Below are 57,671 nucleotides of genomic sequence, written 5' to 3'. Positions count from 1 at the left end.
TGTTTAGATCATCTGTAGACTTTATCGGGTTAATTTCATGACCATTCACTAAGTTGTCACTGGATTTTTGTAATATTTATCATCAGGATTTTATCTTGTGCACTAAATTAATAGTACATAGCGCCAATTTCCTTTATCCCTGATGATCAATGACCTGTTAATGATAGACGATGATGATATTTCATTGAAGATAGTGTCACTCACTGTAAAACGCTATCATTTTGCTCAGCATATCTCAACGATGAAGAATGGAAAAGAGGGGCTCGCTTATCTGGAGGATCTGGTAGTCAGGGAAAAAGCACCTCCGAGCCTGATTTTTCTGGATATTAATATGCCTGTGATGGATGGCTGGGAGTTTCTGGAAGAGTACACCCAGCGTTTTGAAAACTATTTCCCCCAAACCAGCATTTGCATGCTTACCTCATCCCTTGATCCGAAAGATCAGGAAAAAGCCTCCCGTTATCCCAGCGTAATTGCCTTTATCAGCAAGCCCATTATACTCGACAATATGGCTATGCTACGCAGCCACCCCCGACTGAGGTATTTCTTTAAATAACAGGTATTTCGAAAGTAGTAGACGTCTTGCTTCGCTTCTCTGAATTACCGTATCAAACAGGTAGCTCGAGTAGGTACCTGTTCACTCTGTCTCCATATCGCCACCATGATCAGTTCATAATCAGCCCATAAAAAAGCCCCAATCAACGATTGAGGATTTTATACATTACTCAGCTAGTTACATGTACTCATATTATTACCCCATAGGTTATCATCTTCGAAGTGGCTCCTCCTATACTACTGGCAGGAGTATAGTTTCGGGCTAATCATCTTGTTAGATTTTCTACACTGAGCCCGACATAGGCTTAGCTCTGCTATATAGATCAGGGTAGGACCGTTGGATCAGATGTAGCAACCGGGCACGGGCCCTGGCGTAGTGGGAGCGAACCGTCGCCTCGTTTATTTCCAGCAGGTCCGCAATTTCGCGGTGGTTGTAGCCTTCTACTACGTACATCATAAATACCATGCGGTAGACAGGCTTCATTTGCTGTACCAGCACCAGGATTTCCTCAGCTGTAATATGCTCAATGACACCTTCATCAAATGTAGAATACGTGGCATCTTCCAGTCCTGCTGTATCTTTTGTGTACCTGACGTTCCTGCGGTAGTGGCTAATAGCAGTATTGATCAGGATCGTACGGAGCCAGGCCTTAAATGGTTGGCCGGAATCATACCTATGGAGGTGCTGGAACACCTTAAGGAAACCTTCGTTCAGGACATCATCGGCTGATGAGGAGCAGTAGCGCAGGCAGATGCTTTTGGCATAGCCAAAGTACTGCCCGTAAAGCGTCCGTTGGGCCCGCTCGCTGCCCGCTATACAGGCCCGCACCACGCTTTCAAAGTCTTCTTCTGCGAATGCTATTTTCTTCCCAAAGAACAAAGGCTTATATGGATTTAAATGAATTACGCACTAAGGCTGGTTCTCCGTATGAAGTGTATGTGTACTTTATCAGTGGACCAGCCTGATTTCAGGTCCTCTCATTCCAGGCCTAGTTGTACGTAGGTCAGATGTACAGTGCTATGTACGGCTAACGTCAGCGGGAGAGGCAAAGGTGCGTGCGAAATGGAGTGTATAGATTAACCGCCCAACTGTATCGATGAGTAGCTAGTGGAATGAATTAAAGAAAAGGAATGGTCGGTTCCTTACCCACTACGTACGGTAGGACTGCATCTGAGTACCAGCAGCTTCCTAAGCAGATCAAATATTTTTTCAGGAAACCTTGATTATCTAAAATATTAAAATCTACTTTGTCTACGAATTTAGTAGAGTAATAACGGAGTACCTAATCAGTAACCACATAATTATGATATAGACTGTACGCTTCTATAAGTACGTACTCTGTCTTCTACTTAACGTTTGTAGGGATGAAAGACAAGTACAAAAAATACCCCCCTGCTACTACATCTGATCTGGACCATCAGACACGCATGGGGGGCACTTGATCTAACCTTTTCAATTAAACCAATTCAAAATTATGAAAAATTACCTTAAGGAAGTCAACCTATTGCTCGAAAGATGGTACTTCTTGTCTTCCGGAACAGGCTCGTTTGGCTTGCATCACCAGCTCCTCACTTCACTCTATCCTTCTGATTACAAATTACAATTGACAGAAAAGAGCCTTCTGTCAGAGTCCTGTTGCCTCCATACTATTCCCTGTTAGAACAAATTGCTGCCCATGTCCAGGACTGTACATGGTGTAGTGCAGGTGTGACTAACACCCAAAATTCCGTCTTACTATCCCTTTCTATTGCCTGTGCTTTCTTACTAGTGGGCTTTAGGTAAGTGCAGATAGTATACCCGTATTGGCTATTGGGTACACTGGCTTGGAATAACAAAAAAAAATAGGGAAATATTTAAAAAGAACTAAGGGTAATCTGTGTAGATCGTGTCTCTACATATAGAGGTCACCAATAAAGTAGGCGAAGGCTATGCATGCATATGTACCCATAATACCCTCCGAGGGCAATTCGCAGTCAGTAAGGCAGTCTTTTATTCAGAGCGTTGGCGATAACGAACTAGTACAGGGACCTAATCAGCATCCTGATTCTGAGTTTTTCATCCGGAAAACATTTGAAGAATGTCCGCGCAAAGGAAGTGAGCTCCTGTTTCGCCGGTACTATAAAGTGCTGTGCAGTCATGCCGTACGGTATATCTATTCCAAAGAGATTGCCGAGGACCTTGTTAGTGAAGTATTCTATAAATTCTGGAAGACCAGGGCCTACGAAGCTGTAACCACTTCGTACCGGTTCTACTTGTTTCGGTGCGTACGCAATGAAGCCTATAATTACCTCAGGCAGGAATTCAAAAACCTGGAGGGGATCGAAATGGCCGAGACAAAAGAATCCTCACCTGCACAGCGGCCTGATCATATAACACAGCTGGATGAAATCCAGACCCGCCTTGAATCACTGGTTGATTCTCTGAGTCCCCAATGCCGGAAAGTCTTTTTGATGAACCGGTTTGACGGGATGAAGTACAAGGACATAGCCGATGAATTGGGTATTTCGGTAAAAACGGTGGAAGTACACATGAGTAAAGCTTTGCAAACGGTAAGACAGGGGCTTAGGGACCATTTACTTTAAGATCAACTGAAAAGCCCGTCACCATAGCTGTACCACTATCAAATTAGCCTTGAACCTACTACTACGATGGAAATCACCAAACAACTGATATTTGACCATTTCGCCCGAAAAACTTCCCCCCTGCAGCGGGAGATGATCGAAAGATGGCTGCAAGCTCAGGAGCACGAAGAACTGTACTACATGTGGCTTGAGGAATGGGAAAGTACCAACCTTCAGTATGTAGCTCAGACGGACCAGGCGTTTGATCAATTTTCAGAATATCTGGAGGCTAATCCGCATACTCAGACGGAGGCTGTTGAGGCAACGACTTACAAGGAACCGAAGGCGACGAACCGGGGCTGGACACGCTGGCTTTCGGTCGCGGCGGTGGTTGTATTGCTGGGATTGGGGGGGCTGGTAACAAAGGATTATCTGCTCTATACTACGTATCAGACCGCCTTTGGCGAAGTCAAAACCCATACGCTTTCGGATGGTAGCGTAGTTAAGCTGAATTCCAACTCCTCGCTCAGAGTACCCCGCTGGGGCTTCGGGAAGAAAACCCGGGAAGTGTTTCTGGCGGGGGAGGCCCATTTCTCCATCACCCACACCGCCGACAACCAACGGTTCGTCGTCAAAACACCAAAGGACTTTGAGGTGGTAGTACTTGGCACTGAGTTCACGATGTACGCCCGTAAGCACAACTCAAAGGTAGTTCTCAAAAAAGGTAAGGTTCAGGTACGATACCAGGAGGATAATACCAGAAAAGACCTCCTGATGAAGCCGGGTGATCTGGTGACGCTTAACCGGAATAATAAGATTGAAATAAAAACGACCCAACAGGCCCAGAAATACTCCGAATGGGAAGAGCAGCGATTTGTATTCGAGGAAACCACCTTAGAAGAAGTGGCCTTTATGCTCCAGGAAAACTACGGACTGCAGGTAGAGATCAGGGGCAAAGTACTTTCTGAACGCGTACTTATGGGCTCTTTCAAAGCAACCAGCGTTGATGAGCTACTTCAGACCATTTCAGAATTATTGGATATCAATGTCGTCAGACAAGGCAACCTTGTACAACTCTCAGATAAATAGACGCTAACCAACTACTACACTTAATCCAGATCTTATGATGAAAATGCTACGCGAAGCCCCAGCGCTGGGGCTGCTCCTGACCGTTTTGCTTTTTTCGCAGCATTCCGGACATTGCCAGACGTTTGCGATGGCCCGGGGAATGCAGCAGGAAAGCCAGCAGGCTACTAAAGCCAGTACCCAGAAACTGAAAGATGTACTTAACGAATTGAAGAGCCTGTACCAGGTAGATATTCTGTTTGAGCTCAAGGTGGTAGAGGGGGTAACAGTACCTACCAACCTGGTGAATCGTGGCCAGGATATTGAAAAAAACCTGGAAAAGGTACTGAAGACATCGGGACTGCAGTATAAGAAAGTCAATAACAGCTCCTACCTGATCATTGAAAACCGGAAGCCTGCCAAGCGGGTCGAAGCCAATGCCCGACTGCAGGAAGACGGCCTAAGCCTGCCGGATAGATCTGCCGAAGGTAACAGCAGGCTGACCAATGCCACGGGTACACAGGCCACGGTAGACCGTACGGTATCCGGTACGGTACGTGACGAAGCCGGAGCGGGACTGCCTGGTGTAAGTGTGATCCTGAAGGGGAGCCAGCGTGGGACTACCACCGATTCCGACGGGAAATTTAGCCTTGCTATTCCGGATAATACCAACAGCACACTTACCTTCTCCTTCGTGGGGTATGCACCCGTTGAGGTAGTTGTCGGAAATCAGTCGGTACTTGACGTACGTATGAAAACCGACGAACGGGCCCTGGAAGAGGTGGTAGTAGTAGGCTACGGTACGCAGAAGAAAAGTGACCTGACCGGCTCCGTTTCCTCTCTGCGTGATAAAGACTTTAATCCCGGCGCTAACGCTTCGGTAGACCAGATGATGCTGGGCCGCTCGGCCGGAGTGCAGATCAACCAGACCAGCTCAGAGCCGGGTGGGGGAGTGTCTATTCGCATCAGAGGGGCCAACTCCCTCAACGCCGGCAGCGAACCCTTGTATGTAATTGACGGACTACCCATCGACAACGGTTCTCTGCTTTCGGCATCGAGCGGCGGAGCGGGTACCGGTACCAACAACAACCCCCGTAACCCTCTGAACTCCATCAACCCGAATGATATAGCTTCCATCGAGATCCTGAAGGATGCCTCGGCGACGGCTATTTACGGATCCAGAGGTGCGAATGGGGTAATTCTGATTACTACCAAAAAAGGATCCAAGGGCAAAATCGGGGTGAACTACGACTTCAACACCGGACTGCAGACCGTCCCCAACAAGCTGGATGTATTGAACACCAGCCAGTACATCCAGTTCATGAATGCGTTGGCCAAGGATGAAGGAAGAGCGCCCGAATTTACCGATGCTGACATTAGCCGGATTGGTGCCGGTACTGACTGGCAGGATCAGGTATACCAGAAGGCCCCGCTCAACAGCCACAATATATCAGTATCCGGTGGCGACGACAAAACAACCTTTTTCTCTTCTCTGAACTACTTTGATCAGGAGGGGGTAGTTAAGCGGTCCGGCATCCGGAAGTACATAGCTCGTGTAAACCTGGAAAGAAAGCTGGGCGAGCGCGTAAGCGTGGGTGTCAATGTGAATACCAGCCTGGTCAAAGATAACAACAGCATTGACGGGGTGAACAACAACGAAAACGCGGGTCCCATCAATGCCGCGTTACTGTATGATCCTACCGAGCCTGTGTATACCGAAGATGGCAGATTCTCCCAGTCAAAGCACCTGACCATCAACAATCCGATGAGTCTGGTGGAGGGGTTGACCAGTACCAACTTCACCAACCGGACCATGGGAAGTATTTTCGTAAAGTATACGATTCTGCCCGGGCTGGATGCCAAGCTGAACTTCGGTTCGGACCGCCAGACCTCCCGCCGGGATTTGTTCAACTCCACCAAGACGCTTAATGGTCTGTCGGCCAAGGGTATCGCCAACATCGCTACCATGGAGCGCTCCAACGTACTGATGGAATATACCATGAACTACAGCAAGCAGCTCAACGAGAAGAGCACGCTGAACCTGCTGGGTGGGGTGACGTACCAGTACTTTAACAACAGGTCTTTCTCTGGTGTGATCAGAGGCTTCCCATCCGATGCCTTATCCACCAATAACCTGGGCCTGGGTGATACCAACAATGATAACCTCTTCAGCGGTCAGGAAGATAACAGCATCCTGTCTTACCTGAGCCGGGTCAACTATACCCTCAATGACAAGTACCTGTTTACGGCTTCACTACGCGCCGACGGCTCTTCGCGTTTCGGTGCCAATAACAAGTTTGGCTACTTCCCGTCGGTGGCTCTGGGATGGCGTCTGAGCGAAGAAGGCTTTCTGCCCAGCTTCTTCTACGACATGAAGCTGCGGGCCAGCTGGGGCCTGACCGGTAACCAGGAGATTAACAACTACGCCTCCCTGACTACCTACACCACCGGAGCTACTGCGGTATTCGGCAATGCGGTCGTGGTAGGTACGCGTCCCTCCCGAATTGCCAATCCTGATCTGAAATGGGAATCGACCGAGCAAACCAATATTGGACTTGATGCGAGTATACTGCAGGGACGCATTAGCGCTACCATTGACTACTTCATCAAGAATACCCGCGATATGCTGATTGACCTGCCACTGCCCCGGGCCACCGGATTTAACTCCATCCTGTCCAACGTAGGTAAGATGCAGAATAAGGGAGTGGAAGTGATGCTTACTTCTACCAACATCAATAAAGCCCGCTTCTCGTGGAGCACCACGCTGAACTTCGCCGCCATCAAAAACAAGATTACCGACCTGGGCGATGTAAAGAATATCATCACGGGTGGGGTTGAGTCCATCGGACCTACCACCATCGTTACGGTAGGGTATCCGGCGTTTTCGTACTATGGCTACGAGGTAACGGGTCTATTCCAGCAGGGGGATAATATCGCCGGATCGGCCCAGCCGAACTCCAAGCCTGGGTACCCTATTTTCAAGGATGTCAATGGAGATAACAAGATTACTCCGCTCGATCAGCAGATAATAGGAAGCCCCTTCCCTGCCTTTACGTTTGGTATCAGTAATACCATTATCTACAAGCGTTTCCAGCTGGACTTCTTCTTCCAGGGGCAGCAGGGAGCTGATATGCTGAACATAAACGTGCTGGAAAGTATGTACCCCAACAACGTCCGCCGGAACCGGATTGCGGAACAGGTACTTGACCGCTGGACACCGGAGAACCCTACGGCTAAGTGGCCTTCGGGTGTACAGCCCTCAGCCTACGGTGGCGGAAAAGTAAATACTCTGGCCCTGCAGGATGCCTCTTACATCCGTCTGCGTAACCTCTCGGTGGGGTATAACCTGCCCGTGGAGAAGCTGAAATTCATTCAATCGGCGCGGGTGTACGTAGTAGGGCAGAACCTGGCCACCTTCACCAACTACGTAGGTTTTGACCCCGAGGCTAATGCCTTTGGCCGGAGCAACGTACGGTTAGACTACAACGGTTACCCGCTGGCCCGCACCTGGATGCTGGGTGTCAATGTAGGTTTTTAATCATTCCAACGAAAAACGTCATAAGCTATATGAAACGAAATACCCTATCTGCACTGCTGCTGGTACTACTACTTCAAGGTGCTGGCTGCGAGAGTGCGCTCGAAGAAAATGTGTATTCAGAGTTGACCCCGGGCAACTTCCTCAATACGCCTTCGGGTAAGCAGGCTGTACTCACCTCAGCCTACGGTAACATACAAATGAAGGGCCATTTTTATCTATTCCTGTCGGCCTATACGGGTCAGGAGGCCTGGAACCGGGGAGGCAGTATCGAAGCGCTCCTCACCCCCCTGACCAACTTCACCTGGGACAGCAACCACCAGTATTTTAGCGATGCCTGGAGTGGGCTGTACGCTGCCATCCGGGATGCCAACATTGTTATTGATAATACCAGTGCTGCGGACGCTTCGGCCCTTGACAAGCAGCTCAATGCCGAAGCGCGCTTTGTGCGGGCCGTTAGCTACGTACAGCTATACGACTGGTTTGGTCCTGTTCCGCTGTATCTTTCCTCCACACCATCCGAGTTCAAGCTGGCTCGTGCTACCGACGAGGAGGTAAAACAGTTTATTGAGAAGGAGCTGAAAGAAGTGGCTGCTGTACTGCCGCTCAATCAGGCGCAATATGGCAGAGCCACCCAGGGGGCGGCACTGGGAATACTGGCCAAGTTTTACCTGAACACCAGGCAGTGGCAGAAAACGGCGGATATCACCAAGCAGATCATGGACCTGAACAAGTACACGTTGGTACCGAAGTACAAGGATGTATTTGCCCTGGCGAACGAAGGCAATGCCGAGATGCTGTGGGTAATTCCGGCTTCTCCCCAGGCCGGGCATAACATAGTGGCTCTAACATTCCCGACCGATTATCCCCTGCCACAGCCCAACCAGCAGGTATTTGCGGCGCGTACTTATTTCTACGATAGCTTCGTCAATTCATTTCCGGCCGGAGATACCCGCCGCAATATGATTGTAACGGAGTACACCAACACATCGGGTAAATACTTCAAGCTACTGGGTGTTGACCAGTCTCTATCCGGCAAGTATGAGTTTGACCCTAACGCGGCCGGCGCGGTACAAGGTAATGACATTCCGGTGGTACGCTACGCCGATATACTGCTATCCCGGGCCGAAGCACTTAACGAGTTGACTGGTCCTACTCAGGAGGCTATTGACCTGATCAATATGGTTCGTAACCGAGCGGGAGTAGCTCCATTGACATTGGGCGGATTCACCAAGGAAACCCTGCGTGACCAGCTCCTGCAGGAAAGAGAATGGGAGTTTTATTCGGAAATGAAACGACGCGAAGACCTGATCCGTCACGGCAAGTTTATCACTACTGCCAAAGCCAGAGGCAAAAATGCGCAGGCTTTCCACGTACTATTTCCCCTGCCGATCACGGAACTCAATGCCAATGCCAATCTGAACCAGAATACCGGATACTAATTAAAGTGAATACATGGCGTCGGAAGGAATACCACACCTTTCGACGCTGCACTTCATGCAAGGTAGCTGTTTACCCTATGAGAGAGCCACTTAAACATACGGGAAAAATCTTGGTAGGTGTGCTGGTACCAGCCATTGCCGTTGTATGCGTCACCTTTATAGGTGCAGTTCCTGCGAGGGCTCCGGCCCCTAATATCCTGCTTATTCTGACCGACGACCAGGGCTACCATGATGTATCCTACTACGGCACCAAAGACCTGCGCACCCCCAACCTGGACCAGCTGACCCGTGACGGGATGCGGTTTGACAACTTCTATGCCAATAGTACCGTCTGCTCGCCTACCCGTGCCTCCCTGCTTTCAGGACGCTACCCTGATTATGTGGGTGTACCGGGGGTAATCCGTACGTATGACGAAGATAGCTGGGGGTACCTCGACCCAAAGGCCAGGCTACTGCCCGCCATGCTCAGGAAAGCGGGTTACCACACAGCCCTGATCGGCAAGTGGCACCTGGGGCTAGAGGCACCTAATACGCCCAACGAACACGGCTTTGACTACTTCCACGGCTGGCTGGGCGACATGATGGATGACTACTGGACGCACCGCCGGCACGGCGTTAACTACATGCGTAAGGACCGACAGACCATTGATCCACAGGGGCATGCTACGGATCTGTTTACCCAATGGTCGGTGGAGTATATCAAGAAGCAGCAAAAAGACAAGAGTCCCTTCTTCCTGTACCTGGCTTACAATGCGCCGCATTTTCCGGTGCAACCGCCCAAAGAGTGGCTACAAAAGGTAAAGCAGCGCGAACCTGATCTACCGGAAAAACGGGCCGAGCTGGTTGCCTTTATTGAACACATGGACGAGAGCATTGGTCAGGTCATCTGGGCGCTCAGGGAGACGGGTCAGTACGAGAATACCCTGATTATCTTCACCAGCGATAACGGTGGTCATCTGCCTAGTCTGGCCAATAATGGCCCTGCGCGCGACGGTAAACAGAGCATGTACGAGGGGGGACTACGGGTACCTACCAGTATCACGTGGCCCGGCAGGATCAAAGCGGGTTCTGTTTCGGATCAGGTTAATCTGTCCATGGACATTTACCCGACGCTGCTGGAAGTAGCTGGTAGTAAGGCCACGCACCAGGTTGAAGGCCGGAGTTTTCTCAAGACTCTACTAGGTGAGACAATGGATGAGGCTGAGCGGCCACTGTACTTCACCCGGCGTGAGGGAGGTACCGACTACGCCGGTCAGTGCATCTATGCTCTGCGGCTGGGGGACTGGAAGCTCCTGCAGAACAAGCCATACGAGCCCATGGAGCTGTACAATCTGAAAAGCGATCCGCTGGAAAAGAAAAATGTGCTGAAAGAGCAACCAGAAATCTATAAAAAGCTGAACAAGCTACTCATGCTTCACATCCAGAAAGCGGGCAAGGTACCCTGGCAGCAACCTGATGGTCCGGTTGTTAATTAACATTTTTTATTTAAACCTTAATGACAATGATGCACAATAAAGAAAAAAGCATTTTACGGGTGGCCTTCCGGCGAATACGAAGCTTATTGCCAGTTACTCTGATGGTAGCCGCTATTGCCAGTGTAGGTCCGGCAGAAGCACAAAAGGCCACTGACAAGCCTAACTTCATCATCATCTTTACGGATGATCAGGGGTATGGTGACCTGGGGTGCTATGGACATCCTACCCTCAAAACACCTAATATTGACCGCATGGCGGCAGAAGGGCAGAAGTGGACCAGCTTTTATGTAGCCGAAAACGTCTGCACCCCATCCCGGGCGGGTCTGCTCACGGGCCGACTCCCCATACGTAGTGGCATGACCAGCGATACCCGGCGGGTACTTTTCCCGGACTCGGATGGCGGTCTCCCACAAAGTGAAAAAACGATTGCCCGTGTTTTGAAAGAAAAAGGATACAATACCGCTGCTATCGGAAAGTGGCACCTGGGACACCTCCCTCAGTACCTGCCGACCAGCCACGGCTTTGATACCTACTACGGTATCCCGTATAGTAATGATATGGACCGGGTGAATTCGGTAGACTATAAAGCTTCCTTTGCCGACCCTAAGATTGAGTACTTCCAGGTCCCTCTGATGCGGAACACCGAAGTCATAGAAAAACCCGCTGATCAGAATACCATCACCAAACGCTATACCCAGGAAGCTGTAAAGTACATCAGGGATAATAAGAATAAGCCTTTCTTTCTGTACGTAGCGCACTCGCTTCCTCACGTACCGCTCTTTGTTTCCAAGGAGTTCAAAGGTAAAAGCGAACGTGGCTTATATGGTGATGTAATCGAAGAGATTGACTGGAGCGTAGGTGAGATCCTGAATACACTACGGAAAGAAGGACTGGATAAGAACACGTATGTAGTATTTACGTCTGACAACGGGCCCTGGGCTATATTCAACGAGCACGCCGGTTCGGCTGGCCTGCTCTACGGTAGCAAAGGTACCAGCTATGAAGGGGGGGTACGGGTACCTGCCGTTTTCTGGGCACCGGGCAAGATCAAGCCGGCTGTGGTTTCCAACATGGGCAGTACCCTGGACCTGCTTCCAACCATCAGCAAACTAGCGGGTGCTACATTGCCAACCGACCGCGTATACGACGGCTATGACCTGACCACTCTGCTGCATGGCAAGGGCGGAAACCCCCGCAACGAAATGATCTTCTATCATAGCACATCTATTTTTGCAGCGCGTAAAGGCGATTACAAACTCTACTTTTACAGCAATGATCCAAAGGGTTATCCCCAAAAGCTGGAAAAACTGGAGAAATACCAGCTATTCAACCTTCAGCATGATCCATCCGAGCGCTACAATGTAGCCGATAAAAATCCGCAGATCATCAAGGAAATCGTTGACATGGTTGAAAAGCATAAAGCAGGAGTGGCACCGGTGAAAAGTAATCTTGAAAAACGCATCACACAGGCTAATTAATGGATACTAAGCGTCAGGCTTAGTAGTCAAAGCATAACTGATAGTTCAATAACAGGTAGTAAGGTGTATACCTTGCTACCTGTTTTCTATTACAGCCAACTGCTATTCGAGTGGCTTGATGTATTTAGTACACCTAACACAGTGATTATGCGGGAAATGATAAGATCAGGGGCAAGGTGGTTCAGTAGGTTCCTGGAATTTGCAGGTGAGGGAGCGGAAGGGCTCCATACAATGAGGGAGTAGCTCGTAAACTTATTATATGCCCCGACACCTACTAATTCGAGGGGTTTAATTAGTAGAATCCAGTTCCAGGTTTTTTGGGGGCTACTACAAAAGCAGTACTCATTACACTGTTTCGTTCTTGAAGAAACTTTAGTATGTCGGTCGGCAGTGAATATTCACTGCCGACTACTTTTATTCTGTCACTATGGCCTTTCTACTATTTGTAACTAATCCATGTTTGTGTGTTAGCCTGAAATAAAACAGCCCTTAGTTGGTTGATAGATTAGTTAGTACAGACTCAGGATACCCCTGAACGTATTTCTGATAGTGCTTTCTTTTTAGAAGTAATAGTTTCAACAGAGACTTTCAACTGCAAGGCGGTCCCTCAAATTGTCCGCTTTTCCCTGCGAATCAACAGTAGCATTATCTTGTGACTGTCAGAACAGTTGCGCATATTCCTCTGGCAAAGCGTTCAGCTTTTTGATACGGATATCGCGGTAAAACACCTCGGCTGCCTCGCTTTGCAATTGGATCTTTCCACTAGTCATGGGTACCTCTTTCCCATCTGGCTGTATATAACGAGAGTTTTTTAGGATCATGACTACATGTCCGTTGACGATATGGATACTCTTACCTTCAAAACAGATAAGTTCTAGGGTAGTCCAGTCTCCGGCAGGGCTTTCATAGTTCGCTGAGCGCTGACAATAAAAATCACTTCCGCTTTTAAATTGTCTGAAGGGCTGTTTTTCATCAGCCACGCAATTCATGGTACCTTCTGACTGAAAAGCACGTATGTCAATGGAAGAATTGGCTTGACACCAGAAATCACCCATGTGTCCTTCCATTATCTGGAATTCTTGAGAAAGCATCCATGACCGCCAATATTCCTTACCTGCTTCGCCAATGGAATGATAGAGAATACCCGAATCACGCAGTTTATCTTTACGGGGTGTATACTTGTCCTTGCCCCATTTTACCTGAAGTTTTAGATGATAGTTTTCGTAAGATTGACGCGTAAACAGACACCCGTATACCTCGCCACTTACTCGTAGTACAGGACCTGACGGCTCATTAACTATTGAGAATACACGGCTTTCATCTTTATTATAGCCAATGGGCTCAATAGGATTACCTAAATCGTCCTTAGGTACACTTCCATTATATTTTGTACTATGACGGTAACTTAAGTACCGTTCCCATTGAGTCAGGTCTTTGTCAAGTAATACTACCCATTCATCTGACTCACGCATGGATGAAAGCATGAAAAAGGAAACTATAATCGCAGAATACAAACAGATCTGTTTCATAATAAAAAATTACACAGGTTATAATAGCCCAAAACTAAAGGGTAGGAATCAGCTATTAATTGTAAAAATCTATCATGTCTTTGTATAATCGGATATCCTTAGCACGAATGCTTCATAGGCCAGTGAAAGAGTACATTCAACACCGATGCTGAGTGGTGTAATCGCATGATATTCGGCAGAGTCATTGTAAGATGAGAGCAAGTATTGTAAACCAGGCCGTTACTCACAGATGAGCACTATTGGCCCAGTAACCCTTTGTTCAGGCTTTTCAGATTTGCTTTATAGAAGATTAATAACAAGGAAATTGACCCGAAGCCCGAGATAAATACCCAAAGCCAAGACTTGATATCAACAGTAAGTTCAATACCTGCATACATTGGCTGTTGTTGAAGGTAGATGATGGCTACTATCAATCCGTTATTAAGAAAATGAGCCATAGTGGGCACCCAAATATTACCTGACCAGAGGTATAGATAGCCAAATACTACTCCTAACACGAGTCTTGGGAAAAAACCAAAGAACTGAAAGTGCATGGCACTAAACAGAACGGCTGCTAACCAGATGCCGGCGTGAGCATTTCGCATCCACTCGACTAACTTCCGCTGTACAATGCCACGAAAGAATACCTCTTCACCAAGTGAAGCAATAAATCCAATGACAGCCAAAGCAATTATAAACTGATCGGCAGAATCAAATCTGATTAACTGATTGGTTAGTAACTCATTCTGCTGTTCCTTGTAACGCATCCAATCTTCAACCGGCCCTAGTAGTTCCGGTAGCTCCAGGCGCTGGTTCCAATCAATTATTAATTCATTGAAGGGGAAAATAGCAATAACACCCAACAGACCAATCCAAAGGGCAGAAACAGCACGTAAAGGTTTTCGGTTGAAATCATTCCATTGACTGTTCTCAAAGTAGTACCAGAAAAATAAAGCAGGGATAAGGTAGCTAAACAAATGGCCAATGTCTTGTGAAAGGATGAGAAGGTACCACCCATTAGGAAACTGAGTGACCTGTTGAATAACAGTAGGGATTGGATCGGTCCCATTAGTGTCCCCTGGCCCAAAAATGAGCAGCCAATTCAAGGCGGATCCAACTGATATACCAATAAGTACACAACCCCAAAAGAGCAGAACAGACCTCAACTTTTCCATTTATTCATGGGTAAATTAATTTGTAATCTTATGTCAGTCCGGGAAGAGTCAAGAACTAGCACCTTACCTGTCTACTACGCTGCTCGGACTGACAAATCTGGTCGCATACATTGCATGCTTTACAACCCTAAGCACTTATCTATAAGGAGCAGGTTCTGCACAGCATGCGTATATACAGTCCCCTCAGCGCGAGGGTCGCTGTTGGTGTTGAGTATGATCTGGAAGGTGAAGCCGATCTTTTCATGATTTCGGAACCCTCTTTAAAATCCGGGTTTCCTATCATGCCTGCGTTATCGACCCCTGGCCAGATTCGTAAAGGTTCTTTACGGCGGGAGCTATCTTTTGGTATTTGGGGTTTACGCCCCGGGGCGGCCACCGTTCCGGCCCTCGCTCGTGCCGACTGCAGCCCGGCTTTTGTACGTTCTGCGGCCAATGCCTTGGTACTTCCTGGTATTATAATGTTTGCTAAAACGGAATAATTAAGAAATAAGCGTTAGGCTATTTCAGTAGCGTACGTAATTAAATAGCTCAATTCTTCATGAGGTATCTCCCATAAAAATCTATTATTTGCTCAATAACTAAACCTGGCTTATCATAAGGAATATTGTGTGAACTGCCTTTGGCTACAAGTAACGTTCGATTTCTGTGTGCTTTAACCAGGTTGCGCTGCTCTGTTTTAAATCGTTCATTCTCATTTGCTTCTGTAAAAGGTCCAGCCTCTGCCATAATATTCAATATGGGAATGCTGGGGGGGAGCGGTACCTGTCTCACATAATCACTCATCTGCTCCATATTTGCAAGCAGGTAGTACAAGCTCATATAGCCAGGTTCAAAATCTTTACGTCTAAGAGTCTGAAAATAATTTCTGGCAAATTTTCTATCCTCATCTGATGGTATCCGTGGATCCAGAAAAATAATTCCTTTAACTTGTTTTGAATGCCGCGCTGCGAAAACGCGATTGTAAAAGCCACCTAGCGAGTGCCCAACCACGAGAAAGTTAGCATCATGATAGCCAAGATATTCAAGGGCTGCTTCTAAGCTCTTTACTTCTTGCAAGATATTGTAGTTTGTTGTGTCAAGACTGCTTTTACCAAAACCAGCGCGATCATACGTTATCACTGTTGCTTGGAGCTGCCGGTGCACGGTTGTGGCGATTGAATCCCATTGAGAGGCATCCATCCCACCGCCTGATTCAAAGAGTATGGGTGGATTCCTCCCTTTTAGGATTTTAAAATGAAGTTTGTAGGGCCCGGCATCAATTAGTGTATCCAGCAGCTGTGCCTTCGCATTCAGAGCCACAAGTACAAGGACAGCCAAAAGTAAGTGTTTGAAAGGGTTCACGGGAAGAACAAGCGTTACATTCATATAAAGCTTCAATATAGGCCTAAGACCCGTATGCAATGCGCAGAATGCCTAAATATTAAACTATAAGTTATGTTCAACCGCGCGGTGGCCGCCGGAAATCTGAGCTATTAGTGGTTATGAACCGGTAGATTTCCGCCCGGTTCTCTCCCTGGACATAGTGATAAGTTTTTTATTTCTTACTTAACTCACAGTCCACTCAAAGGTAGCAGGTCCAGCTCCTTACCTGGTAGACTAACACGTTGTTAACACAAAGTAACACGACAGTAACACAAAGTATTACGTCAGTAACACAAAGCAACACAAAGCAACACATCAGTAACACGCCGGCAACACAAAATAACACGTTGCTAACAAGCAGGTAACACAAACTAACACGTTTCTAACACCCTGGTTGCTAGGTAGATAAACTTATTTTTTAACAACCTTCACATTGCTTTCCTTTGTATCTTTACCCCCAGGTTTTCAGCCCTGGCACTGAGGGAGTTAATAGGGGCGCAGAGAGATTAAGGCTGAATTTGATCTCCTTGCTTCATCTTTTATCGTCTCTTAGCGACTGTCCGTTTTTCTCTGAATTCGTAAGAAGGAGCCGGAACAGTATTTCCTGCGGCCAGACTGTTCTGTGGCTCGCCCTGCGGGGCTGAAAGTGGCTGTTTATCAACAACTTAATTTACTATCAACAATTCAATAAAATGGAAGGTGTCCGTATATAGCTGCTAACTGGCTGATATAGAGGGCTCAATTTCCGTTTTTGTTTCCGTACGTATTATGAGTAGATCGCTGAAAAGTGTAGATGTGGATCCTGAGCTGTACGAAGAATTCAAGCGGCTGGCTAAATCCTACGGTATGACCAACAAAGACCTGTTTGGTGCCATGATCCGGTATTTCAAAGTAACCCAGGCCGATCCACGTGATCCCCAGACTGTCAATCCAACCGATGCCATCAAAGCCCTCGACAAGCGGCTGATCGGCTTTATCCGCGAGCAGGAAAAGAAGATCCTGCGCCCGCTGTCGGATGATGTCAAGGTGCTGATCACGCTGATGCAGGAAGACCTGCCCCGGAAGATCGGGCAGGCCCACCTGCGCGCTATTGGCAATTCGATCCGGCCTGACCTGCTGAGCGACCGCTTCAAGGCGGGCTTAGCCGGCCCGCCGAAGCCACCGGTGCCACCTGTTGATCCCAACGCACCGAAAAAGAACTAGGCCCGCATGGTAGTCAAGATAAGCGGGGGAAGTGCGGGCAGTTGCGAAGGACTGGTCAACTATCTGGAGAAGCAGGAGAGGGGGCAGTGGTTCAGCCAGGAGCAGCAGGGGCTACCTGCCCTTGTGGTGACGCCGGCCATTGACCAGAACAAGCGGAATCTGGGACGGCAGGAGGAGAAGTTTTACCAGGTGATCATCAGTCCCAGCCAATCAGAGCTAAAGCACATAGGAGAGGATCCGGTCAGGCTCAGGGAGTATGTCCGGCAGGTTATGAACCACTATGCCCACAACTTTGGTAAGGGCATAGCGGGAAAGGATCTGGTGTGGTTCGGCAAGATCGAAAGGGAACGCAGTCATACCAGACAGGACCGGGCGGTGCAGCTGGGAGAAGAACAAAAGGGAAAGAAAAAGCCCGGGGCGCAGACGCACGTACACGTGATCGTAAGCCGGACGGAGAATCTACAGGGCTTTAAGGTTCAGCAGCAGTCTGGGCAGCTCCAGCGGAAGCACCCCTTGAAGCTGAGCCCGGCCACCAATCATCGGGCTACGGAGAAGGGAGCTGTCAAAGGAGGCTTTGACCGAAGTGCCTTCATCCGGATGAGCGAAGAGCAGTTTGACCGGCAGTTCCACTACGAGCGGCCGCTGACCGAGCGCTTTGAGTACAGCCGTGTTCAGCAGCATGGCACGCAGCAGGAGCGCGTAGCACAGCGGTTGGAGATCCTGCGGGCAGAGACTCAGAAAAAGGAGCAGGAACGCCTGCAGCAGGCTCAAGAGCAAATAGAGCAGCAGAAGGGCCAAGAACAGAAGCAGGTCCTCATCAGGCAGGTTCAGGAAGTAAAACGGCGGAGACAACGTTGATTGTTATCCTGTCATTCTTTTGAAAGGCTGCTAAACTTCCTAGCTCTTGGTTTAGGGAAAGGGGGGGCTATATGCCCTTCCTTTCCTGGTTAGCTTTAACGCTAGATCTATACCTGCTTTTACATGTGCACTCTCCCGGTTCCTCAATGAGCTGTTGGTCATAAGGACATGCTCCTGCTTTTTCATAGAAAGGCGAAACCAGTAGTGAGCAGGTATAAACCTGTTTGAGTGAAGTTCTTAACGAATAAATATTTCTTCCGAGGGGTCACGATGATCAAAGAGTAACTGACTTAGCTTGGTTTTATGAATAGCAAGCTCAGAGGCTACTTCATTTTTCTTTTTCTGTAAAAGCTCAATGTAGGAGTTTAGGAAATAGGCAAAGCTCTTCTTTGCTCCCCGGCCCCTTCTCATAGTAGCCCCGCAAAGAGACAGAGCGGCTACGCTTCCGGATGTTCAGAAGGGCGTACTGGAGACAATAAAAGTCTATCAGCTTTATAAGGCAGAATCTAACATACAGCTTCTAACTCCTGATGACTATAACCGATTCTCCCATGATATAAGAAACTCCGTACTGCAATGGACTAAGAACATTATAAAATAGCTCAGCCTGAGAGCCTCTAAATGCTTAAAACTAACTGTATGAAACCAATTATCCTGCTTCTAGCCACCTTCCTTTTTATACCGTTTTTGCACGCCCAAAACTACGATGAATCCAAAGTAGGTAAGTACACGCTGCCCGACGTCCTTACCACCGCGAGTGGAAAGAAGATTACCACAAAGAGAGAGTGGGAACAAGCCAGAAGACCCGAAATACTCCGCCTTTTTGAGGAGCATGTATATGGGCAGTTTCCTAAAAAGTACGACCGTCTGGAGTACACCATCAAAAACGAGAACAAACAGGCCATGAATGGCAAAGACCACCTGAAAGAAGTAGAGCTGACCGTGTATAATAACAGCAAGCCCGTCAGGATTAATGTGGTCTTGTTTGTACCTACTAATGCGAAGGGGCCGGTGCCAGCGTTTCTGCTGGTCAACAACCGCAGTAGGCGTAACACGGCCCCTACCCGCGATACCCTAAGAGAATTCTGGCCAGCCGAGTTAGTCATAGATGCAGGCTACGCGGTAGCTGCATTTTATAATAGTGATCTGGCACCTGATAATAAGAACACCTACCAGAATGGAGTACTGCAGTTATACCCGGAGCAGATCGGAGCAGAAAATGGGATGAAAGCCATCGGCGCTTGGGCCTGGGGAGCCAGCCGTGTAATGGAATATTTTGAGAAGGATTAAGATATAGATGCCAAAAAGGTAGCCGTAGTAGGGCATTCCCGCGGGGGTAAAGTTTCGCTGTAGGCTGCGGCACAGGACCAGCGGTTTGCCCTCTGTGCCTCTAACTGCTCAGGAAATACGGGAGCTTCCCTATCACGCCGTAACTTTGGCGAGAGCGTCAAACGGATCAATACCTTTTTTCCCCACTGGTTTACTACAAACTATAAGAAGTATAATAACAACGAGAACGCCTTACCCGTTGATCAGCATATGCTGATCAACGGGTAGCTCCCCGTCCGGTATATGTGACCAATGCATCCAAAGACTTGTGGGCCGATCCGACGGGTACTTTTCTGGCACTGAAAGAAGCGGAACCAGTGTATAGCTTATTTGGGTTGGACTCAGCCCTGCCCGGTAGTCCTCCTGCCATAAATACGCCTGTTAACGCTCCCCCTATGGGATACCACAACCGGGAAGGAATTCATGACCTTACAAAGTACGATTGGGCTAATTTTATTGAATTTGCTAACTCTCACTACCGGAAGAAGTAGACTGGTCTAAGTCTTAAATGGATTGTTAGATTCTCACTATAAAATGACAACTAAAAGCAGGACAAGGCACTCTATAGCCTTCCTTACAAACCTATATATTTAATTATATAGTTTTTGATACGCTACTGCCGGGGCACCTTAAAGTATTCGTAGAAATATTCCTGAGGCTTAAGGTTTAGCCACTGCTCCCGATTTTCGGAAAGATCCTGGTAACTGAGGCTGTTTATATCTTCCAACGCCATTCTCTGTGGATTTTCACAATTACCTTTGGTGATGATGCCTAGGCCGTAATCACAATCCAGTACAAATACATTGATATCCGTACGTGAGCTACGCAGGTGCAGGATAGCTTTCCAGACATCTCCGTTCCAGAAACCCTGGCCATTCCACTCCCGGAAATGTCTTGCCGCCTGGGGTGTGACCGGGTTACAATCATGCATTACAATCACTCCTTTATCGCTCATGTACCTGAGTGTATTTTCAACATCACGTAGGGCGTGCCCGTACTCATGCATACCGTCTATGAGACATAGATCGATAGATCTGTTGGCGAACACCTGCTGAGCGTGCTGCTCAAAGAAATCATCACTTGTCACCTCAAAATACTGGCTAGTCAAATTGTAAGGATTAAGAATAGTTTTACCAATTCTACGCAACCGATCAAACTTGAACTTGGGATCCACAGCAACTTTGAAAGGGCTTTGAATCTTGAAGAAAATATGCCCGTTTAGTACGCCAATCTCGAGGTAGTTCTTAAGCTTTTTGTGCCTGATAAGGCTTTGTAAAACATACAGACGATTCATTTCCTGATGGGTTGAAGTGGTTGAAAGTTAAAAATAAGGTTAAGTTGCGTATTTCCCTTATTTCTTTACTTTAATTGCCTAATTGCGTGTATTCTTATGAAGAAACGACCCTTGGTTTGCACAAAGTTTATAGATCAGCTTGTATATCCTGCTCGTGAAATACCTTCATATTGAGTTGCAAGGATAAAATGGATTTATCGGAAGTGGTACCAGCAAGAAGTACAAAGAGCTTAAACCCGCCAAATAGAGGATCACAAAAAGAGCCTGCTACACCAGCAGGCTCTTCCTGTAAAATCTAATTTTCTGTAAATTACTTTCTACTGTACTTTGATCAACTTGTAGTGTTTGGCTTTATGTCCTGTGCCGACCTGCAGGAAGTACATTCCGGGCTTTGCTTCCCGGCCCAGGCTGATGCTCTGCTCGGGCTGTACATCTTCCAGCTGGAGTACTGTGCGACCTAGAATATCGAAGACTGCAACAGGTAGCTTACCCTGCCCTTTTCCCTGTACCTTAAGAGCGAAGGATTCAGTGAACGGATTAGGAAAGTACAGGACCTGTAAGGCTTCTGTTTCCACTTTTTCTTCCACAGCCAGACGAGCCATGGACTGATCCACTACCGTGAAGCTAATACTTAGCGTGGTTCCGGCAGTACCCGTGGCCCCTGCTTGAGTATAAGGAGTAGCCTTTAAGGTGTAACTTCCCAAAGCGGGTGTCCAGGTGTTGTAGTTGCCTCCATTGTCTCCGAACAAGGCATAGGGGAAGCCTGTCTCCGTCTGGGTCCGGCTCTGCTTGCCGCTCATGACAAACTTCACGCTGCCTACGGGTGAAGGACTGGTGTTAGCTCGTATGTTTAGATTACGAGTCGGTAGTGCGGCCAGATCTATGACCTCATTAGGGTTGATGTCCCGGATGGGTTGCTCATTATCCGCATTCATCAGCGTGAAGCTTACCACCTGTTGAGTAGTTGAAGGCGCGGGATTGACCGTGACAGAAGCTTCATCGAATACGGTAGCTCCCTGGTTGTCGGTGACCGTCAGGCGGAAGACATAGGTACCGGCGACCAGATTATTCGCTGTCAATGTAGGGGTGCTGGCGTTAACCAAAGAGGCCGTACCTGGTCCGCTCTGCTGGGTCCAGCCATAACTGCTGATGCTACCATCCGGATCACTGGCCGAGCCAGTAAGGGTAACGCTGTTGGTAGGCAGCGTGATGGTCTTATCCGCTCCTGCATTAACCGTAGGCGTCTGGTTAGTAGGAGTAGTCTGCTCTACTACGGTAAAGCTAATAGTCAATGGAGTTCCAGCTGTACCCGTTGCTCCGGATCCTGTGTAAGGCGTACACGTCAGACTGTAACTGCCCACAGCAGGTGTCCAGGTGTTGTAGTTGCCTCCATTGTCTCCGAACAAGGCATAGGGGAAGCCTGTCTCCGTCTGTGTACGGCTGAGCTTACCACTCATGACGAACTTGACGCTACCTACGCGTGAAGGATTGGTGTTAGTCCGGATGTTCAGGTTACGCGTGGGCAGGCTGTTCAGATCCAGTACATCATTGGGGGCTATATCACGTATGGGCTGCTCATTATCCGCATTCATCAGCGTAAAGCTTACCACCTGCTGAGTAGTGGGGGCAGGCGCAGGGTTGACCGTTACAGTGGCTTCATCAAACTTAGTGGCTCCCTGATTATCTGTCGCCGTTAGACGGAAGACATAGGTGCCTGCTAGTAAATTATTCGCCGTTAGCGTTGCTGTGTTAGCATTAACCAGGGTGGCTGCGCCTGGTCCGATCTGCTGGCTCCATTGGTGAGAGGTGATACTTCCGTCAGGATCATGGGCTGAACCAGCCAGGATAACACTATTGGTGGGCAGCGTGATCGTCTGATCATTTCCTGCGTTAGCCGTAGGCACTTGATTTATCGGAGCTGCTTGCTCCACAACGGTGAAGCTGATAGTTAAGGGGGTGCCGGCTGTACCTTTGGCACTTCCTTCGGTATAAGGAGTACCTATCAGGCTATAGCTGCCCGCTGCTGGTGTCCAGTTGCGATAGTTACCACTGTCATCGCCGAAGAGCGCGTAAGGGAAGCCTGTCTCGGTCTGTATTCTGCTCTGCTTGCCGCTGAGCACAAACTTCACACTACCCACAGGAGAAGGACTGGTGTTGGCCCTAATGTTCAGGTTACGTGTAGGCAGGCTGTACAGATCCAGCACATCATCAGGGACCAGCTCCCGGATAGGCTGCTCGTTATCGGCGTTAATCAACGTGAAACTTACTACCTGCTGGGAAGTTACAGGGGTATCTTCATCGGTTTGGCCATCACAGTCGTTGTCCTTTCCATCCGACAATTCAGGCGCTCCCGGGTAGATCTTGTTATCACTGTCGTTGCAGTCGCCAGCCAGTGTGACATAACCCACCGGGGCAGTACATGCCTGTATCGTAATAGCTGCGTCACCAAAACCATCCTTGTCTGCGTCAGCGTAGAAGGTGGTAGTGATAGCTTCTTTGACTGTTAGCTCACCCTCTGCCTTACAGCCCATCAAGGTAGTCACCGTGACCGTATAGGTACCAGGCTTATTTATGGTAGCCGTATTGCTTGAAGGGCTTGACACTGTAACACCCGGACCAGTGAAGCTGTAGGAAGCGCCATTGACTACAGTGGCCGTCAGGGTTAGAGATGGGTTGGTACAGCTCAGCTCAGCTGGGTTAGGGCTAATACTGACCACGAGCTGTTTGTCCACTGTAAGGCTGAAAGCGGTACTTGTAACGCTATTGCTACCCTCCGTAACCACCACCGTATAGCTGCCTGCATCACTGGCCTGCACGTTAGTCAGCGATAGCATGGCGCTGCTTTGAGCTGCTCCTAATGACTGCCCATCTTTGTACCACTGGTAAGTGGGTGTACCCGCCGTTCCAGTCGCACTGGCACTCACCGTAACGGTGCTGCCGATACAGACAGCCGAACTGTTGGTGGAGAGGCTAACGGATAGATCAAGACACTGGCCGGTACCGTTGCTACAGAAGGCGCTGAAATCACCACCACCTGGCAAGCCTGCATTACTAGTAAAGATTACGTTCTTTCCGCAGAATACAGAATACGAAGCCGGAAAGCAGCCGCTCAATTGGTTACCATATAAATAAAGCACTTCTAGGTTCGTCAGAGCTTTCCAACTCGCCGGTAGGTTGCCACTTAATTGATTATTATCTAGCAAAAGAATTCGCAGGTTGGTCAGCGCATCCCAACTTGCTGATAGACTACCGCTTAACTGGTTGCTCCTTAAATTAAGCTGTCGCAGGCTGGTCAGGTTACTCCAACTTTCAGGAAGATTGCCACTCAATTGGTTGTTTTGCAGATAAAGCCCTTGCAGGTTAGGCAAGGCGCTCCAACTCTCAGGTAAGTTGCCACTCAACTGGTTGGTATGCAGAGAAAGCTCTTGCAGGTTGGTTAAGGCACTCCAGCTCTCGGGCAAGCTGCCGCTCAACTGATTGCTGTATAGCTGAAGACTTTGCAAATTTGTCAAGGCACTCCAACTCTGAGGCAGGCTGCCGCTCAATTGATTGAAATACAGAGCAAGATATTGCAGGTTAGTCAAGCCACTCCAATTCTGAGGTAGGCTGCCGCTCAACTGGTTGTTTGGCAGATAAAGATACCGCAGATTGGTCAAGCCACTCCAACTCTCAGGCAGGCTGCCACTCAACTGGTTGTTGTGCAGATAAAGATATTGCAGGTTAGTCAATGTACCCCAACTTTCCGGTAAGCTTCCGCTCAACTGATTGTTGTGTAAATCAAGAAAATTCAGGTTAGTCAACGAACTCAGGCTGCTGGTCAAGTTGCCTTTTAAGCCATTATTGGACAGATTAATAGATGTTACGCGTCCGTTGGTGCAAGTAACGCCATACCAGCCTCCGCTACAGGGATCACAACCGTTAAGCCAATTGGTCTTGTTGGTCCAGCCTGCGCCGTTAGTGCTGTTGTAGAGGTCTACCAGGACAGCATAGTCCGGATGAGAAGGGGGCACTGTAAGGCTGAAAGCGGTACTTGTCACGCTGTTATTGCCCTCTGTAATCACCACCGAGTAGCTACCTGCATCGCTGGCCTGCACATTAGTCAGCAAGAGTGTGGCGCTGCTTTGGACTGCTCCTAACGACTGCCCATCTTTGTACCATTGATAGGTGGTGGTACTCACCGTTCCAGATACAGTAGCACTCACCCTAACGGTGCCGCTGGTACAGACAGCCGAACTGCTGTCAGACAAGCTAACAGCTATAGAAGGAGGACATTGGCCAGTGCCGTTGCTACAGAAGGCGTTGAAATCACCACCATCTGGCAGGCCTATATTGCCTGTAAAACTTACCTCTTCCCTACCACAGAATGACTTATAAGATTTTGGTAAGCAGCCTGTTAGCTGGTTGTTGTCCAAGCGAATGTATTGAAGGTTAATTAAATTGCTCCAACTCGCAGGCAAAATGCCACTCAACTGGTTGTTTTGCAGATAAAGCGTTTGCAGGTTAGTCAAAGCACTCCAACTTTCAGGCAGGCTGCCGCTCAACTGGCTGGAGCTCAGCAAAAGCTGATGCAATTTGGTCAAAGCGCTCCAGCTATCAGGTAGGCTGCCGTTTAACGGGTTACCACTTATATCAAGAATTCTCAAATTAGTTAAAGCGCTCCAGCTATCAGGTAGGCTGCCGCTCAACTCGTTATTGGATAAATGAATACTCCTCAGGTTGGTCAGGACGCTCCAACTATTAGGCAGGCTGCCACTCAGCTCGTTATCGTATAAATGGATACTCCTAAGGTTGGTCAGGACGCTCCAACTATCAGGCAGGCTCCCACTCACCTGGTTGTGCCCCAGTATAAGGTGTTGCAGATTGGTTAAGTCGCTCCAGCTCTCAGGCAGGCTGCCGCTCAACTCGTTATTATTTAGATAAAGAAGTTGCAGGTCAGTCAAACCACTTAGGCTGCTGGGTAAGGTCCCTTGCAAGCTATTACTGTTGAGGTCTAACTGAGTCACGCGTCCATTGGTACAAGTGATGCCATACCACCCCCCGCTACAGGGGTCACAGCCGGTGAGCCAGTTGGTTTTGTTGGTCCAGCCCGCACCGTTGGTGCTGTTGTAGAGGTCCACCAGGGCAGCGTAGTCCGGATGGACAGGGGTCACCGACAGGATGAAGGCTGTACTTGTTACGCTGCTACAACCTGTAACTACTACCTTATAACTACCCGTATCACTGGCCTGTACATTGTTTAGCGAGAGCGTGGCGCTGCTTTGGACTGCTCCTAACGATTGTCCGTCTTTGTACCATTGGTAGGTGAATGGTTCCGTACCGGTTACACTTACGCCCACCGAGACACTGGCGCCCGGGCATACCGTCGAATTAGCCGCTGGCTGGGTAGTGATGACTGGCGGTGCCTGGATAGTAACCGTACCGCTAATGGGGGTGGATGAAGTATTGGTAGTAGTGTTAGTAACTACCAGCGAGAAGCTGCCGGTGAAGGTTGCAGGATCAATGCTGACCGTGATCGTACCTGAAGTACCAGGAAGGCTACCCGTTTGATTGGCGTTAACCCCAAGCCCTGTAACAGTATACTGGTTAGGATCATTAGTAGTTGCTGTATAGGGGATCTGAAAGGAAGTAGCTCCCTGGCAAACGGCGGGAAGCGTGGCTAACGTAATAGTTGGCACTAAAGTCGGAGTTATTTTGCGAATACGCCGATTACTAGCATCAGAAAGGTAGAGGTTACCGGCTCCATCTACCGCTAATCCAGCAGACTGACCTATCGTAGCTTCCGTAGCAGGTCCCCCATCACCGCTGTAGCCTATATTTCCAGTACCCGCTATGGTGGTGATGATGCCACTGGTACTCACTTTGCGAATGCGATAAATACCTTGATCAGAAATGTAGAGGTTACCGGCTCCATCTACTGCTATTCCATAAGCATAACCTATCATAGCTTCAGTAGCAGGTCCTCCATCACCGCTGTAGCCATTAGTTCCATTACCCGCTATGGTAGTAATAATGCCACTAGTACTTACTTTGCGAATGCGAGTGCCATCAACAATGTAGAGGTTACCGGCTCCATCTACCGTTACTCCATGAACGTTACTTAGCATAGCTTCCGTAGCAGGTCCCCCATCACCGCTGTAGCCTATATTTCCATTACCCGCTACTGTGGTGATGATGCCATCGGCACTCACTTTGCTGATGCGACTACAACTATGACTGGCAATGTAGAGGTTACCGGCTCCATCTACCGTTACTCCAACAGGGTTAAGCATAGCTTCCGTAGAATATGTCCCATCAACGCTGCAGCCATTAAATTCACTACCGGCTACCGTGGTGATGATGCCACTGGTACTTACCTTGCGGATGCGAGTACCACCATCAGCAAAGTAGAGGTTACCGGCTCCATCTACCGCTATTCCCTGAGGCTCACGTATCGTAGCTTCCGTAGCAGGTCCTCCATCACCGCTGTAGCTATAAGTTCCAGTACCCGCTATAGTGGTGATGATGCCACTGGTACTCACTTTGCGAATGCGGTTGTTTCCTTGATCAGCAAGGTAGAGGTTACCGGCTCCATCTACGGCTACTCCTTGAATGTTACTTATCATAGCTGCCGTAGCAGCTTCTCCATCACCGCTGAAGCCATTAGTTCCAGTACCAGCGTAGGTGTTGATGGTGTACTGAGCGCTGGTGTTAAAGGAAAAACTTGTGAGCATGAACAGCAAGCACAGGCAGTACCTGATAAGAAGGGAGAATAAATGTTTAGACATAAAATAGGGTGTAATTGTGGGAAAGGAAACTAATAATAATTTAGTGAGCTAAATAATGTAAGGATTTATGCCAAAGTAGAGTGGTCCAAATCAGCGCGACAATACCCCAAATAGGGTAGTTCAATGCTGTTAGTTATTCGGGTTTTCCAGCAGGCTCTATCGTACTTTTAGTTTAGTCAGGGAGGGTAAGGTAGATAAGGCTAAGTGCTTATTTTTAAGGGCGATAGCTATATCGAAATATATGAGAATGGGTAAAGGTTCCAGCTGCCAGTGCTTAGCAGAACCATTACCGGCTACGGTACTGATAGTTCCTTCTTGGGTGACCTGTCGGATGCGGTGGTTATTCTGATCTGCGAGATAGAGATTGCCAGCGGCGTCCAGAGCTACACCCAAAAGTTGATATAGGTAGGCTGAAGTAGAAGCTCCTCTGTCTCCAATGCTTCCACCAGCTATGGTGTTAAAAATTTGAGCTTTACTGCTTATAGAAAAACACCAAAGTATGGACTGTAGACATAGCAATTGTTTTGGATAATTAAGGAGTATAGATTGATGCATAAAATATTTGTGTTGATAGAGGTTGGAGTATAAGCACAATGATTTAATCAAGGACATAGAACATCCTGAACCACCTTGGCATAGGCAGCTGAGCTAACTGATTATTTGCCTGCTTAGGCTAAATAGCGCGTACTGATCCAGCTATATCAGTCAGAAATATCAGGAGTGTAGTCAAAAGGCAGGAGACTAGTTACGGATCAGAACAGCAATAGAGACATGTAGTATTTTACCATAAGATAGGGGGTGAGTTGTGGATTTAATTTATCTATAAAGACTACTTGTTTTCTGGTACCTAACACTCCACTCATCGCTTCTACTTACCAGGACAAGCCGGCAGGCTCGTAGTAGGAAATGAAAATAGGAATATCCTGTGAAAAGGAGATCTAAATCTGGATGTAAAATTAGATATCAAAGCTCTGGATATCAATACCCTACTTAGGGTATTTTTAAAAATATATAACAATTTTTAAACTTTGGTACCATTTTTGTTATTGCCACCCCTTTTCTGCCATGGCACTGAGTCATCTACTTAGAGAATAGCTTCTTTTCATACTTGTTGAAGTAGTCGATTTCTTACAAGAGTAACGTTATCTCGTCTCAGAAGACAACCCATTCAGTACATAACTTAGCTGATGTAACAGGCTACAATTGTAATAATGCTTTATGATGATAATGGATGATTATAAAAGGGATTTATCGGAAGTGGTATCAACAAGAAGTACAAAGAGCTTAAACCCGCCAAATAGAGGATCACAAAAAGAGCCTGCTACACCAGCAGGCTCTTCCTGTAAAATCTAATTTTCTGTAAATTACTTTCTACTGTACTTTGATCAACTTGTAGTGTTTGGCTTTATGTCCTGTGCCGACCTGCAGGAAGTACATTCCGGGCTTTGCTTCCCGGCCCAGGCTGATGCTCTGCTCGTGCTGTACATCTTCCAGCTGGAGTACTGGGCGGCCTAGAATATCGAAGACTGCAACAGGTAGCTTACCCTGCCCTTTATCCCCCACCTGTATCGTAAATGAGTCAACAAACGGATTAGGAAAGTACTGCACCTGTATGTCTCCCCTTTCTACCTTTTCTTCCTCCGCCAGACGAGCCATGGAATTGTCCACTACGGTAAAGCTAACCGTCAGAGCAGTTCCTGCCGTACCCGTTGCTCCAGAGCCTGTATAGGGTGTACACGTCAGGCTGTAACTACCCACAGCAGGTGTCCAGGCGTTGTAGTTGCCTCCGTTATCTCCGAACAAGGCATAGGGGAAGCCCGTCTCCGTCTGCGTGCGGCTGAGCTTACCACTCATAATGAACTTGACGCTGCCTACGCGTGAAGGGTTGGTGTTGGCCCGGATGTTCAGGTTACGTGTAGGCAGGCTAGCCAGATCCAGTACATCATTGGGGGCTATATCTCGTATGGGCTGCTCCGTATCCGCATTCATCAGCGTGAAGCTTACTACCTGCTGAGTAGTAGAAGGAGCCGGATTGACAATAACAGAAGCTTCATCATAGGCAGTAGCTCCCTGATTATCCGTCACCGTCAGGCGGAAGACGTAGGTACCCGCCACCAGTCCGCTAGCAGTCAGGGTAGCGCCGTTAGCATTGACCAGTGTAGCTGTATTAGGACCACTCTGCTGGGTCCAGGCATGGGAGCTAATGCTACCATCCGGATCACTACCTGAACCGGTAAACGTAACGCTGTTGGTAGGCAACGTGATGGTCTTATCTTCTCCTGCATTGACTGTGGGCGGCTGGTTAGTAGGAGCAGTCTGCTCTACAACGGTAAAGCTAACAGTCAGAGCCGTACCTGCCGTACCCGTTGCTCCGGAGCCGGTATAGGGTGTACACGTCAGACTGTAACTGCCCACAGCAGGTGTCCAGGCGTTGTAGTTGCCTCCATTGTCTCCGAACAAGGCGTAGGGGAAGCCCGTCTCCGTCTGTGTGCGGCTGAGCTTACCACTCATAATGAACTTGACGCTGCCTACGCGTGAAGGGTTGGTGTTGGCCCGGATGTTCAGGTTGCGGGTGGGCAGCGTAGCCAGATCTAATACATCATTGGGGGCTATATCTCGTATGGGCTGCTCCGTATCCGCATTCATCAGCGTAAAGCTTACCACCTGCTGGGTAGTTGAAGGAGCCGGATAGACAATAACAGAAGCTTCATCATAGGCAGTGGCCCCCTGGTTGTCGCTCACCGTCAGGCGAAAGACATAAGTACCCGCCACCAGATTACTAGCAGTCAGTGTAGCGGTGTTGGCGTTAGCCAATGCAGCCGTACCAGGTCCGCTCTGCTGGGTCCAGCCATAACTGCTGATGCTACCATCCGGATCATGGGCTGAACCGGTAAGGGTAACGCTGTTGGTAGGTAAGGTGATAGTCTGGTCATTGCCCGCGTTAGCCGTAGGAGCCTGATTAGTAGGAGTAGCCTGCTCTACTACGGTGAAACTAACAGTCAGAGGTGCACCTGCCGTACCCGTTGCTCCGGAGCCTGTATAGGGTGTACACGTCAGACTGTAACTGCCCACAGCAGGTGTCCAGGCGTTGTAGTTGCCTCCATTGTCTCCGAACAAGGCGTAGGGGAAGCCCGTCTCCGTCTGTGTGCGGCTGAGCTTACCACTCATAATGAACTTGACGCTGCCTACGCGTGAAGGGTTGGTGTTGGCCCGGATGTTCAGGTTGCGGGTGGGCAGGCTAGCCAGATCTAATACATCATTAGGGGCTATATCACGTATGGGCTGCTCGTTATCCGCATTCATCAGCGTGAAGCTTACCACCTGCTGAGTAGTTGAAGGCGAATTATCTTCTACCACCCATAGTTCCGAACCTGTATTACCATCCCCAGCTACAACCAGGAGTTTATCTTTTAAGGGAAATAATAGAAATCTATGTGCATGTCCTTCTACAAATCTTTTAAGCATAACAGTGCCGGCCTCTGTTCCGTCACTTTTCCATAGTTCATTGCTCCCATCATCTGAATGGGTCATAAAGTAAAGAAAACTCTTGAAGCTGACTGCCTCCACAACTCGGTCTGCATTGTCTCCTATATTTACATCTTTTACAAAGTATGTACCATTAGAAGTGCCATCACTACGCCAAAGTTCTGTATTAGAAAAAAAATAAAGGGTATTATTAACGCTTGTAGAAGGATGGAAGCCTAGAATGTCTTTTATACGTATAGTGCCAGCCTCAGTGCCATCGCTACACCAGAGACCGTATTGAACTCCTCCACTCATGCTACCTTCGAAGGCACGGAAATATAGTTTACCATTAACATTGGTTAACCAGTCAACAAAATTATCAAAGCCAGGATTTGTATCCTTCAATCTATAGGTTCCTGCTTCTGTGCCGTCACTCCTCCATATACCACCCATAGACCCACCTTTTGCAAAGTATAATATACCGCCAATTGTAACATAATTGTCTCCATAAATGGTATTCCCACTGAATCCAGGTTCGATATCTTTTACGAGACGAGTGCCAGCCTGAGTACCATCACTTTTCCAGAGTTCAGCGCCGCTAATGCCATCATCAGCTAGAAAGAAAGCTGTACCATTTCCATTTATTAGATAGTTGATCCACTTAAAGCTTTTTACTTTTACTGTTCCGCCAGCACTTCCATTGCTCTTCCATAATTCATATGGTTGAGAAGGATCCTGTGGACTTTGTGTGTTATGTAGAGTAAAGAATAGGGTACCGTTTATGTTTTCTGCTTCATAGCCAATATATACAGTAGGAAGACTCTTGATAAAGGTAGATCCTTTATATATCCCAACGCCGGTGTTTGGGTCATAGGCAGTGTAAAAAGGAACACCATTTACATCAGTAAAAAGATCAGGTGAAGAGCCACTATCATGTATTTCACAACCATATTGATCAGTACAAACCTCATAGGTATACCTATTTATATTTGCAAGCATAACTGTCCCATTTGGGGTGCCATCAGTGACCCATGGCTCATCTGAATTTATTCTGTTGTCCCCTCTGAAATAGAGTTTCCCATTGATAACAACTGCCCATTGAGGAGTTGATGGTTTAGCGCCATGGCCATTGAAGGTACCACCCATTTGTAAACCAGGATAAAGATCCTTTAGAAGAACTGGGGTTTGTGCTATACAACGCCATGAAATAATGTAAAACAGTATTATCATCAAAAGCCTGAGCTTTGAGCTTGAAAAACGTACATCTGAAAGCATAGTATGAGGTTGAATTAATAATTTAGATAGTAGGGCATAGACGTCTTATGCCTGCACGAGCACATATGAATATCCCTTAGCAACCATTCTAAGATTACAGGAATGCAGCTGAATTAAATATAGCATGGTTGAGGGCGAAGCAGATCAACACTATTAGCTGTGTAGCTTAGCTAGTAGCAGAACAAAAGTTAAGAAAGTGGTCGGTTAAACCAGCGGAATTGGATAATAACAATGTTCCATAATTTTGATTAGGGGGTAAATGTGTGGAAAGTATAGTAAAAAAAATAATTTTTTAGTAGGTAAATCCTTCTTGCTATTGTACTGATACAAGAAAGTTATATCCTAAAAGTGATTATATATACTTTGGAAATAGCGTTAGGAATGATGAGTTCTAACGCTACTTCTAAATTAAAAAAATTTAATAACCTCAATTCTACTTACTTTACCATCTAATGCATTTGGAGAATTGTTGTTTCCATAGAATACTAATTCAACTTCATCATCTTTAATGTTATGCTGGAAGCTATCAATACATCGTCTAGTTATGTTCTTCTTAGCTTTGATTGTGCACCAATCGTCATCTTTTGACCCTTCCGGACTATCATAGATATAAATCAGTGTCCCTTGTTCAACATTTTCTAGTGTTAAAGATCTTGCTTCATCATTTACAAATCCTGAACCGCCTTGTTTGAATGTTAAACCATCTTGTGTATTTACATACATTTTTACTTCTTGCGAACATTTGTTGCCTTCATGAAAAATTAAGCGGCCTGATGCCTTTTTGGAGCCTGTACTGCTTGAGTAAAAGGCAAAAATAGTAGGGGTTATCAGGCATAATATACCCACAGTTTTTATTGACTTATTCATAGTTGATACTGGTTAGTTAGACCATGACGTTACAGCAGATTTTCTGCCTTCACTACAAAGCTAAATGGTAGTTTCTGCTGGATATATCCCCCAAATGGGGGATTTTACAAAGTGAATAGGTTAGTACTTTTGTTTAAAAGCTGAAATATGAAGTCGATTTGGTTGTTCCTAATAAGCTCACTAGCAGTAGTATATTCAGCTCTCTCACAAGAGCTACACACTATTCATTTAAATGATCAGGAAAATTGGTCTGTTAGAGGAAAGGCCTATGTATATACAACTGCTAAGTATCTAAAGCCAGAAGAAGTATTTGAACAGGTTTATAAGCACAAAGCACAAATAATTACAAACACTTATTTAGGTCGGGGTTATGAGCCCAAAAGTTGTTGGTTATATCTAAGACTAAAGAATAATGCTTCAGAAAGAACGGTTGTCTTTACTTTTGATTCGCCCGATTTACATTATTTTGAGGTATTCAGAAAAAGTGCTAAACTGATTGATACACTAGCTCTCACTGGTGATGCAAGACCCTTTGTAAGCCGTCCACTATCTGTTAACTACTTCGCGATTCCTATCAAATTACAGCCTTTTGAAGAAACAGAGATACTTGTTTTAATAGATAAGAGATATGAATATGTAGGGGGATACATAGGCTTGACTTCTCCAGATCGCTTCTATAAAAATACGAAGTATGCTTTTGGTGCATTCATGTACATTTTAGGTATACTCTGTATTATTATAATATTTAATTTCTTTTTATGGCTTTCTCTTCGTGACTCAGTTCATCTACTTTTTATGGCTGAAGTTGCAAGTGTCGGATTTCTAATATGTACTGTATTAGGATACGACTTTCAATATCTTTGGCCTAATCTAACTTATAGGAGCTCTATCATCTCAACTATAGCATCCGGCTTTTGGGGTGGATTAACAATATTCCTATACAGAAAAGCTTATGGGATTAGCAAAGAAAATAGCCACTATATCTCATTTGTAACAGGAATTGGCTGGTTAACGATCGCCTGTGCATGTGCTGCCTTACTAATTGCCTTGCTTGCTGATTTTCCTCTCCCTTCTTATATTATCATATACGGGTTAAGATGTTGGGAAGTTCTACTACTTATTCAATTATTAATATTTGTTGGAGCTACCATAGAGCAAATAAGAAAAAGAAATAAGGTAGCTATACTGTTTGCTGTTGCTAAAGGAAGCGTGGTGATAGGTGTATTATTATCTATGTTCTGTCGTTTCGGTTTATTAACAACAGGAAATTTTAATAATGGCTGGATTATATTTAGCGTTTTGTTAGAGCAAGTGATACTTTCTTTCGGAATGACTATTCGTTATAACCAATTCCAGCAGCAGAATATTGCTTTGCAACTCAACCTTGCTAAGGCCAGAGTAGAAGCAGCAAATCGAGTTCTTGAAGCCCAGGAAGTTGAAAGGCGAAGGTTGGCATCAGACTTACATAATGATATAGGCACTTCATTAGTTGCTTTGCGGGGAATGTTAGATAATCATGGGGAAGCATCTACATGGTTAGATAAAATTATTACGGATGTTCGGCTTGTTTCTCATAATCTGATGCCGGCAGATCTAAAGGATTTAGGCTTAGTTGATGCTGTAGGCGAACTCACTAGACGTATGGAGGAGGTATCGGGCATATCATTTTTATTTATTCAAGCTGGTATATATCGTGCTTTGGATCCTACTATGGAGCTTAATCTTTATAGAATAATACAAGAATTGACTACAAATGTCACCAAACACAGCTTAGCTAGTGAAGCGGTCATACAGCTGGTTTATCACGAGGATGTACTAAATGTAACAGTAGAAGATAATGGGAAGGGGTTTCCTGGAAATTATCAGCTACGTAGTGAGGGAATAGGGTTAAAAAGTATAAATTCACATATTAAGGATATGGGTGGTGAATTAATAGTAGATACAGGAACGAAAGGAACAACCATTTACTTCAATATACCCTATAATTACATGATGCCCGATGGAGATTCCTTCTAGAATAAGAGTGCTGATAGCCGATGATCATGTAATGTTCAACGATGGGCTGGCCTTGCAGCTTACTTTAAAGGATTCTTCACTAGAGGTAATAAGTCAGGTATATCGAGGAGAGGATGTACTACCTGCTGTTCAAAGATTTTCTCCACATATAGTACTACTAGACATTAATCTTCCTAAGCTAAATGGTATTGACTGTGCTCGACTTATTATAAAGCATAGTCCTTCCGTGCGAGTAATCATGCTTACGATGTATGCTTATCGCAAGTTTATAAAGGAATGCTACGCCTTAGGAATTGCAGGCTATCTTTTGAAGAATGAACGTGCAGACACTATAATCGATACTATACATAAAGTGATGAATGGTCACCTAGTATATCCAGAGACGCATCCATCTAATGCCCATGAAGATGATTTTTTCATCAAAAAATTTAAGCTTACACCTACTGAGATAAAGATCATTGGCATGATTCGTAGAGGCTTATCTAGTCAACAGATTGCAAATACGTTGTATGTCAGCTTCGAAACTATTCGTTCTCATCGTAAAAACATTTACCGTAAACTTTCAATCAACCACGTGTCTGAATTAATAGATTTTGCCAATGAGTATGGTTTATAAATTTACTTTCATTTCAAAATCCTTAACATCAGCACCGTCATAATCTAAAATTTTGTAGAGAGTAAGCAGGCTCTTGATCTGGAACATCTCCCGAATAGACTCTGTATTATGCGTATTCCGCTCATACATCGTCCTAGCTTTCGGAGTATTCTTTTGATGGAAATCCTTGGCGGTTTGAGCACCAAAGCAAGATCTTGATTAACCCTTAATTACCACCATTTTACTAAATTACTGTAAATGCAGTATTGACTCTAGGGCTATATAGCCAGGTTATTTGCACATCGCTCCTTGTCTTGTTTCTCCGGGTACTTTGTCTGCCATATATGGAGCTGCCACTAGAAGGTCCTTTGTAGCCTGATTCAAACCTTCCATGATAAAACAACTCCGACGCCTTTCTTTATTACTAATCGTTACGGGTACTAGCCTCACCCACAGGGCCTGCGATCCCTGCTCATCAAATAAGTGAGTTTTTTTATTTGATGAGTCTAGGGGATCCTGGCAACTAGTACTTGTGGAGTCACCCCCGGAACCCAATCGCAATTCCCGGAGCCACAAACGCTGACGATAGCTCTAGAGCCAGTTATGTATAGCGCCGCAGTCAACCGTGAAACGCACCGTAGTGACACCATTACGGTCAAAAAACTAGAGTTGGATACAGTAGATGAGAATTGTCGGGAAGAGAGTTTCGTTGTAACCTATGATAATCGGCAGCGGCGGAAGTATTGGATAAGTGGTCGGACCTTGCGAGCGACGGGTCATGTAGACGAGGTGGGGAGTAAAGCCGATACGCTCATGTACTACTAAGAGTCAGCTTCATAAGGGGTTAATTAAATTCATTCAAAAAACCATTATTACATTTCCATGATGAAACCGAAATTCAAGTTTCCACTACTCGAACAACACATTGCGTTAAAAATACAAAAAAGGTTGAATATAAGGCTGATCCACGTTTTGATTTTCATTTCTTTCACCGGAGTAAATCAGCCCTTGTTAGCTCAAGAGGAGAAATTTACTGGTAGTGGTAAAATGGGTGGTGATTGCATTTATTTCGCTTTGTAGTACAATAGCTTCTGCTAAGGATTACGCTTTATTATGTCGCTACAAATGCTTTTCTAACAAACTTATACCCACCATAGTATTTACCACTACCGGGATCGTGGGCTAACATTGAGCCCACTGTTATACCCGTGTTCTTAGACGGAGCACCATAATCATTCGCTGGAGCAATGCCTGCAACCTCTGTCTCATTTGACCAAATGGTCGCGAAGGGTTTTTCAACTATGTCTACTTGATTGAATAATATTTTGATCCTCCTCTGGATCAAAATATTATTCACTTGAACTTCTCGGTTCAATGCGTCACCATGGCAGTATTTGGCCAGTAAATTTTATTTATGTCCATTCTAAATCACCTACCTTGTAAAGTGGTTGCTGTTGATTCCCTAGACGCTTTAAATTGAAAAGATATCAAGGAAGCTGTTTTCACTCACATGATTCTCAAAAAACGCTAATAGTCGTTTGCAGTCTCTAGTATCTTAATGAATTCACAACCGAATATTAGAGGAATATGCAATGGCTTTGTTGCGCGTGACTATTTAATAGTTTAACCGTTGAGCTATAATCAATTCTACCAAGACCAGCTTATAAGCACTTCTTGATCTCTAAATAAATCGTCTGTTTCAAGCTTAATAGTTGGTCTCTTATTTATAAATGTGTAGGATGACTTATGCATCAAATTTTTGGGATTCATTAGGTCATCATAGAGTAGCGGTTGATATCCCTTAGGAGGTCTATCATTTGGATATAGAATAATAACAGTCAGGTTTTTACCGTTATAATATTTTTTAAATTTCCAAAACTCGAAGTCTTCTGTAAAAGATTCCACAAATGTGTACGAAACCTGAAGACTTAGCTGTTTATTGGAGGGGATTTCTGTTGGAAAGTCGATAAATACTTCCAATCCATTATCAGGTCTGCGTTGAACACGATGATCATGCCCATCAGACACCTCAATGTCATTGATTTTATCCGCTGGACTAACAAGAATCTTAAATAATTTGCAGGCTTCTTTACAAATAAGATCTATTTTCTGAATGCATTTTACTTGATCTCCCTTATTATCTAAAATATCTAAAATAATAACCAGCTTTTCAAGTTCCCAATTTTTTACATCTTGACTCGATCGTGCTGGTAAATTGATTGGTTCAGGCGTGGGAGGTAGTGAGGTTGGACTTTTACCAGTTTTACCGGAAGTTACTTTGTAAAGAAGATAGGTCAATGAAATCATACATAAGGTGCCTGCGAGTATCTGTAGGTAGACAGGAGCATCCTTAAAATAAGATAATAGAGTAGAAGGTACTCCAACTAGAGCACCCCATGTTGAGACAATAGTATATTGACGGTCAGTCATGTCTTGTTAGGCAGGTGTCCTAACAGCTCTCTATTAGCAAACTGTAGCCCGTCTATTTCTAGCTAGACTTGTAATGCTTAGGAAGAATAGTGGTCTCCCTTAGATCGAGACCCCGCCTCCTAGTCGAACAACAGGAGCAATTAGAATGTGATTATATTTTGTCATAGCAATATCTCCGGTTTAAGCATAAATTTAAATATAGCCTCTACCGAAATAATTTGGTAGTGAATTTATTTATAATAAGTTGCTAGTGAACAACAATATGAATTTACATATGGTTTATTGAAAATCAAAAAATTTTAGGTAAAAAAAGCTTATTTTTATTAAACGGAAAACGAGATGCTAAGCCGGGCAAGCTCTCACCTGCCCGGCTTGGTGTTGATTTAGCTCTTAGCCTTGTCCTTCCGAACCGTAACGGTGATGTTCAGGCCTTGAATCTACAGTCTAACATTTGGTCTACTACTGTCAGCGTGTTCCTAGGCGGCTCCAGCCTTAATTCAGTCCGGCTTCTACTGACCGACCTTAGCTTTTAGAAGATTGGCCGTGTGGGGTGGACGCTTGGCGGTGGTGTAATTTTGTGTCATCTCCAGCAATTCACCTGTGGTGTGCTGTTGATAGTAAAAACGAAAGTCGGTGCAAAGCTGCGTAACTAGCTCCTCCATGGCCAGAAAGGGGTTCATCTGACCATAAAATAGCGCTAAGATTTCAATCATCCTTATGCTTTGAATGATCAATTGGCTTGATGGTAACCCTAGCGTGACGGAGTATCTTGTAAAATGTCCTGCAGATCCAAATCTGGGACCTTTTCGTCAACATATCCATGTACAACTTAACAAAGGAGAGCAGCTGCACGCGCTTCGTGCTTGGCTTTGGTTTGGTGGTGACAGTCATTTCAGGCGATAACAAGATGATGTCCAACAAGAGACTGCCTGCGATTTATACGTACTAACTAATTTGGTTGTAGTCTGGAACACGGTATATACACTAGAGCCCCTCAAAAAGCACCAAGCCGATGGCTTTACAGTCGATGAAAAAGATCGCCTGGAGGTCCCGTTTGAGCACCACTCGCCAGCCCACTTTGCTCATACCAACCGATTAGGCAGGTACACATTCAAGAAAGTAGAGCAATTTGAAAATAATGGCATACGCCCGTTGAGAATGTAAATCCTTAGCGCTGTTCTTTGTCCATTTATTAAAAGATTCCCAGCAGCAATCTTCTAATAACACTCCCTGTGCCCTTTATCCACCCTCCCTTGTGTCCCCATGCCCTGGCAGATGCTAATCCGGAACTGGTGCAATTAGCCTTAGAGAAGCTGACGTATCCTTCCTTTCATATTTTTCGTAACCCACTTAGGTTATTTACATAGCAACATAAACAATAGAAGGAAGATGAATTGGTTGAGTAAGATATGGTATAATTAAATTGATAAAAAATTTATAAAATAAACGGTCATATAAACCATAATGATATTATGAAGAAAAGCTCTAAATAATACATCGCTAACATTATAATATAAACACCTAAACTGGGTTTTATAATGCCCCGGACAATTGCCTATTTAAGGGTCTCTACGGCAGCGGCCGTCCGTCCTGGACCAGGACCTGGAAAAGAACAAGGCCTCCTGCACCTTGCCAACGTGAAAAATCTAGTGAAAGTTTAGTTCATCCCGCGGCGGCGGACCGCAATAGATGGTGTCGAGTAAAATCGCCTGGCGCAACCGGAAGATTGGTCTTGTGCTGGAAGATCTAAAGAAAGAAGATGTGATCCTGCATAGTGAATTCTCCAGGCTGGGCAGGTCAGTGATGGAATGAATGGAGAATGTTTCCATCGCCATGCAAAAGGGCATCAAGATCTATACCGTAAAAGTTGCCTGGCAACTGAATGACTCCATCCAGAGCAAAGTGATGGCCATGGTTTTCTCTATGGCATCCGAGATAGAAAGGGACCTGATCAGTAAGCGCACTAGAGAGTCACTGGCGGCAAAGAGATTATCGGGAGTAAAACTGGGTCGGCCAACGGGACTAGGGAAAAGTAAGCTGGACCAGTACAGGCCAGAGATCGAAGCCTTGCTGCTAAACGGATCGAGTCAGAAGTTTATTGCCGACCGCTACCGCATCACAGAAGCAACGCTATCAAACCGCCCAGGCGGCCCTGTGGATGAAGAAGAACGGTATCAAAAAATACAAAAGAGCTGCTTGACATTTGACAAGGTGTAAACTAAAAGCAGGACAGGTCACTTCCCGCCCGGAAGAATTGACAAACTTTCGTCAGTTCCTTCCGGGCAGTACCATAAAGCGCAGATGCTAACGAAACCGTATTAAGAGCCCAATAGATACGCAGCCCAACCCAATACCTGCTACCTCTCGCCAAGTGATTTTTTCGTCGAAGACAAACACACTCAACGCCAGGCTCAAAGCGATAACTCCAAACGAATGAAGTACACCCAACGTAAAAATTTTAAAGGACCGCATCATAATGAACCAGCCAAGCGCGGTCGACCCATACAGGATACCTCCCAGCAACAGCCACCCCCACCCTGAAAAACCAGCCAACAGGGACGCTTTTTTGATCAGGTAGTCAGCCAGGATCGAAGCGGCCTCAAGGATCAGTAAAAGAAAAAGCCATTTCAGGGGTTCATTCATGCAGGATCGTGTCGGTTTGATGAAGTAACGCAAAGAAGGTATCATTCTCCGAAGACTGGATCTGCAGAAGCTCCTGCGGTTGACCAAGTACCATAGCGCGTATGTCGTTTACGTGCAGCCGTAAACCAGCTTGGTAAGAGTTTTGCTGGGTAATGTATCCGCGGCAGTTTGGAGCTCCACAGCCGCATTTGAATGACTCGAAATGACCATAGTAGGAGTAATAGTCCTCTACTATCTCTTCATCGGTTTCAATAGGGCGCAAAGCAATGCTGATGTTGTCAAAGCCAATAACACCTATTGAATTGGGATCGCAGGAGTGGTTGACGTATTTTCCTTCATCCCAGGCAATAATTACGCGATTTTGGTAGTCCAGATAGCCATACACATTGAGCTTCTGTTGCTGGAAAGAATCAAGGGCCTGGTAATGGGCCAGGTCAATCTTGACATCTATGTCATCCAGAATCCAAAGTATCGTTCCGGTTTCAAACCGGCGGCTGGCAAATAATCCCAGTCCTTTGGAAGTAGGTTTAACGTAGGTATCAGGGTGAATCATGTGTGTGAGAAAATTTAAGTTGTTAAAGTTATTTTTTGTATCAAACGGCTCTGCAAGTTAAGAGAAGACGCAATCAAATGAGGTGGACTATTATACAAAATAGGTGGACTACCGTTCGGATTTTGCCGAATTACGAAATTCGGTGGGAGACTGACCGAATTCTTCCCGGAAAGCACGACTGAAGTACTTGGGATCGCTGAAGCCAACACCGTAAGCGACCTCGGCAATGGTTTGTCCGCTGTCGGCCAATAGTACTTGTGATTTGTGGAGCCGAAGCAGACGGAGATACGTGGAAATTGGCTTTCCTGTCAGAGCGGTCAGTTTCAGGTGGAGAGTCGTCCGGCTCATACTCATCATTTGACAAATGTCTTCCACGGACAGAGCCGAATTGTCAAGTTGTGTTTCGATGCCCTCCCGTAGTTTTTTCAGAAACTGGTTTTCAAGGGGACAGCCCTGTGATTCGGCCGCCGGTACGCTTATTTCAGTGCCAAGGGCTAATTGGGTGTAGTAGCGTTGCATTGCTTGACGTGTCTTGAGCAGGTTGGCCAGCACCACCAGCAGTTCCTTTCGCTCGAAGGGTTTTACTAGATAGGCATCCGCTCCGTACCGTAGATCGGCAAGGCGGTCATCAAAGGTGGCCCGGGCCGTCAGTAACACGATGGGGATATGGCTGGTGCGCTCATCCTGCTTCAGCGTATCGCATAGGGCAAATCCGTCTTTCAGAGGCATCATGACGTCGCTCAGGATCAGGTCCGGTGTTTCGGTTAGTGCGGTATCGACACCTATTTGCCCGTTTTCCGCCCGAATTACCTGGTAGGTAGCTCCAAGGCAGCTAAAAATGTAGGTTGCAACATCATCGTTGGGGTAGTTAACACATTCAGGGTAAATCCGCCACGTGAAGGTTATAATCAGCTAAAATTTAGGCCGTTAACATATTTTATTGCTTGTACTCAGGCCTAGTAAGACGTTTTAGGCAAATGCCTTTGAAAAACGCCTTGTTTCTAATTCCAAAAGCCGAATTCCGCAATGGATTTTCCTTTAAGGGTCCTTTAATTGATCCTTTACTGGTGAGGATATAGTCGCTTCGATGATCCAAGTGGTTTTTGAGTATGATGTGTGGCCGGTACCAGAAGAAAAACTTAATCATAATATGGGGCAGCTATATAACGCTGAGAAACAGTAAAAACCTAACTGAGGAAAAAGCCAGGACGTATTGATTTAGAAACCCTGCCTGCTTGTAGCCCAGAGCGAGCTGCCGCAGCGGTTAAATCCTGTGAAATTACTTTGGAGGCAGCTCAAAGGAAAGTTAAAGAACCTTGTCTTTCTCAGCCTTGAACAGCTTTCGGAAAGTGTATTACAACAGATCCTCTTGTTTGAAAATGATTCTAAATCAATCAGAGCCTTCTTCTCTAAGGACTAAGTAGCATTTATAACAAACTAACTTTCATTCCAATATAGCACTTATGCCCTTGCCTCCCCCTTAGTCCCCCTGTAGGGGGGGGACTTTACTAAATAATTTACATGTCTATAATAAGGTCTGACTATTCTGGTGATACCTCCCAAAAATCGCTTTCCTGAGTCAGAATAAATAATTTCTTCTGATTTTGAAAAGCAGCCTGGAAATTGTATATCTGGCCGCGGTTGAGGGTATTAGGCTCCAGGCGGCCGGTTGAGGGCTCCAATGTATATACGCCTTTCCTACTGACCAGGTATACCTGGTTCTGGTAGGTGTAAGCGGCTATGCCACTATAAGATACAGGGAGTGAAAAGGACGATTCAAACTGCCAGCTGTCGGTATCTATCTGGTAGCTGTACAGCCGGGTAATGTTGTTGCTGCTGTTGGTGTAGAGGGCATACACCTTGTTGTGCAATGCAAACAGCCCCGATTGGGTATAGCCTGGGTCTACTGTGAGATTAGTACGGCGTAGCTCCCAGGACTCCTGCGCCTCATCAAATACCCACAGCTGCGTATTGCGGAGCAGATACCCTTTGCGGCCCAGGGTACACATGTAGTTGCCGCTGGCTGAGGTAATATCAGGGGCTTTTACCGAACGGAGGCTATTCGTAGCAGGCGTGAACTGCCAGCATTGCATCCCTGCCGAAGGATACTGGTAGTGAGCCCAGGTAAGGATATATGCTTTATCAGGAAAGGTGAATGTTCCAACAGCTGATGCTTCGCTACTACTGCCTGCTGGTATGGCTAGTGAAGGCTGACTGGACCAGTCGTGCGTACTCATTTGGTAGCGGTACATCTGTAATGGCTGGCCAGGATTGGAGGCGTAAAGCAGATAGGCATAGGCACCCATTGAGAAATGGGCCCGTAGAGAATAGTATTCAGGGTAGTGACCGCTTCCGCGGGAGGCTCTTTTAATCCAGGGTGCCTCATAAGTAAGCGAAGTCTGGTGGCTACTTACCTGCCCACCGGAGGTTACTTCCACAATCACCGGGCTGGTAGGCTTCGGGAATATTCCATCAATGGGATCTACGAGTATCTCGGTGCTATTGTACTGTTCTATTCTGGCCGGCTTGCCCGCCAATATTACTTTAGGTTTATTGAAGTTGATACCAGCTATTTTCAGGAGGGTAAAGCTACCGTTTGATACAGGCTGTACCGAATGAATGCGGGGTGCAGGCAGGCTAAACTGTCCGCCTGCGGTAGCGGAAGCAACTTCATGCCCGTAAGCATTGACCCGGTCTACCCGAATGGTATAGTGCTGGCGCTCCAGCTCCGGTACCTGTACCTTGAGCTGGGTGGGCGTCATTTCAAGCACAGGCACTGTATGGTACTCCCAGTCATTACCCCTGAACACTACCCTGTAATACCTGCTGTCTCCTATAAAGTTGCGGCCCCTGATAGTAATGAATTCACCGGAGTTGGCCGAAGTCGGGCTGAAATCCGTGAGAACAGGTTTGCTGTCATCCAGCTTGAAGCGCTCCGGGGAGGTAGTGGAGCCCAGGAGAGTCTGGACGGTGACCGCAGACTCTTTAAAACTAATTTGGCCAGGAACAATGCACTTTAAGGTGGTAGCCGTGGCGTGGATGACGGGGGCCTCTATTTCTGACGGTTGAAACAATACTTTAAGGTTGCCTCGGATATGGCTGAAATTGCGTCCGACGATCGTGAGAGTATCGCCCCAGCTAGCGGTAGTGGGCTGAAGTTGTGTAATGACAGGGGCTTGGGAGCCCTGGCTGGCTACGATGACCGGATGGCCATATACGGTATAACCATCCTTGGTCACTACGTAGGAGCGTACTACATAGGTGGTGTGCCGAAGCAGGCCATAGGTAGCTTTTCCCTCAAAGGTCATTGAGCCCGAAAGAGGACCAAGGGATAGCCTCTCTACCTGTTGTGGACTTTGGGTAAAGTCTGTTAATATATTGCCATTTGATCCCCGCAGCCATACAAACCCATGATCTATGATCTGGGCCCGGCCCGGCGAAGCAATCGTACTCTGAAAGGTTGCTCCCGATTCGGTGACCGAGGAAACCAATGTCTCCCGCAGACGGGGGTATTCGCGCTGCTCCGCCAGGTCTTCGCGGTTGCAGGATACCAGTAGGCAGGGCATCAATAGCCCGATTAGCCAGAGGTAGGTCAGGTTTTTCACTGGTGATAGATAGGTTAAATCAGCGATATATAAGGCCAAATTGAGCCTGAATGGTCTTGTAAATGGTTTTTTGTATGGAACTGAAGCCTAATGCGTGTGGATATTTCTCTGTGTCAAAAGTTCGGGCCTGGGCTATTCCCTCAAACGTATGGTCATAGCGTCCCTCACAGAAGGCCGATATTCTGTTGAAAAGGGGGATCTTAAGACCTAAGGCTCCCGACAGGCTGAATGTAACAGGCCTGGTGTTTAGAAAGGGGTAGCGATAGCTGTTCACAACCTGATTATACTCTCGTTCTACTTCGAAATTGCTATCGGAGTGCAACATGAAGATAAACGATGGCCCTGCTGCCAGATACGGATGGATGCGAAGACCAGGAACGGTGTACCGGACCATTACTGGGAGCCGTAGGGAGCGGAGAGCTACTGAAATGGCTTTATGTTCGGTTCCGGAGCTACCTAGGTTGTCGGTGGTTGATTCGGTAGAGGTATAACGGAAGTTTTCGGCCAGATAGTTAAGCCCCGTCTGAAACTCAAACCGCTGTGATACCCTCGGAGTGGAGATAAGTATCAGGAGGAAGGGGGTAGGGAGCGCAGGTTGGTGAGTGTGGAGCTTGGTCTGCACTGGCAGTATTCTTTCTGAAAAGACGCCTAACGTGGAGTAGCTCCAGCCAGCGCCGGCTCCCATAGTGATCCGTAGTCGGGTGTCTGCTTTTACGGATGCAATCCGGATGAGTCCGTCTGTTTCACGGCAGTTATTGTATACGTCGAAAATTGTAATCAGGTCCCGGTCCTGAAGCGCGGCGCGGGCGAGCAGAGGCGCCACTGCCGGGCAGTCTGCCATTAGCTGATCTCTCAGTACACCTACAAACAGGCGGTTCCGGGCCAGCAAAGGCCTTCCTGACCGATACACTAGAGTATCCCGCACCTCTAATCTGATGGGTGGAATGCTGTTTTTTTGCACATAGTATTGCTGATTGTGTTTCAGGAGCGTGGCGTTGCCCGATGCCAGTACCTGCATAAAGATAGGTTCTCCTTCAAACATAATGCTCTCATACATACGGCCGTTATCAAAACCATAACCAGCCAACTCGTTGGGCTGGTAACACACTACCTGCTGTACCTTGTCGGGACGGAAACAGCAGGAAAGCGCCTGCTGGTGGTTCTCCGTATAGCGTACTAATCCGCGAAGTGTGTCTGCTGAAGGTTTAACAATATAGCCGGGCTGGTACTCCCGCTGCGCAAGGAGAGTATGTCCCCAAACTAGTAGTAAGAGAAAAAGGAGGTAACGATATGTCATGTAAAGGAGGCTAAAAAGTGCTGCTAAACTATAATGAATTTTGTAATTGTAGCCTGTACAGTGGGAGGCAACAGTAAAAAAGATATATGCTTTTCCGGTATTGGGCCTTTACTAATAGACCAACTACTATGCCATCATGAAGATGATGTGGTACCATCCGAACATTAGTGCCCGGGGCTATATACTAAAACATTCATTCTAGATTAGGATCAGACAGCCCAAAACGTTCTGAGATAGTCTAATCGTAATAGACCCAGTATCTGCATTGATTAGGCCATTGCCACCTACTTGTTCAGCAGCAGGAAGTCATAGTTTTTACTGGTACCAATAGGGATACGACAACAAGACGATGTTAAATTACCATCCACATAAATCAAATACTCTCGTTTATACTTATCAAATTTTTTGCCAGATGGAATAATAAAAACATTACCTCTACTGAAGTCTTTTGGGACTTTATATGTAATCTTATAGTTCCCTTCGCTATCCGTATATGTAGTAGCTAATGGTAGTCCTCCTCCAAAGGTGAATACCCCACTTAACTCAACCTCCAAACTATCAATAGGTTGTTGGCTATCGTCAGTAACTCTACCATAGACAGTCGTAGTACGATCTAAAAAAGAGATGCATCCGGTAGTGTTGGAAAATAGAACGGTGAGAAGCAAAAAGCTGGCCCAGCCAGACCAGGTAAAGGTATTATGTTTCATATGGAGGATGTATGACTCTGAAATTAGCAATAATGAACACGTATCTACTCACTTGAACCTACGTACCCGGTGGTTCCATTGGTCAACCACGTATTTATACCCCGCCTGATCAATAGCAATGCTTGTTGGACGATTGAGACTGGCCAGGGGAGCCGGTCCGTAATCACCACTCAAACCTGCTTTGCCATTCCCTGCCACCGTATTGATTGTGCCATCACCAGCACTCACTCGGCGGATCCTATTGTTACCTATTTCAGTGATATATACATTGCCTTTGTCATCAACAGCTACACCGGTAGGTTCTTTAAGGCTGGCGCTGATGGCCGACCCCTGATCGCCGCTAAAGCCTGCCGTGCCATTTCCAGCCAGGGTACTTATTATCCCATCTGCCGATACCTTACGGATACGTTGGTTGCCACGGTCACTTATATAGATAGTACCCGCTGCATCTACTGTGACATCGGTGGGGTTCTTTAACTGCGCATGAGTAGCGCGGCTGCCGTCACCACTAAATCCCTCTATCCCGGTACCTGCTACTGTACTGATCGTGCCATCCGGTGAAACCTTTCGTACGCAGTGACTCCAGTATTCAGCGATATAAAGGTTTCCTTTTGCATCAAAGGCCAGGCCAGCAGGATGATTGATACTGGCACTGGTAGCGGGTCCGCCATCTCCACTGTACTTATAATTACCGTTACCTGCCACCGTACTGATAATGCCCGTAGAGACATCTACCTTCCGGATACGGTTATTGAAGCTATCAGCTATGTAGATATTGCCGGCCGCATCCACGGCTACTTCGGTTGGATACCTGATACTGGCACCGGTTGCAGGTCCTCCGTCACCAGAGTACCCATCCTGCCCATTCCCAGCTACGGTACTGATAACACCCTCTGGGTTGATCTTACGGATACGCTGATTACCTTGGTCCACTATATATAGATTTCCTTTTGTATCGATGGTTATGCCAGTAGGGTTTATGAAACAGGCACTTACTGCCGCCCCACCGTCACCACAGGGCCCTGAATCACCACTACCAGCTACCGTCCCTATCGTTCCATCAGATATGCTTACTTTTCGGATACGAGCTCGCATATTTCCCCCGTCTGTAAGAAGTATGTTTCCTGAGACATCAACGGCAACACCGGAAGGCAAAGAGACTCCTGCACTGGCGGCAGCTCTGCCATCCCCACTGGATCGATCGCTCCCATCTCCTGTTAGTGTGCTGATGTAGCCGTCCTTGCTATCTATTTTGCGAATCCTAAAGTTCCAATGATCGACTATGAAGATGTTCCCTGCGGCATCCACGGCCACGGCCGTAGGAGAGTTCAACCTGGCATTGGCTGCCGGCATAGCATCACCATTGTATCCTAATGTACCATTCCCCGCCATGGTCGTGATTACTCCGTTGGTGGCTACTTTACGTACCCGATGATTATCCTTATCGGCGATATAGAGATTGCCCGCTGCATCTACTGCTACTCCGGTAGGAGCATTAAGACTGGCACTCGTTGCAGCCCTTCCATCTCCCTGAAAACCCGCCGTCCCAGTACCCGCAAGGGTACTTATCTTATTGTCCCGGGCATTTATCCTTCGAATACGATGATTATCCCGGTCTGCGATATAGAGATTGCCCGCTTTATCTACTACTACGCTGGTAGGACTTTGAAGGCTGGACCGATCAGCGGCCCCCCCATCACCACTGAATCCAGCCGCTCCATTGCCCGCAATCGTTGTGATTACTCCATTAGCAGCCACTTTCCGTATACGATGATTTCCTCTATCTGCAATGTAGATATTGCCCGCGGCATCCACGGTCACCCCCGTTGGAGAGCTTAAACCAGCACTGGTTGCAGCCCTGCCATCCCCACTAAAGCCATTGGTACCATTGCCCGCTACAGTACTTATAGTCCCGTTTGGAGAGACTTTCCTGATGCGGTCATTGCCCGTATCGGCGATATATATATTTCCGGCTGCATCTACCGCTAAGCCGCTAGGATTACTGAACCGCCCGTTAGTGGCCAAGCCCCCATCGCCGGTACTTTCCCCGGCAAATGTGATGATTGGATTCTGTACTTCTACTGTTTTATCTGGCGTCACTGTCCTTTGCCGGCAAGCAAATACTAAAAATATAGTGAGCGTTAGAATGAAAGGTACTGCTGGTTTCATGGAAGAATCAATAAGAAAATAGTAGAATGGGATATTGGTAACGAAATCTTTATTACAGGGTATTTACATAGAACATATCAGGAGCTTACGTCCTACCGAGGTTGAAAGTACAATTAGACAAAACGACATCAGATTCCGTTTCCTCATCCAAGCCAGGTACTACTCTATTCCGATCATCATACTGCACACGGCAACTAAGTCTTTGCCTGGCCTTTGCTTACCTGGCTTCCTGCTTTATTACATCCGGTTCCATTGAGGTATCCGTACTGCTAATAGCACCATAGGTATGAATAAACGTCTGCTTTACCCGCTCTGAACGGAATAGGTAAGGAACCCATATCGCCACGTAAATAAGTTGCCTAACCAGATCCCCCAACTCCTCATCGGTAAAGTATGAAGGACTACTGGCAAGCAGAGACTGACTCAATAGATGATCAACGGCCAGAAAGATCAGGCTACCCACAACATAGATCGAAAACAACCGAGGAAACGAGTCCCGTTTCTTGAAGTACAAAACAATAAGCAGGACCGATACCGATAGCAGCAAGGCATTGACCAGGGTCTCGATTATCAGCAACAGGTGAAAGCTTAGTTCTTTGAGCATTGGTTCTCCCGCCAGACTATTCCAGCCAGCATTTGTAAAATAAACCAGCATGGTAGGGTCCATCAAAGAAGCCAGTAATACTATGGGTTTCAGTAGCACAGTAATACCCAATATACTCAACCACCCCCCCAGTGGAAGCCCCTCGTCGGTTTCGACCGGGGAGCCGGGGGAGTACCTGTACAACCAGAAGCAGAAACCAATGCTGCTGATCAGGGCCAGCAGGCCGAACAGGATCATCCAGCCATTTACGTTATCTGCCTGCGTCAGGGAGGTATCCGTATTAGTAACCTGGTGTTCCAGAGTCTGGGAAAGCCGTTCTATGTCCTGCTTGTATTGCTCAATGTGATCCGCTGATACATGATCTTTTAGCGTGTTCATCTCGTAGTATAGCTCCCAGACCTGATCCTTCTCGGAAAATCTGGAATCATACCGAATGATATAGGACTCCCTTTCGACGGTCCACTGACCAACTTGAAAGTTGAGGTAGCTGGGCATGCGGAGCTGAATGGTATACTGCATACGGAAAGGGAACTTCAATGCCACCGGACTCTTACGAGGGCGGTTAGGAAGCACCACCAGATGGTCGTACAGACCCTTGCCCAGCAGACTGAAATGATACTTCTTGCGGGTACTATCATACTGCCAGATGTTCTGGATACCATAGCGCTCCATTAGGGAGAAGTTGTTAGCCTGGCGCTGGTCATAGTATTCCAGTGTATCCAGCGACTCCAGCTGGGCATGTTTATAGATGTCCCGGTAGTAATTGAGATAGCTTTCTTCGGTTTCGGCCATACTCCGCTGCTGCATCCACTGCCGGATGTTGTCTGCCTCAGAACCGTAGTAGATGGATCTTACCAGCAGAGCGGCCTGGTTCGTCTTTTCGCTTGGAGCCGGCACCGTGAACTCTTCATTTACGGTAAGGTATCCCTCATTCTGAAATGGCAGATCCATGAGCGCCTTCTGCCCCGGCTTTATCAGTAGCCCTTTACCATAAGGTGGAAAATAGAAGCGGGAGGTGGTACCTCCCTGCAAGGAAAGGGTAGCATCCAGATACACTACATTCTCATCACGCGTACGCATCCGTACAACCACGTGGTTAAAATCAAGGGGAGAAGGAAGATAGTCTGACAGATGATGTGCCTTGTAAGTATCCACCAGCAGCGGGTCACACTCAATCTGATTCGCCCGAAGTAGTGCACAAAGCAACAAGACTTTGTCCTTACAGTCACCGTAACGCTGCCGGAAGACATCCTCGGGGCGATGGGGGCGGTGGGAGTTTTCGCCGGTTTCAATTCCTAAGTACCTGATCTCATCCTGCACAAACCGAAGGGCCTCTTCTATGTAAGCATTTTCACTCCCATTCGACTGCTTTATCCATTGGTCCACTTTGCTTCGCAGCGCTCCTGTCACCGGAGGAACCTGGTAAAGCTCCAGGCCCCAGTCAACCACTTCCTGCCAGCTACTAAACTCCGTGATCTGCACAAAGGGATCACTATTGAACCACGATGGAGTATACTCTTCGTATGGAACGCCCTTTACGTTTTTTAGCTCCCATTCATAGATCGTATGACTACCGTTCTGCCGGATAGTTTTGTGGGGAGGTTGGTTGAAATCCTTAAAAAAGAGCTTACGGCTTTGGGGGGCTATAACGGCATAGTGTATATGTGATACATAATCCTGAACACCAAAGCTGAGCATGCCCGAGTACTTATTAAGGAACACGGGGTTTGAGCCCGTCAGCGAATAAGAATACTCAATCCGGTCCCCTTTCCGGATATCTTTCAGGATGACCGAGGCCGTATAAGACCCGTTGTAGATAAACCGCTGTCGATCAGTTTCGAGAGGAAGCACCTTAAATTCGGTCGACTTCATCTGTTGGATAGGCTTATCACCACGCCAGATGGTAATCGAATGGAAATCTACCCGTTCGTAGGCAGGATCAAACAGCACAGAAATTTCTGAACCGTTCTGCACACCACTTTCGGTAGTGATTTGTCGGATGGTACGGAAGTAGGTAGATCTCAGCTCCATATTTACCTGCTTATCGTAGAAGGCCACATAGTAGCCATCAGCATACTCTTTCGGATTCGGGGCCTTGCCTGATGGTGTAACGGGTACAATCCAGGCAGGTGCGGGCTTTGTAGCCACTGATGGTGCGGCCAAGCCCCTGCTGACAAAGGCCAACATAGTCACACAAAACAGCCATAGTGCATTAATGGAGGTAGAGGTTAAATTCAAGTTAGATAGAGGCTAAAAGTTAAATTCTATGGGAGAATAATACGTCAAAAGATTACCAAATTCAGTATGATCACCTGGGTGAGTACCAAGATGTCTGTCACGGAACTATGACAATGACTCCTGCTGGTGTGCTCATATTTCAATCAGTAGTCGTTTTATGGGCTATAGCCTTGAAACAGCTCCAGCTATGTTTTATACAGTGCAATACAAATAAGGTCTTTTTAGAATAGATGTTGATTGGTTTATTTTAGTAACAACATAAAGTCGTAGTTACTTTTTTCCCCTATGGGTGCATAGCAACAGTTATTAATTCGTTGTCCGTTTTGAGATACACGCCAGGATTTATACTTGCCTAGAATTTTTGGGTTATAACCCAATGGGACTCCAACCGTAGTAGTACTATATCCTCTTGGTACATCAACCGCTAAGGAGTATTTCCCCTCTTTGTCAGTTAATGTTTCTCCAAGCGGAATTCCTGTTTTGCCAAATCCAGCGGAAAACATACCTACGATAACACTATCCACAGGATTCCCAGCTTCATCAGTAACCCTACCATGTGCAGTAGTCGTACGATCAACAAGAAGGTTGCATCCAATAGTATTGAAGAGTAGTATAAATAGGAGCAGAAAGCTGGCCCAACCAGACCAGGTATAAGCTTTTCGTTTCATTCTAACAGGTAGTAGCATTCAGTGGAGGGGCAAGTGGAATCAATCTTTGTTCTTCCACCAGGATCGACCTTGATGTTTCAGCCATGCTGCCATATCACTATTTGATACGATCATTAGGAGTCAAAAAGAATTTTCAGGCTCCTAATGTATTTGATCCTGGTTTGCTTTATTGCCCTGCACTAGCAATCACAACAATGGCCAGATTAACTCCAAAGCCAACCGCCCAGTTTGTCCAGGATTTACGGGATTTGATCTTCTTTGCCTTTTGGGTATAGCCCAGGTAGTAGTCTTCTTGTGCCAATAGCTCAGGCTTGGGAGCTCCCAGATTAACCTCCTTGGGCATAGTAGATGAGCAGGCTATGGCAGGTATAAGGCCAATCAGAGGAGACACCAGGCTTGCAAATAATGTACCAGTGCCTGCTGCTTTGTATTTGGTATAGTTACGCTCAGCATCTCTTTGCCCTTCTACATACATACTTTTTTTGATCACGGTAACAGGGCTTCTATTGGTGCTATCTCCACCGTACATAACAGTCTGAGAAAAAGCAGAAAAATAGCCGCACAGGAGCAAGAAGAGGAAAAGTACAGGTTTAACAATACGCATACATTTAGATAGAGGTAAGAATAAGACTTGGAATATGGACAGCAAAATAGGTGCCGATCCAAGATTAATTAGGCAGTAGCTACTGAGATTTTGGGAAATTTTATCCAACGGTCCATAGACAGCCGAAAAATCCAATACCCCAGACTGTGTGGTAGTCATGAAGGAGGTAGTTCTTGTAGTTTATCTTTCGATACATCCGTTCCATCAGAAACTTGTTCAGGTGTATCCTGAGGCGATAGTGTACAAACTGTTTTTGTAAATGAAGGGTATAGACTCAACATACTGCAGCTGTTCATGGTAAGAATATACCAGAGGAGTAGATGGGGTCGGGAAAAAGGGTAGAGGTCCGACAGGTATACGAGAGTAACACACGTAGTACAGAAGCCATCTGGAAGATGCTCCAGATTATAAGCCAGGATACTACCTGCAACAACCTTGAACTATACCGCCATAAATGTTTTTTGATGCAGGTGGATCAGTTTGACCGTAGGATAAAATTTCGCCTTCCTTATAACGAATAGTGAAGAGTACTTCCTAATTTATATGACAATAGGATTTCTGATACTAGTCTGTAACGTTCAAAGCCAATTTTACCAGGTAGGGTGGACCTGCATTCTACCTGCCTCCACGAAAGAATCAACAGTACTTGTTGCTTATATCTCTATACAGGCCAAAATCCCTGAACAGTGGCTATTACCAGCTTTTCCTACCATAAATCTGCACACTATGAAATTTTTAACACTTTGGACAGCTGCTTTTCTATTTGGTCCTGGCATAAAGCAGCCATTAGCCTTTCAGGCCCAGAATAGCATCCGAGTTCAGGGGAGTTGTTATGATACAGGGACAGGCGAAGACGTGAAGGTAAAAGCCTTTGCCGTGTTTGGAAAAGGACAGCAGCTGCTTGGAGAGAGTAGCGATACGGGGGCTTTCGAACTTCAGGTGCCTGATTCAGCTCAGTACCTTCGATTCGAGCGTCAGGGATTTCAAACTGCCCTTTTCCCGGTGCATTTTAGCAAAGGATCCGCAGGTAAGGCTCCTTTTAGAATAAGTGTGCCTATAAGCTCAGTAGATTCACAGTCTGTGCATTTAGATAACCGGCTATACCTGGGATTTAACTTTCCGGACAGCGTGGATGTACAGGTAAAGGTAGCTAGAGCAGGCGATCAATCATTTGTTACGGAAGTTGATTCACGACTGGTGAGAAGAGTGCCTGCTTTTCATTTACGGAATGTGACACCAGGCAACTATCTTATTACAGCATCTACAAAAGAAGGTCGAGAGCTCCTGCGCGAGGAAGTGGAGGTATTAGCTGGATTTACGTTCAAAGAACTCACTATCCATGCACCTACTGCTACTAAACATCACTCAGCTCCTGCCACATCTTTAGGGAAGCCTGCGGGTGCAGAAATACTGTATTTTGGGCAGAGCAGCTATGATTTGAGTGCTGAAGTCAAGGAGCGATTAAGTAGTATGGCACGCTATCTGCGCGAGCAGCCGGGGCAGAAAGCTCTCATCATTGGCTACACTGATGATGCCGGTCGGGAAGAACTGAACCAGACGCTCTCAGAATACCGCGCCCGTACGGTAGTAAACTATCTCAAGAATTTAGGTGTGCCTGCCCGGCAGCTTTCCATGCGTTGGATGGGATCTGGCTCACCCGCTGCGCCCAACGATACCGAAGAGAACCGCATCAAAAACCGGCGAGTGATCGTGCAGTTTTCGCAGGAGTAGATAGGAACAGGGTGGGATTCAGTAAAAACATCAACCGTCATGAGCTTTATTTGCCAGGTGGCTGACTAGGCAAGCCCTATATCTTACCGCCTTCAGCTGCCCCGTTTACAGACCATTTTGATAGATCAGATATACAATGAAAAGATCAATCCTGACAATTTTCATCTCTCTTTTTGCTTCTACGACTTATTGCCAGACAAAAGAGCCCTTTTCGAAATTCAATTTAGACTTTGAAGCTACTGAAAGAGGAAATCCTGTTGGGTGGAAGAATTACGGCAGCTCCAGTTACCATCTGGCTGTTGACTCCAGCTATGTACATAGCGGAAGATATGCTGCTTCCATTGAGTACAAAGAGGGGAAACCCGACTTCAAGGCCTGGGCATTTACCATTCCACACAATTATGAAGGCAAGAAGATAACCCTTTCCGGCTTTATCAAGACGGAGAATGTCACGAACGGATATGCCGGCTTATGGATGAGGATCGACCCGTCAGTAGCCTTTAACAACATGAACAGAAATGGTGTCAAAGGCACCACCGACTGGACCAGGTATGAGATTACCCTCACGATGAACCCTGAAAAAACGAAGCAAATTGTAATAGGGGGCTTATTGACAGGCAAAGGGAAGATGTGGATTGATGATCTAAAAGTTACCATTGACGGCAAAGACATCAGGGAGTTTAAGCCCATTGAAAGAGAAGTGTTTCCTGCTGAACTAGACAAGGAGTTTGACCAAGGATCCCCAATTACCAGCATTTCTACTGACGAAACCCAGGTTGATAACCTGAAGACACTAGGCTTACTATGGGGATTTCTGAAGTATTACCACCCTAACGTCGCCCAGGGGAAGTATAACTGAGATTATGAGCTGTTCAGAGTCCTGCCCAAAGTAATAAAAGCTGAGAGTAAGAATCAAAGGGATTCCCTATTAGTAGGCTGGATAAACAGTTTAGGACCGTTTTCCGAGGAGAAGGGTAACCATGTAGTAGCTTCCGAAATAAAGTTAGCTCCTGATTTGGATTGGATTACAACATCCGGGTATTCCAATGTATTGACATCCTTACTGTTGAAGGTTAAACGTGCCAAAAGACCCAGTGAGCATTACTACATTGGATTGTATGCGGGTGTTGGAAATCCGGAGTTCAAGAACGAGAATGATTACTTCTCCATGAAATACCCTGATGCAGGCTTTCGGCTTTTGACTCTATTCAGGTACTGGAATATAATTCAGTACTATTTTCCCTACCGAAACCTGATTGAGGAGGATTGGAAAAGTGTATTAGAGGAGTTTATCCCCAAGTTTATGGAGGTGAAGGATGAGCTTGGATATGAACTAGCGATTTTAGAGCTTATTAGCAGAATTCATGATACCCACGCAGTCATAGGCGGAAATATCCAGGTTCTATTGAGCTATAACGGGCGACGGATAACTCCTGTTAAGCTTACGTTCGTAGAAAACGCTCCTGTTGTTACCGGCTATTATGATGAAGGGCTAGGCAAGGAAACGGGATTAAAGAATGGTGATATCATTACTGCGGTTAATGGTAGGCCGGTCGAAGATATCGTGAAGGGGAAGCTCAAATATACATCAGCCTCAAATTACCCTACCAAACTAAGGAATATCGCACACAATCTACTAATGTCCAATGATTCAACCATTGCGATTGAATACAACCGAAACGGCAGGCAGGAGAACATGACATTAAAAACGTTTGCGGGGTTCAATTATAGAATTCATGGCTCTGATACTTGCTTCAAACTAGTAAGTAAGGATATAGCCTATATCAATAATGAAACACTTCAAAAGAGATATCTTCCAAGGATATGGGAAGAGATGAAGGATACAAAAGGGTTAATTATTGACATTAGAAACTATCCTACTGATTTTCCGATCTATGATTTAAGCAGTTATTTGATTCCTAAAAGTACTCCTTTCGTTAAATTCTCTACTGGAAGCATTGAGACCCCTGGGCTCTTTACCTTTATCAGAACGCGGAACGCAGGCGGTGGCAACAACGACCACTATAAGGGTAAAGTAGTTATTCTGATAAATGAGATTTCACAAAGCTCATCAGAATTTCATACCATGGCTTACCGGGTTCATCCCCATGCAGTAGTTGTTGGTTCAACCACAGCCGGTGCAGACGGGAATGTATCGCATATCATATTACCTGGCGGAATACGTACAATGATCAGCGGTATTGGAGTTTACTATCCAGACGGAAAGGAAACGCAGAGGGTCGGTATTGTTCCTGATATAGAGCTTAAACCGACCATTCAAGGGATTAGGGAGGGACGTGATGAGCTGATGGAAAAGGCAATTGAAATCATCAATGGGCAGTAAAAAAAGTAAATGGATGAGTCTTAGGTAGTAAAATGAGGTTACCATTATCAAGTAAATGAAGTTTCTTTACAGTGTAGATCGTCAGCGAAAAGTGGACAACTGCGGGTGAAAAGAGAAGAGAAGGTTTTATCCTCTTTGGAGTTGCTGAAAAATATAATTTTTCCGACGTTTAAGCATTGACATATGCTTGATTTTTTGCCGCTGGGCCAAGATCTGATCCTGAAGGCCCCAATAAGCATCCGCTGGCCTTACGTT

At 46.4% G+C, this 57,671-nt stretch carries 39 protein-coding genes and 2 pseudogenes; 20 read left to right on the top strand and 21 right to left on the bottom strand.

Annotated features, from left to right (window positions below):
* The first annotated feature begins 142 nt into the window (after window positions 1-142).
* Window positions 143-556 carry a response regulator gene (locus JTN23_RS14395; RefSeq protein ID WP_247235552.1) on the top strand — a complete coding sequence of 138 codons (414 nt, stop codon included), beginning with the start codon at window positions 143-145 and terminating at the stop codon, window positions 554-556.
* A 282-nt stretch (window positions 557-838) separates the two neighbouring features.
* On the opposite strand, the gene JTN23_RS14390 is transcribed toward JTN23_RS14395, so the two are convergent.
* Window positions 839-1,435 carry an RNA polymerase sigma factor gene (locus JTN23_RS14390; protein WP_247235551.1) on the bottom strand — a complete coding sequence of 199 codons (597 nt, stop codon included), beginning with the start codon at window positions 1,433-1,435 and terminating at the stop codon, window positions 839-841.
* Window positions 1,436-2,484: 1,049 nt separating this feature from the next.
* Between JTN23_RS14390 and JTN23_RS14385 the strand changes: the two genes are divergently transcribed.
* The 6 genes from JTN23_RS14385 (at window position 2,485) to JTN23_RS14360 (ending at window position 12,112) form a co-directional block, all read left to right on the top strand.
* The gene (locus JTN23_RS14385; protein WP_247235550.1) at window positions 2,485-3,138 is read left to right on the top strand and encodes an RNA polymerase sigma-70 factor; all 654 of its coding nucleotides are present in this window, start codon (window positions 2,485-2,487) and stop codon (window positions 3,136-3,138) included.
* A 66-nt stretch (window positions 3,139-3,204) separates the two neighbouring features.
* Window positions 3,205-4,206: a FecR family protein gene (locus tag JTN23_RS14380; protein WP_247235549.1), complete on the top strand. Its 1,002-nt coding sequence runs from the start codon at window positions 3,205-3,207 to the stop codon at window positions 4,204-4,206.
* Window positions 4,207-4,240: 34 nt separating this feature from the next.
* Window positions 4,241-7,720 (top strand): SusC/RagA family TonB-linked outer membrane protein, encoded by a 3,480-nt coding sequence (locus tag JTN23_RS14375; protein WP_247235548.1) that lies wholly within the window; start codon window positions 4,241-4,243, stop codon window positions 7,718-7,720.
* Window positions 7,721-7,749: 29 nt separating this feature from the next.
* The gene (locus JTN23_RS14370) at window positions 7,750-9,159 is read left to right on the top strand and encodes a RagB/SusD family nutrient uptake outer membrane protein (RefSeq protein ID WP_247235547.1); all 1,410 of its coding nucleotides are present in this window, start codon (window positions 7,750-7,752) and stop codon (window positions 9,157-9,159) included.
* Window positions 9,160-9,236: 77 nt separating this feature from the next.
* The gene (locus tag JTN23_RS14365; protein ID WP_247235546.1) at window positions 9,237-10,634 is read left to right on the top strand and encodes a sulfatase-like hydrolase/transferase; all 1,398 of its coding nucleotides are present in this window, start codon (window positions 9,237-9,239) and stop codon (window positions 10,632-10,634) included.
* Between the two features lie 26 nt (window positions 10,635-10,660).
* Window positions 10,661-12,112 (top strand): sulfatase family protein, encoded by a 1,452-nt coding sequence (locus tag JTN23_RS14360; RefSeq protein ID WP_247235545.1) that lies wholly within the window; start codon window positions 10,661-10,663, stop codon window positions 12,110-12,112.
* Between the two features lie 659 nt (window positions 12,113-12,771).
* Here JTN23_RS14360 and JTN23_RS14355 read toward each other — a convergent pair.
* The 3 genes from JTN23_RS14355 to JTN23_RS14345 form a co-directional block, all read right to left on the bottom strand.
* Complete coding sequence (locus JTN23_RS14355) at window positions 12,772-13,641, bottom strand: 3-keto-disaccharide hydrolase (protein WP_247235544.1); 870 nt, start codon at window positions 13,639-13,641, stop codon at window positions 12,772-12,774.
* Window positions 13,642-13,877: 236 nt separating this feature from the next.
* Window positions 13,878-14,795, bottom strand: a complete 918-nt coding sequence (locus JTN23_RS14350) for a CPBP family intramembrane glutamic endopeptidase (RefSeq protein ID WP_247235543.1) — start codon at window positions 14,793-14,795, stop codon at window positions 13,878-13,880.
* A gap of 528 nt (window positions 14,796-15,323) precedes the next feature.
* The gene (locus JTN23_RS14345; protein ID WP_247235542.1) at window positions 15,324-16,160 is read right to left on the bottom strand and encodes an alpha/beta fold hydrolase; all 837 of its coding nucleotides are present in this window, start codon (window positions 16,158-16,160) and stop codon (window positions 15,324-15,326) included.
* Between the two features lie 765 nt (window positions 16,161-16,925).
* On the opposite strand from JTN23_RS14345, the gene JTN23_RS14340 reads away from it, so the two are divergent.
* The 5 genes and pseudogenes from JTN23_RS14340 (at window position 16,926) to JTN23_RS14325 (ending at window position 20,038) form a co-directional block, all read left to right on the top strand.
* Window positions 16,926-17,360: a BfmA/BtgA family mobilization protein gene (locus JTN23_RS14340; RefSeq protein WP_247235541.1), complete on the top strand. Its 435-nt coding sequence runs from the start codon at window positions 16,926-16,928 to the stop codon at window positions 17,358-17,360.
* Between the two features lie 6 nt (window positions 17,361-17,366).
* The gene (locus tag JTN23_RS14335) at window positions 17,367-18,218 is read left to right on the top strand and encodes a DUF5712 family protein (protein WP_247235540.1); all 852 of its coding nucleotides are present in this window, start codon (window positions 17,367-17,369) and stop codon (window positions 18,216-18,218) included.
* A gap of 639 nt (window positions 18,219-18,857) precedes the next feature.
* Window positions 18,858-19,508 (top strand): hypothetical protein, encoded by a 651-nt coding sequence (locus JTN23_RS14330; protein ID WP_247235539.1) that lies wholly within the window; start codon window positions 18,858-18,860, stop codon window positions 19,506-19,508.
* Window positions 19,509-19,631: 123 nt separating this feature from the next.
* A pseudogene (locus JTN23_RS26030) lies at window positions 19,632-19,775 on the top strand (acetylxylan esterase); the annotation flags it as partial.
* 17 nt (window positions 19,776-19,792) lie between these two features.
* Window positions 19,793-20,038: a hypothetical protein gene (locus JTN23_RS14325; protein ID WP_247235538.1), complete on the top strand. Its 246-nt coding sequence runs from the start codon at window positions 19,793-19,795 to the stop codon at window positions 20,036-20,038.
* 122 nt (window positions 20,039-20,160) lie between these two features.
* On the opposite strand, the gene JTN23_RS14320 is transcribed toward JTN23_RS14325, so the two are convergent.
* From JTN23_RS14320 to JTN23_RS14305, 5 genes are all read right to left on the bottom strand, one after another.
* A complete protein-coding gene (locus JTN23_RS14320) occupies window positions 20,161-20,841 on the bottom strand; it encodes a class I SAM-dependent methyltransferase (protein WP_247235537.1) in 681 nt (226 codons plus the stop codon).
* A 317-nt stretch (window positions 20,842-21,158) separates the two neighbouring features.
* On the bottom strand, window positions 21,159-27,551 hold the full coding sequence (locus tag JTN23_RS14315) for a leucine-rich repeat domain-containing protein (RefSeq protein ID WP_247235536.1): 6,393 nt from the start codon (window positions 27,549-27,551) through the stop codon (window positions 21,159-21,161).
* Window positions 27,552-27,761: 210 nt separating this feature from the next.
* Complete coding sequence (locus JTN23_RS26025; protein ID WP_409049451.1) at window positions 27,762-28,160, bottom strand: NHL domain-containing protein; 399 nt, start codon at window positions 28,158-28,160, stop codon at window positions 27,762-27,764.
* Window positions 28,161-28,976: 816 nt separating this feature from the next.
* Window positions 28,977-31,070 carry a PKD domain-containing protein gene (locus JTN23_RS14310; RefSeq protein WP_247235535.1) on the bottom strand — a complete coding sequence of 698 codons (2,094 nt, stop codon included), beginning with the start codon at window positions 31,068-31,070 and terminating at the stop codon, window positions 28,977-28,979.
* 1,683 nt (window positions 31,071-32,753) lie between these two features.
* Window positions 32,754-33,212, bottom strand: coding sequence for a hypothetical protein (locus JTN23_RS14305; RefSeq protein WP_247235534.1), 459 nt, complete (start codon window positions 33,210-33,212; stop codon window positions 32,754-32,756).
* A gap of 147 nt (window positions 33,213-33,359) precedes the next feature.
* Between JTN23_RS14305 and JTN23_RS14300 the strand changes: the two genes are divergently transcribed.
* Both JTN23_RS14300 and JTN23_RS14295 read left to right on the top strand, forming a co-directional pair.
* Entirely contained in the window at window positions 33,360-35,228 is a 1,869-nt protein-coding gene (locus JTN23_RS14300; protein WP_247235533.1) for a sensor histidine kinase, read from the top strand.
* A complete protein-coding gene (locus JTN23_RS14295) occupies window positions 35,212-35,844 on the top strand; it encodes a response regulator transcription factor (protein ID WP_247235532.1) in 633 nt (210 codons plus the stop codon). The genes JTN23_RS14300 and JTN23_RS14295 overlap by 17 nt, the downstream gene beginning before the upstream one ends.
* 1,626 nt (window positions 35,845-37,470) lie before the next feature.
* Here the strand turns inward: JTN23_RS14295 and JTN23_RS14290 are convergent.
* A complete protein-coding gene (locus tag JTN23_RS14290) occupies window positions 37,471-38,253 on the bottom strand; it encodes a hypothetical protein (protein ID WP_247235531.1) in 783 nt (260 codons plus the stop codon).
* Window positions 38,254-38,762: 509 nt separating this feature from the next.
* Entirely contained in the window at window positions 38,763-38,966 is a 204-nt protein-coding gene (locus tag JTN23_RS14285; RefSeq protein ID WP_247235530.1) for a hypothetical protein, read from the bottom strand.
* Between the two features lie 13 nt (window positions 38,967-38,979).
* On the opposite strand from JTN23_RS14285, the pseudogene JTN23_RS26020 reads away from it, so the two are divergent.
* From JTN23_RS26020 to JTN23_RS14280, 3 genes and pseudogenes are all read left to right on the top strand, one after another.
* Window positions 38,980-39,417, top strand: a pseudogene (locus JTN23_RS26020) (Tn3 family transposase).
* Between the two features lie 525 nt (window positions 39,418-39,942).
* Window positions 39,943-40,065 (top strand): hypothetical protein, encoded by a 123-nt coding sequence (locus JTN23_RS25825; RefSeq protein WP_262918533.1) that lies wholly within the window; start codon window positions 39,943-39,945, stop codon window positions 40,063-40,065.
* Entirely contained in the window at window positions 40,066-40,470 is a 405-nt protein-coding gene (locus JTN23_RS14280) for a recombinase family protein (protein ID WP_247235529.1), read from the top strand.
* A gap of 87 nt (window positions 40,471-40,557) precedes the next feature.
* Here JTN23_RS14280 and JTN23_RS14275 read toward each other — a convergent pair whose 3' ends face one another.
* The 10 genes from JTN23_RS14275 to JTN23_RS14230 all read right to left on the bottom strand — a co-directional run bounded on the left by JTN23_RS14275 (window position 40,558) and on the right by JTN23_RS14230 (window position 53,500).
* Window positions 40,558-40,896: a hypothetical protein gene (locus JTN23_RS14275; protein ID WP_207509294.1), complete on the bottom strand. Its 339-nt coding sequence runs from the start codon at window positions 40,894-40,896 to the stop codon at window positions 40,558-40,560.
* Entirely contained in the window at window positions 40,889-41,449 is a 561-nt protein-coding gene (locus tag JTN23_RS14270) for an SET domain-containing protein (RefSeq protein ID WP_247235528.1), read from the bottom strand. Before JTN23_RS14270 ends, JTN23_RS14275 begins: the two co-directional genes overlap by 8 nt.
* A gap of 108 nt (window positions 41,450-41,557) precedes the next feature.
* A complete protein-coding gene (locus JTN23_RS14265) occupies window positions 41,558-42,235 on the bottom strand; it encodes a helix-turn-helix domain-containing protein (RefSeq protein WP_247235726.1) in 678 nt (225 codons plus the stop codon).
* Window positions 42,236-42,990: 755 nt separating this feature from the next.
* Window positions 42,991-45,054: an IPT/TIG domain-containing protein gene (locus JTN23_RS14260; protein ID WP_247235527.1), complete on the bottom strand. Its 2,064-nt coding sequence runs from the start codon at window positions 45,052-45,054 to the stop codon at window positions 42,991-42,993.
* 19 nt (window positions 45,055-45,073) lie between these two features.
* A complete protein-coding gene (locus JTN23_RS14255; RefSeq protein ID WP_247235526.1) occupies window positions 45,074-46,351 on the bottom strand; it encodes an outer membrane beta-barrel protein in 1,278 nt (425 codons plus the stop codon).
* A 284-nt stretch (window positions 46,352-46,635) separates the two neighbouring features.
* A complete protein-coding gene (locus JTN23_RS14250) occupies window positions 46,636-47,058 on the bottom strand; it encodes a carboxypeptidase-like regulatory domain-containing protein (RefSeq protein WP_247235525.1) in 423 nt (140 codons plus the stop codon).
* Window positions 47,059-47,106: 48 nt separating this feature from the next.
* On the bottom strand, window positions 47,107-49,158 hold the full coding sequence (locus JTN23_RS14245; protein ID WP_247235524.1) for an NHL repeat-containing protein: 2,052 nt from the start codon (window positions 49,156-49,158) through the stop codon (window positions 47,107-47,109).
* 286 nt (window positions 49,159-49,444) lie between these two features.
* The gene (locus tag JTN23_RS14240; protein WP_247235523.1) at window positions 49,445-52,069 is read right to left on the bottom strand and encodes a DUF3857 domain-containing protein; all 2,625 of its coding nucleotides are present in this window, start codon (window positions 52,067-52,069) and stop codon (window positions 49,445-49,447) included.
* A gap of 242 nt (window positions 52,070-52,311) precedes the next feature.
* Window positions 52,312-52,737 carry a hypothetical protein gene (locus JTN23_RS14235; RefSeq protein ID WP_247235522.1) on the bottom strand — a complete coding sequence of 142 codons (426 nt, stop codon included), beginning with the start codon at window positions 52,735-52,737 and terminating at the stop codon, window positions 52,312-52,314.
* A 166-nt stretch (window positions 52,738-52,903) separates the two neighbouring features.
* Window positions 52,904-53,500 carry a hypothetical protein gene (locus JTN23_RS14230; protein ID WP_247235521.1) on the bottom strand — a complete coding sequence of 199 codons (597 nt, stop codon included), beginning with the start codon at window positions 53,498-53,500 and terminating at the stop codon, window positions 52,904-52,906.
* A gap of 567 nt (window positions 53,501-54,067) precedes the next feature.
* Between JTN23_RS14230 and JTN23_RS14225 the strand changes: the two genes are divergently transcribed.
* From JTN23_RS14225 to JTN23_RS14215, 3 genes are all read left to right on the top strand, one after another.
* On the top strand, window positions 54,068-55,072 hold the full coding sequence (locus JTN23_RS14225) for an OmpA family protein (protein ID WP_247235520.1): 1,005 nt from the start codon (window positions 54,068-54,070) through the stop codon (window positions 55,070-55,072).
* 136 nt (window positions 55,073-55,208) lie between these two features.
* The gene (locus tag JTN23_RS14220; RefSeq protein ID WP_247235519.1) at window positions 55,209-55,931 is read left to right on the top strand and encodes a hypothetical protein; all 723 of its coding nucleotides are present in this window, start codon (window positions 55,209-55,211) and stop codon (window positions 55,929-55,931) included.
* 207 nt (window positions 55,932-56,138) lie between these two features.
* Window positions 56,139-57,416 (top strand): S41 family peptidase, encoded by a 1,278-nt coding sequence (locus tag JTN23_RS14215; RefSeq protein ID WP_247235518.1) that lies wholly within the window; start codon window positions 56,139-56,141, stop codon window positions 57,414-57,416.
* Window positions 57,417-57,671 lie beyond the last annotated feature (255 nt).

The organism is Telluribacter roseus (assembly GCF_017355915.2).
Classification (GTDB): Bacteria; Bacteroidota; Bacteroidia; order Cytophagales; family Spirosomataceae; genus Telluribacter.
The sequence above is the reverse complement of the archived record's forward strand: the minus strand, read 5'-3'. Positions and strand labels throughout refer to the sequence as shown.

Coding starts and splice junctions, on each gene's coding strand:
- JTN23_RS14395 (WP_247235552.1), top strand. CDS start 143: ATGATCAATGACCTGTTAATGATAGACGATGATGATATTTCATTGAAG.
- JTN23_RS14385 (WP_247235550.1), top strand. CDS start 2,485: ATGCATGCATATGTACCCATAATACCCTCCGAGGGCAATTCGCAGTCA.
- JTN23_RS14380 (WP_247235549.1), top strand. CDS start 3,205: ATGGAAATCACCAAACAACTGATATTTGACCATTTCGCCCGAAAAACT.
- JTN23_RS14375 (WP_247235548.1), top strand. CDS start 4,241: ATGATGAAAATGCTACGCGAAGCCCCAGCGCTGGGGCTGCTCCTGACC.
- JTN23_RS14370 (WP_247235547.1), top strand. CDS start 7,750: ATGAAACGAAATACCCTATCTGCACTGCTGCTGGTACTACTACTTCAA.
- JTN23_RS14365 (WP_247235546.1), top strand. CDS start 9,237: ATGAGAGAGCCACTTAAACATACGGGAAAAATCTTGGTAGGTGTGCTG.
- JTN23_RS14360 (WP_247235545.1), top strand. CDS start 10,661: ATGATGCACAATAAAGAAAAAAGCATTTTACGGGTGGCCTTCCGGCGA.
- JTN23_RS14355 (WP_247235544.1), bottom strand. CDS start 13,641: ATGAAACAGATCTGTTTGTATTCTGCGATTATAGTTTCCTTTTTCATG.
- JTN23_RS14350 (WP_247235543.1), bottom strand. CDS start 14,795: ATGGAAAAGTTGAGGTCTGTTCTGCTCTTTTGGGGTTGTGTACTTATT.
- JTN23_RS14345 (WP_247235542.1), bottom strand. CDS start 16,160: ATGAATGTAACGCTTGTTCTTCCCGTGAACCCTTTCAAACACTTACTT.
- JTN23_RS14340 (WP_247235541.1), top strand. CDS start 16,926: ATGAGTAGATCGCTGAAAAGTGTAGATGTGGATCCTGAGCTGTACGAA.
- JTN23_RS14335 (WP_247235540.1), top strand. CDS start 17,367: ATGGTAGTCAAGATAAGCGGGGGAAGTGCGGGCAGTTGCGAAGGACTG.
- JTN23_RS14330 (WP_247235539.1), top strand. CDS start 18,858: ATGAAACCAATTATCCTGCTTCTAGCCACCTTCCTTTTTATACCGTTT.
- JTN23_RS14320 (WP_247235537.1), bottom strand. CDS start 20,841: ATGAATCGTCTGTATGTTTTACAAAGCCTTATCAGGCACAAAAAGCTT.
- JTN23_RS14315 (WP_247235536.1), bottom strand. CDS start 27,551: ATGCTCACAAGTTTTTCCTTTAACACCAGCGCTCAGTACACCATCAAC.
- JTN23_RS26025 (WP_409049451.1), bottom strand. CDS start 28,160: ATGCATCAATCTATACTCCTTAATTATCCAAAACAATTGCTATGTCTA.
- JTN23_RS14310 (WP_247235535.1), bottom strand. CDS start 31,070: ATGCTTAAAAGATTTGTAGAAGGACATGCACATAGATTTCTATTATTT.
- JTN23_RS14305 (WP_247235534.1), bottom strand. CDS start 33,212: ATGAATAAGTCAATAAAAACTGTGGGTATATTATGCCTGATAACCCCT.
- JTN23_RS14300 (WP_247235533.1), top strand. CDS start 33,360: ATGAAGTCGATTTGGTTGTTCCTAATAAGCTCACTAGCAGTAGTATAT.
- JTN23_RS14295 (WP_247235532.1), top strand. CDS start 35,212: ATGGAGATTCCTTCTAGAATAAGAGTGCTGATAGCCGATGATCATGTA.
- JTN23_RS14290 (WP_247235531.1), bottom strand. CDS start 38,253: ATGACTGACCGTCAATATACTATTGTCTCAACATGGGGTGCTCTAGTT.
- JTN23_RS14285 (WP_247235530.1), bottom strand. CDS start 38,966: ATGATTGAAATCTTAGCGCTATTTTATGGTCAGATGAACCCCTTTCTG.
- JTN23_RS25825 (WP_262918533.1), top strand. CDS start 39,943: ATGGTGTCGAGTAAAATCGCCTGGCGCAACCGGAAGATTGGTCTTGTG.
- JTN23_RS14280 (WP_247235529.1), top strand. CDS start 40,066: ATGGAGAATGTTTCCATCGCCATGCAAAAGGGCATCAAGATCTATACC.
- JTN23_RS14275 (WP_207509294.1), bottom strand. CDS start 40,896: ATGAATGAACCCCTGAAATGGCTTTTTCTTTTACTGATCCTTGAGGCC.
- JTN23_RS14270 (WP_247235528.1), bottom strand. CDS start 41,449: ATGATTCACCCTGATACCTACGTTAAACCTACTTCCAAAGGACTGGGA.
- JTN23_RS14255 (WP_247235526.1), bottom strand. CDS start 46,351: ATGACATATCGTTACCTCCTTTTTCTCTTACTACTAGTTTGGGGACAT.
- JTN23_RS14250 (WP_247235525.1), bottom strand. CDS start 47,058: ATGAAACATAATACCTTTACCTGGTCTGGCTGGGCCAGCTTTTTGCTT.
- JTN23_RS14235 (WP_247235522.1), bottom strand. CDS start 52,737: ATGAAACGAAAAGCTTATACCTGGTCTGGTTGGGCCAGCTTTCTGCTC.
- JTN23_RS14230 (WP_247235521.1), bottom strand. CDS start 53,500: ATGACTACCACACAGTCTGGGGTATTGGATTTTTCGGCTGTCTATGGA.
- JTN23_RS14225 (WP_247235520.1), top strand. CDS start 54,068: ATGAAATTTTTAACACTTTGGACAGCTGCTTTTCTATTTGGTCCTGGC.
- JTN23_RS14220 (WP_247235519.1), top strand. CDS start 55,209: ATGAAAAGATCAATCCTGACAATTTTCATCTCTCTTTTTGCTTCTACG.